Genomic DNA, 57201 nt, shown 5'->3' with positions numbered 1-57201 from the left:
CTACACCACCGGCAACATGGTCTCCACGCTGCGCTTCAGCCTGCCGGTGGTGTCCCGCACGGAGCCGGTCCTCGTCTCCTATGGGGACATCGTCTTCTCTCACGAGGTGTTGGGGCGGATGCTCGCCGCGTCCCGGGATGTCGAAGTCGCCATCGACACGCAGTGGCGCAGGCTCTGGGAGCTGCGGATGGAGGACCCCACGACGGACTGCGAGTCGTTGCGCCTGGAAGGCGAGCGCATCGTGGACATCGGCTCGCGGGTGCGTTCGGTGGAGGAGGTGCAGGGGCAATACATCGGGCTGCTGCGATTCGGACCCGGCGTCCTGCACTCGCTCCTGGAGCGCTTCGACCAGCACGTGGCGATGGACCCGCGTTACTGGAACATCTCCATGACGGCCTTCCTCCAGGACCTCATCTCCGAGGGCGTGGCGGTCCACGCCGTGCCCATCGCGTCCGGCTGGCTGGAGGCGGACAACGCGGAGGACCTGCGCCGCTACACCGAGGCCCACGCCTCCGGAGCGCTGGCGGGCTTCTGGTCGCCCACAGCGGTCAGCTGAGGCGAACCCGAGGCCCCCCGCGTCCTGGAGCAGGTCCACGGCCGGCAAACCCAGCCGGCAACGGCAACTCTTGCCGGCCCGAAGCGCCGGATCGCGGCAAGACTTGCCGTCCTCACAGGTTGCTCCAGGGGAAGCGGCCTTGAACGTGGATTGGCCCTGCCCTTGCTCTGTCGACGTCATGTCCGCCCTTCCGTCCCGGTCCGCCTGGGAACCCCCTTCCAGGGTGAGCCTCGCGAGGCCGGTGAACCTGAAACACAGCTGGGAGCCAGTGCCATGATGATGGGAAGAAACTGCATCCTTGGAGCAGTCCTGCTGACGGCCGCGTGTGGTGTCTCCAACCCTGAACAGGAGGTCGCGGAGGACGATGTCACGGCGAAGACGTGCCTCCCCAACTGCCCACCGCCGACGAAGATCGCCTTCGCGTCAAACCGGGGAAGCGACCCCGCCCACCCCATCAACACCTACGACATCTTCGTGATGGGCACCGATGGCACCGTGTTGAACCGCCTCACGAACGACCTCGTGATGGACCGGCGCCCCAAACTCAACAAGGCGCGCACCCAGGTGGTCTGGCAGCGCGCCTACGGCCAGACGTATCCGTACTTTGGCGACTTCGAGATCGTCACCGCCAACATCGACGGCAGCAACATGCAGCGGCTCACGAACTGGGAAGGTGATGACGAACAGCCCGCCTTCAGCCCCGACGGGACGCGCATCGTCTTCGTCCACTGCACCTCCCGGTGCAGCCTCTACCTGATGGACGCCAACGGCCAGCACCTGGCCCTCCTGGCCACGGACCTGCAAGGCGCCGGCAGCTACATCACGCCGAGCTTCAGCCCCGATGGCCTGCAGGTCGTATTCGGCTACGAGGCGCTGAGCACGTCGGACATCCCCTTCCGGGGCATCTACCGCATCAACGTGGATGGGACGGGCCTGGTGAGGCTGAACGAAGGCCCTTCCAACTGGACCTCGTTCTTCCCGGTCTACAACGCGGCGGGGACGAAGATTGCCTTCACCGCGAGCATCTCGGTGCAGAGCCTGTACGAGCGGGACCTCTACTCCATGAACGCGGACGGGACGGGGCTGGTCGCGCTGCTGAACGGGCCGGAGGACGACCAATGCCCGGCCTACAGTCCTACTGCGGATACCCTGGTGTTCGAACGCTTCACGAACAGCGCGAGCAGTGGCGAAATCTTCATGCGGTCCGTCAACGGCACCCTGACCAACCTGACGAATACCGTGAGCGCGAACGACGTCGAACCGTCCTGGCAGTGATGGAAGCCCGGTGAAACGGCGCGCCCACCCGCCAGGTGGGCGCGCCAGCGTGAAGACGGCCGCATCCATGCCGCGGTCAGATGAGGCGCACCCGAGGGTCCCCGGCATCCTGGAGCAGCGAGAAGCCAGCGCGGTAGCGCTCCTGGATGTCGGGCACGGAGGTCAGCGCGCGGACTGCCGCGTCCCAGTCCGGCCAGGTGAGGTGCTCCGAGCGGACAGCGTCGCTGAAGGGCGTGTCGTCCGTGAGGTGGAAGTGCACCTGCCCCACGTCCTGCCGAGGCCCCGCGTTGACGAGCACCGACGCGGGGGTCCGCTGCCGTGCTCCGGCGATGAGCGCGAAGAGGCCCGTGCGAAGCCCGGCATGGCGCGGATGCGCCAGGGAGAAGACGTCCGGCACTCCCCGCAGGGGGACGGCGATGTGGTGGAAGGTGCCGTAGACGGGACGCGGGTGCCGGTAGATGGCGGCCTGCTCCGAGCGGTCCACGGAGGTGAGGGGCAGGAGCCGGTCCGCGTGCGCGAAGCCGAAGCGCACCAGGGAGCCGGAGGCGGGGGTGCGCGCCATCCGGAACGCCAGCTGTTTCAGGGTTGCCATGAACGTCCTTCGCTCGGTGCCAGTCGAAGGAAGCTTGCCCTCGCGGTCTGACAGCCTGCTCCGGTGGTTCTACCCCAGGCGGGATGCTCAAGGTCCCTGGAGCACCTCGTACAACGGGACGCCGCACGCAGGGCGCTGGACGTGTGGGCCTGCGCGAGGTGTGGCGGCAGGCGCCGGGTGCTGGCGTACGTGAACGAGGCAGGAGGGGTGCGAGCGATTCTAGAGCACCTGGGCCTGCCCACGGCAGGTGCGAGGCTCGCCCCGGCGCGCGGACCCCTCCAAGCCGCAGGGTGTTGAAGCTCAAGCCGCCAGGGCCCAGAGAGCCAGGCCCCTGCCGCGCACCTCATGAGCGGGCGGCCAGGGCCAGCGTGTACCCCAAGGGGCTCAAGCCGCTCCTCCACCCGCATGGCTCACACTGCTTGAGCGACCCCGTCCGCGGCCCTCCGCGGCACCTCCGCTCCTGCCCTCACCCTCCACATGGCCGCTATCCCGCCTATACGCAAAGACAGGCAGCGCGGGATTGGCGAGGTCGTAGACAAGGACGCCCCTGCTGCTGCTGGCCACGCTGCGTGTCCCGGAAGCGGAGCGGCTCGTCGTACAACGTGCTCGTGCCTCCGTCACTCCGGCGCTGGAAGCCGACAGGGCCGGTGCTGATGAGGGTGCCCCCGTCCTCCAGGCGTCGCTCATCCCGGGTGTTGGCCAGACAGATGCCCTCCTTGGGGAAGCATGGCGAGCGCCGCCGGGGCGCAATTCGAGACATCGAAGCGGGACAACTCCTCGCAGCCGCTGCTGGACGCGTCCCGCGAATCGAAGCCGCACGGCGCGAAGGGGCCCCGGTCCACCCAGTCTCCGTGCTCCTCCAGTTCGGTGTACGTGCCGTCCCAGACAAAGGGGCCGGCATCCGGGGTCCCCGCGTCGAAGGAGGGGCGTGGGGGCGTGTCCTCGCAGCCGGGAGGGAGCTGGGGGTCGACATACACTTGCACGTCAAAACGCATCAGGTGTTCGAGCCCTGGAGTCCCGGCGCACCTTCCGTCTGACTTTGTGGATTATTCCAGCCAGACGATTCTTATCGCACTGGAAGGCAACAAGTCTTCGCTTGGGGCCGGCTTTTATTCCGTGTTAGACAATGACCCGCAGTGAAAAATGCTTCGCCGGGGGAATTCATGAAAAACAGTTTGCGTGTCATTGGAGTGACCCAGGTCCTTGGGTTGCTCTCCTCGCTCCTCGTGGCTTGTAATCCCGCGGCCGAGCCCTTCCCGGACATGGAAGTCGTGGCAGTGGACTCACGGCAGGATGAACTCTATGGCAATCCCGCCGGTTACTGGCCCACGAACGCCGCGGGCTTCACCGACGTCCCCGTTTGTTGGACCACGGCAGGCTGGAACTCGGAGAAGACGTGGGTGAGGCAGATCGTCGAGGCGCAGTGGGACACGAACAGCAGTTTGCGTTTCACGGGTTGGGGCGCCTGCGACATCCTTACTCCTGCTCAGGCCATCCGCATCCAGGTGGATGAGAGCGGTCCGCGCTCCATCGTCGGCCGCTCGAACAGCAGCCCCAGCATGTGGCTCAACTTCAACTTCGCCAGTTGGAGCCACGTCTGCAACGACGGTGTTGATGACGCATCGTTGCCGGGAGATGACCGCGAATATTGCATCCGCGGCGTCGCCTTGCACGAGTTCGGCCACGCCCTGGGCTTCTGGCATGAGCAGGACTCTCCGGGCAATCAACCCAACACGCCGGGCTACTGCGACAACACCATCGTTCAGCAGGCCAATGGCGAGGTCATCACCGCGTACGACCCTCTCTCGACCATGAACTACTGCGCCGCGTGGGGCCGGCCGACCTTGAGCGCCCTGGACATTCAGGGCTTGCGCCAGGTTTATGGCGTGTCTCCCCTCGAGTTCCAGTTCCAGCATTACGCGTTCCCCTCCACGTGCACCCTGGTCAACGAGCCGGGCGATTCCCACGGCTGGAATGACAATTACCTCTGCACCGCGGGTCAGGAGGGGGTGAGCTGGTCCTATGCGGGACCCATCGCGGGCCAGCGCTGCACCCTGATCAACGAGCTCCTCGACCCCGATGGCTGGAATGACAACTACCTCTGCGTGCCCACCTACAGCCCCCTGCAGTTCGTCTGGTCCTCGTTGCTCCCGATCCCCTTGATGCGCTGCACGCAGTGGAATGAGCCGGGCGACCCCGACTCCTGGAACAACAACTACCTGTGTTACACGCAGCGGTTCGCGTTCTCCCCCGCGGGGAAGATCGCGGGTACCACCTGCGTCTCGGTCAACGAGCCGGCCGACCCGAATGGCTGGAATGACAACTTCCTGTGCTCCGAGGTGGACGAAGGCGTGCGTTTCAGCAACGCGGGGCCTATCGCTGGCATGCGGTGCACGCTCGTTGACGAGCCCAGCGACCCCAACACCTGGAACAACAATTACGTCTGCGTGCCCAACCTCAGCCTGCTCAACTTCCAGTGGTCCAGCGCAGGCCCCATCTCTGGGAAGACCTGCATCGCGTGGAACGAGCCCGCGGATTCCGCTCACGGCTGGAACAACAACTATCTCTGCTACTGAGCGCCGCTCCGCGTCAGCCACCTGAGCCTCAGGCGCTACGAGTATCAGGTGTATGGCTTTCGCATGGGCGGTGTGAACAACGTGCCCGGTAGTCACCATCCCACATGCCTGGAAGTCGCACTCCACCGCCGGGCCCCGCGTCAGGGGGGCTCCGGCGGTTCCGCATCGGCAGCAAATATAGCCCGATTCCAGCAAATCGACCTATTCATGTAAAAAATGAATAGCCAAAAAAGCCAGTGGATAGCAAGTACGGGGTGATTGGTGCGATGCCAATCCTTTGCGAACAAAGGGAATTCCATGTCCAAGCTTCATCAAACGCTGCTGACCGCTTCCGTCGCGCTCCTGGGGTTGAACGGGTGTGGTGGCACGGAGCTTCCGGAGCCGGAGCTGGCCACCGCCCAGCAGGGCATGCAGGTGGCGGCGGCCATCCCGCTGCCGATCCCCGCTTGCGCGGGCGCGCTGGACACGGATGGCGACGGCGTCTGTGACCTGGTGGAGACGCTGCTGGGCACCAACCCCAACAACCCCGACACGGATGGGGACCGGCTCAACGACTACGCGGAGTCGTTCGGCTTCGGCGGCGGCCTGGACCTGACGGCCCTCGGCGCGAACGCGCGCAAGAAGGACATCTTCATCGAGGTGGACTACTACCCGGGACAGCAGCCGACCCAGGCGATGCTGAACCGTGTCATCACGGCCTTCTCCAAGGCGCCGGTGTCCAACCCGGATGGCTCCACGGGCATCACGTTGCATCTGGTGGTGGACCAGCAGATCACCGCGGCGGACGCGGACCTGGACCTGAGCCCCGTGTGGACGGACTTCGACGTCATCAAGGGCAAGTACTTCGCCGCGAACCGCGCGCCCTACTTCCACTACATGCTGTTCGCGAACCGGTACGGCGGTGGCAACTCCAGCGGCATCTCGCGCGGCATCCCCGCGCATGACTTCGTGGTGACGCTGGGCTTCGCCGCCGGCATCACGGAGCTGCAACTGGCCGGCACCCTGATGCACGAGCTGGGGCACAACATCGGCCTGCGCCACGGCGGCAACGACGATTCGAACTACAAGCCCAACTACCTGAGCATCATGAACTACGAGTACCAGTTCTATGGCTTCGGCATTGGCGGCCTGAACAACGTGCTCGACTACTCGCGCGTGCAGGTGGCCTCGTTCAACGAGCAGAGCGTCAACGAGGTCTCCGGGTTCGCGCCCGTCGCCCCCACCACCGAAGCGGACCTCGCGAAGATCAGCGGGCTTCGCTTCAACGACGCCCAGGTCACGGGCAACGCGAGCACCAACACCGACTTCAACAACAATGGGAGCATCCAGGCCGCGGCCTATGTCCGGGACTTCAACCGCAACGGCTTCGCCGACGTGTTCCCCGCGTCGCAGAACGACTGGACGGCGCTCGCGTATGACGGCGGCGGGCAGATTGGCTTCGCCACGTCGGGCCTCACCCAGGACCTGGGCCGCGAGGAGCTGTTCCTCGTCGCCCCGGAGAAGATGGAGCCCTGCCTCACCGTGGACGCGCGCGACGCCCGGTAGTCCCTGTCGCTCCGGCTGAACCTTCGCATTCCGCCGCCGGGTCCTCCTTCACGGGGGGCCCGGCGGTCGTGTCTCCGGCCCCCTGACGCGGCGCGTTCGTTCGTCCCCCCATGTCCCCTGGGGCCTGAGCTCAAGACCGGCGTCCGCGCTTGCCGGGCCCACGTCGCTTTTGCGTGCGCGGGCCCCGACTCCTCCACCCGCGTGCGCGCCAGCTTGTCCGGCAGGAGCAGTCACACCGCGCCCTGCGGGGCCCCATCCACGTCCGTCTCCACGTTGTACTTCAGCGGCACGTCCTGCTCGCGCACAGCCCTCCGTCCGGCAGCGCCAGGAGCACCACCCGCGTCTGGGGGGGACGCGAACCGGTCCGGTCCAGGTTGAAGAACAGCATGCGCTCGCGGAAGTCCTCCATCGAATCCACGCCATCCAGCTCTTCACCGGGATGTACCTGTTACGGCGCGTGGCATCACTGGTGCCTCCACCGCGGGCGATCCTCACGAGGTTTCATGGCGTCTTCGTGCCAGGCGCGAAACTCCGGCCAGCTCCGCTCCCCCAGGCGGCGAGCATTGCGGATGACGGGGGCCACGAGGGATGTGGGGGGTAGCCCTCGCGGTCTGGCAGCGTGCGCCGCCGGTTCTACTCCAGGCCCCTGGCAGTAGGCCCTTGAACGAAACGAACGGGGTAGTGGGCTATATCAGCTTTTAAAGGTATTGCTCATACTGGACTGCCATTCGTCCCCATTCACAAAGGAGTCTCCATGTTCTCAAGAAGCCTCGTACTCGCGGCAGGGTGCATCGCGCTGGAATTCGGGTGTGGCGAGCCCGCGGATGAGACGCAGGAGATCGTTGGCAACCTGGTCAGCGCCGGCTTTCCGTCCAACGACATCATGGTCGTCGATGGGAAGGTCTATGTCGGGCGGGACGCCGAGGTGTCGCTGGAGGCCTCTCGCGAGATGCTCGAGGCCGGCCCAACCCCTGGGGAGCAGTACCGCACGAACAACGTCGTCAGCCCCTCCCTGACGAAGATCTGCATCAACGGTTCGGCGTTCACCGGCGCGTTCAGCACGGCGCTGGACCTCGCCATCCAGAACTACGCCGAACTGCCGCTCACCTTCACCATGGCGCGCACGCCGAGCACCGGCTGCAGCTTCACCATCAATGCGGTCATCGACCCGAACATGAATGGCGGCGTGGCCGGGTTCCCGGCGAACGGCAACCCGTTCGGGCAGATCACCATCGGCGGCCAGCTCAGCCAGTACGGCGTCGACGTCATCGAGCACGTCATCACGCATGAGATTGGCCACACCGTCGGATTCCGGCACTCGGACTACTACAACCGCGCCATCAGCTGCGGCTCCGGTGGCAACGAGGGTGACGCCGGTGTCGGCGCGATCCACATCCCGGGCACGCCGACCACGGCGACCGTCGGTGCCTCGATCATGAACTCCTGCTTCCGCACGGTCGAGACGGGCGAGTTCACCGCCAGCGACCGCACCGCGCTGGCCGCGATGTACACGGCCGCCTCCGCCCCCGCCCTGGTCAGCGCCCTGGACCCGAATCGCTGCCTGGACGTGACCGGTGGCAGCGCGACTCAGGGAACGGCCACCCAGCTCTGGGAGTGCAACGGTACCGCCGCGCAGCAGTGGACCCTGACCGCTCAAGGGGAGCTGCGAAGCAACCTGGCCCCCAACCTCTGCCTGGACGTCTTCAACGGAGACCCGACGCCGGGCACGCGCGTCCAGATTTATGGATGCAATGGGTCGGCCGCCCAGCGGTGGACGGTGGCAGGCGCCACGCTGCGGAGCGCCCTGGCCCCCAACCTCTGCCTGGATGTCTTCAATGCCAGCACGACCCCTGGCACCAAGATTCAAGTCTGGGAGTGCAACGGCACGAACGCCCAGAACTGGTCCACGCGCTGAGCGTGAGCTTCGACAGGATTTCATTGAACAGACACAAGGGGCCGAACATGAAGAGCCGATGGCTGAGTGCAGCGATTTTCGCGGTGGCGATGGCGGTGGGCGCCTGTGGTGGCCCGGAAGAGACCGACGCCCAGGAGCAGGTGTCGCCCACGGGCATCGAGCAGACCCAGCCCGAGGGCCCCCACCAGCAGGCCATCTCCTGTGACGCGGAGGGCCGCTGTCCCCCCAACTTCTACTGCAGCGCGACGTGGACCTGCCGCTACATCGGCGGGCATCTGTAGCCCGGGCCAAGCTTCGTGAACGTCAGGGTCGCGCATCCACCCTGGCGTTCAGGATTCACTCCAGGACGGACGCCTGGGGGTTCGTGAATCCGAAGAGCATCGCTCGCGCGGAATACGGGCAGGCAGCTTCACGTTGCCCACCCTTTCTCCGAGCATGCCCCCAGTTCCGTCCGAGGTCTCGCTCCCCAGTGCCGTGGCCCGTCCCGTGGATTCCAGCGAGCGACTGGCGGTCCTCGACACACTGCGTGGTTTCGCCCTGTGCGGCGTGTTCATCTCCAACGTGATGGTGTGGTTCAGCGGAAGGGTCTTCCTGCCGCGTGAGCAGGTCCTCACGGCGATGAACAACGCGTCGCTCGCCGACACCGTCGCCTGGCAGGCGTTCTCGTTCCTGGTGGCCGGGAAGTTCATCACCCTCTTCTCGTTCCTCTTCGGACTCGGCTTCGCGGTGCAGATGGGCCGCGCCGAGGCGCGAGGGGCCTCCATCACGCCGCTCTATGTCCGGCGGCTGGGGGTGATGCTGGTGATGGGGCTCTCCCACCTGTTCCTCATCTGGTACGGCGACATCCTCAGCACCTACGCGGTGCTGGGATTCGGCCTGCTCCTGTTCCGAGGGCGCTCGGAGCGAACGCTGCTCATCTGTGCCCTGCTGTTCGCCCTGGGGTGGTCCGTCGTCGGTGTGGTCATCCTCAAGCTCCCGCAACTGATGGCGGACACGCCGGAGGCCGCGGCAGCCATCGCCAAGGCGGCCACCGAGAAGTCCGCGGCCATCAAGGCGCAGACGCTCGCGGCCTACATCAGTGGAAGCTGGCTGGACGTGACGAAGGCGACCTTTCACTTCGTCTTCCGCGACTACTTCCCGCTGCTCCTGGCCATCACGCTCTCGACGTTTGGCCGGTTCCTGCTGGGCCTGCTGGCGGGGAAGCGCCGCATCTTCCACGACGTGCCCCAGCACCTGGGGCTGTTCCGCCGGATCCTCGGGTGGGGTCTCGTCGCGGGGGTGATTGGCAGCGGCAGCGGCCTGGTGCTGCAACAGCTCATGCTGAAGCAGGTCTTCACGCCGGAGACACTGCCGGCGTGGGTGTCTTTCGCCATCGCGCCGCTGCGGAACCTGGGCGAGTTGGGCTTCGCGGCCGTCTACGTGTCCGGCATCACCCTGCTCTTCCAGCGGGCCAACTGGCAGCGAGCGTTGAGCCTGCTCGCGCCAGTGGGCCGCATGGCGCTGACGAACTACCTGTCACAGTCGATCATCAGCGTGCTGTTCTTCTACGGATACGGACTGGGCTTCATCACGAAGCTGGGCCCCGCGGCGTGCGTGGCGTACTGCCTGGCCATCTTCTGCGTCCAGGGGGTGTGGAGCCACCTGTGGCTGGCGAGGTTCCGCTTCGGCCCCGCGGAGTGGGTGTGGCGGTCGCTGACGTATGGAAGGGCCCAGCCGATGCGCCGGGATGACGGCTCGGGCCAACGCACGACGGCGCCGGCATAGCTCAGCCGCCGCCGTTCCCGCCGAACTCCATATATGAGCCATTCCAATACGAGAGGGAGTAATACGCGGGGTTGGTCTGGAAGCTCCAGCCGTCGGTGACGAGGTTGCAGCTGGGGCCCGCGGTGTGGATGCACATCCCCTGCATGTACGCGGTGCCGAAGGTCCCGGAGAACTGTCCCGTGCCCATGTCGGTGAGCGGCGGGACCCGGCTCTGCGCCGAGTAGACCTCGCCGTAGAAGTGCGCCATGTCGCCAGAAGTGAACTGGCCATTCCAGAGCGAGCCGGGGAAGTAGCCGACCCAGGCATCATTGAACCAGATCCACCAGTTGCCGTTGTCATAGCGGATGTACTGCTGGACCGAGTATCCGTAATAGCTGGAGAGCGGCATCCCGGGGCCGTAGACGCCGTGGACCTGGACGAAGCCGGCAGCGTCGTTGAACTGGCCGTAGCTCCACTGGGAGATCATCAGTCGAGGGAAGGCGTCCCAGAACTTCCGCAGGCCCATCTCCACCAGGTGATAGTTGGCGCCACGGACGATGGACATCTGGGACGTCACCATGTCGCTCTGGTCGTACACCGCCGGGTTGGAGAACAGGATCGCCGCTCCAACGCCGCTCTGGCTCAACGCGTCCGTGGGCTTCATCACTCCGGCGTACCAGTACGACCCCGCCAGCGACTGCGTGGCGGCCGAGCCAGCTAACGGCGGACCGGCCTTGTGCGTCCGAAGCTCCGCCTGCGCGTAGACCGGCACCTGGCCCGGCGGACAGACAGCGCGAACACGGGGGGCGAATGCGGCCTTCTCCACGTTGGGAGGAGGCGGAGGCACGGCGGCGCGTGCGGCCTCCGTCATCGCCTCGCAGCGGTACTCCCAGGGCGCGAGCGCGAGCTCCACCTCCGACGTATCGGCGATGGCCTCCGGGCGAACCTCGCTCGCAGGCTCGCCACATCCGATGAGAAACATTGACAGCAACAAGCCAGCTCTCGACATGGACGGTTCCTTTCGCACATCGACACCGGCCATCTTCTCTTCTGACTCTGACATGCGGCCTGCCGTCATCCAGGTGTGGCTCCGGACCGGATGGACCCGGGCCGCGGTTTCTCCTGACCCGGCCTTGACGACGGCGCCGGCCCGACGTGGATGTCTTTCGCTCATGAAGACAGCCAGGGTGAAAACATCCAGGAAGAATCGGGGGGATGGAATGACAAATCTGTCGTACAGGGGTCGATGATGACCGCCGGGCGCGAATTCAAGACATGGCCTGGATGCGACTGCTCCGTTCGGGCAACATGGCCCGCCTTCCCCCGCGGTCGCATCCCTGGTGCCTGATGACACGCCTTGGCCTTCCGCAGCGCCTCCTGGTGTTCGCGACCCTGATGGGTGGCGGCTTCTCGGTCGCGGAGGAGGCCCCGGTGGGCGTCGCGGAGGACCGGCGGGACGAGCCTCCGCGCAACTACGGCAACCTGCGTGCCGGGGCGTCCACCTCCGGCCGGCGTCCCAGCATCTGTCTGGAGTTGTCTCCATTGGCGCGGCTCGGCGTGGAGGCCTGCGGCACGGGCTCGGGGTTCCTCCACCGCGACCCGGAGCCGGAGATCGCCCACTTCCGCGCCAACCTGACGCTCACCTCCTTCAAGACGCGCATCGGCTGGCTCCAGCCCCGGTTGAGCGCCGGCTTCGCCGAGCTGCAGATTGGCGAGGACAGCTCGGGCTTCGACTTCGGGGGCTCCGGCCCCACCGGCGTGGAGACCGCTGGCCCCGAGGTGGGCGCGTCCCTCCGGGCCCTGCTGCCCATCTCCTCCGGCTTTGAGTTCGTGGGAGAGCTGGGGTTCAGCGCCGCGTACTTCAACGCCGCGCCGCAGCTGATCAGACCGCAGGCCCGTTTCCAGCCGAGCGCCTCGTTCACGCTCGGCGTTGGCTTCTGAGCCGCGCCATGACCCTGGCGAGCCCTGGAACGAAGCGCGCGGCGGTGGGCTGGAGCCTCTGCGTCAGCGTGGTGCTGGCGGCCATCCTCGTTCCCTTCCTCCTCTTCGGCGAGCAACTGGAGGCCGCCACCCAATCCTTCCTGGAGGCGCGTCCACCCGACTGGCAGGTGGCGCTCGTGCTGGGAGGGTTGCTGGCGGGGGACATCGTCCTGCCGGTGCCCTCCAGCCTCGTCGGCACGGCGTCCGGGGCGCTGCTGGGCTTCTGGGGCGGAATGACGGCCTGCTGGGTGGGGATGATGGTGGGCTGTGGTTGGGGCTACCTGCTGGGCGCCAGGGGCGGCGAGGCGGCGTTGCGACGCACCCTGGGTCCGGAGGAACTCCAACGCCTGTCACGTCTGGCCGAACGCCGGGGGGCCTGGTTGCTGATTGCATTGCGCGGCGTGCCCATGCTGGCGGAGTCCTCCGTCCTCTTCGCTGGCGCCAGCCGCATGCCTCTGGGGAGTTTCCTCGGAGCCTGCGCGCTCTCCAACCTTGGCGTCTGCGCCACCTACGCGGCGGTGGGTGCGTACTCGGCGCGACTCGGGTCATTCCTGACGTTGTTCTTGGGGATGGTTCTACTGCCTGGACTCGCGCTCTGGTTGGTGCGGCGCTTTCTACCCGGGCGTCCCGCAACCCAGACATCGCCAATGGACTGACAGCGGACTTTGCCGCCCCAGCACGAATTTCAGCTAAGACCGTTTTTAATCTGTTTAGCCCTCGACGGCTTCTCCCCCGCAGCGATTAAACTCTTGCGCCCAAGCCCGGCGTCTCGTCGGGCTCAACCGCATGGGGGAGATTGCCTTTGTCCGACAAACCGCGCGTCCTGCTCGCCGTGGCACTGGGTGCCACCGGCCTCCTGGCCTGCCCAACGACGTCGCTCATGGATTCGGGCCCCCCCGTCCCCAAGGCGACGGCGCTCGAAGCCAATGACTGCCCGGCGGACGTGGCCTGGCTCAACAGCTCCACCCTCCCCAGCGAAGTGCCGGGGAACAAGACCATCTGCAACTTCGAGCAGTTCATGTGGCAGAGCATGCTCGCGCTCGTCCAGCCCGCCAACGGCAAGCCCGACATGGTGCAGTTCGAGACGTGGATGCCGTCCTACGGCATCTTCATCAAGGACGGGGTGCCGACGGCCTGGGGCCAGGAGCCGCCTGTCTCCTGCACCAACGCCGTGAAGCCCACGGCGGGTGGCAAGCCGCCCCGCCTCTACACCGACATCATCAAGCAGGCCGGCGCGGATCAGCCGCTGATCGACCTGAAGGGCGAGTTCGTCTACTACGGCATGTCCGTCAACCAGAGCACCTACACGATGCTGACGTCCTGTCAGCTCTACCAGGCGAACTGCGCGGGTCAGCTCAAGCCCGGGAACAACGGCATCGACATCATCAAGAAGTATCCGAACCTCGCGTACCCGGACACGGCCGTCGAGCTGAAGACGAGCTGGATGGTGCTCGACGAGGCGACGGCCAGCTCGGGCCTCTTCTATGTGGTTCCCGGCCTCATCCAGGTCAAGGACAGCCCCTGTCGGCAGGTGAACCTGGGACTGACCGGCATGCACATCGTGTCCAAGACGCCCAGCTTCCCGGCGATGATCTGGGCCACGTTCGAGCACCGCAACAACGCGCCCGACTGTAGCAACCTCTCCGCGGCGCCTCCGCTCGGAGGCACGTGGAACTTCTACAACCCGGCCTGCACCGACTGCGTGACCAACACGTATCAACCGGGCAAGCCCGCCCAGGTCTGCCGCATGCACCCGCAGGGGGACTCGGCCGTCGGCACCTTCCCCGGCGGCGTCGACTGTAGCGTCAATCCCAATCAGTTCGCCTGTCAGGACAAGACCCGCACGATGCTCGCCCAGAGCACCCAGGCGCTCAACGCCATCAACAGCAGCGTCCAGGCGTTGATCCAGGCCAACCCCAGCCGCATCAACAAGGTCTGGGCCAACTACGAGCTCGTCGGCAACGTGTGGACCGTCAACGGCACGATCCCGCCCTATCTGCAAGCGCAGCAGGGTTCGCTGTCCGCCGCCAATACCTCCATGGAGACCTTCGTCCAGAACGGCGTCGCGGCCGTGAGCAATCCCTACAACTGCTTGAGCTGCCACAACATGGAGGGCCCCACCGGAAGCCAGAACCTGCCGCCCGCGGGCTTGAGCCACCTGTTCGACGAAGTCCAGATGCCCGGCGGATGCACGAACGGCTCGCTTCCCGCCGCATGCGCCCCCTACATCGGCAGCGGCAACTAGAACCCCGAGGAGACCTCCATGAGCTACCTTGATACGCCTCGCATCAACTTCTCCGGTTCGTTCCAGGCTTCGCCGGCCACCATCAACAACACGCCCAACAACTACAACCCGGCGAACTACAACGCGGACTCGCTCAAGCCCAACAACATCGAGCTCTACTGGGAGCCCAAGGGCGACAGCATCTTCGACCTGCTCAACTGCAAGGTGACCACCGTCGAGCTGCCCGGCGGCGGAAGCGACTCCCTGGTGGGCGCCGGGGTGAGCGCCCTGTACACGGGGTCTCCGCCCAAGATGGTGGACCTGGATCCCATGCAGCAGAACGGCAGTGAGATCTGGGGCTTCACCGTCCTCATCGGTGACCTCGGCGGCGCCTACGTCCAGGGCGTGTTCACGCCGGTCGCCTTCAACGGCATCTGGGGGAACTCACAGGGCCCCAACACGCCCCGGAACTCCGCGAGCGGCTCCGCCGCCTACCAGACGACGCTCACGAACCTGAAGTGGAACGTCGGCAACTCGGCGGTCCTCCAGGCGCTGCAGAAGGCGTCGCCGAACCGGCTGTCCATCCACCTGGTGGTCAGCGCCCACAACAACGCCCCGCAGCTCTTCGCCTTCACCCTCGCCACCTTCCAGACGATGCAGGCACAGGGAGTTCCCCCTGCCATCCTGGACAAGCTCGCGCCCCTCCAGACCTACGTGATGAACGTGGACAGCGACGGCAATCCGGTGGCTCCGGGGCGGGGCTACATCCCCACGCAGATGTATGTCAGCTCCCTGCTGGAGCAGTTGCTGGGCCAGAGCGCGGCTGAACAGTACGGTCCCACCATCCTGGCGGCGGCCAAGCAGCCCTACAAGCCGTGGATCAACTACACCACCAAGGAGCCCCTGCCCGAGCAGCCGCTCTATGAGTTCAATTACGGCAAGCTCGTCGGCTCCGTGGGCCCCTGTCTGGATGGCGAGCCCGTCTTCGCCGTGCCGGCACGCAACCTGGCGCAGATCCAGAACCCGAATCCTGCCTTGAGCGCGTGGTGGGCTCCGGCTCAGCTCAACCTGGGCTCCACGCCCTCGTTGACGCTCGACCTGGGCAATTCGTTGCCCGTCCGGTTGCCGGGGCGTCCGCTCTGGTCGGAGCAGTTGGGGACGCTGTCGCTCGCGTACTACACGGGCTCTGGGGCATCGAAGACGTACACCACCATCGTCCCGTCGATTGACTACAGCAACCCCGATTTCATCGACAAGCAGTCCGGGATGCTGGTCGTCACGAACTTCGGCGGCGTCGATCCCAATACTCTCGCGAACCTGCCGCTCGCGCTCCGGAGCACGACCAACAGCGGCACGCAGACCCTGCTGGAGGAGAACTCCGAGGGCTTGAGCCTGCGCGCGGACCAGTTCATCTACCGCATGAACCCGGGCATGCAGACCACGCCTGGCTTCCAGCTCGGTGAGACCAACACCGTCAATCTCTACGTGCGCAAGTTCGGCCGCGTCGAGGGGACGGAGCAAGTGAAGGTGGCCCTGAACACCCTCAGCCCGAGCGCCGCGGCCCAATACACCCTGAGCACCCTGGGCACGTCGGGCACCAATGGCATCAGCGAGGCGAACATCTCGACGCCCACGGGCAAGCTGCAGCTCTCCTCGAACGTCGTGAGCGTCACCGGAGGCAAGGCCACCGTCACCCTGACTGGCACGGATCCAGGCAATCCACGGGGCTACGTGGACGGGCAGGTCTACTTCACCCAGTACACCTTCAGCCCTACGGTCGCGGACTACAACGCGGACCCCAACGACCTGGTCAGCGTCCAGATCTACCAGCAGACTCCGATCACCGGCACGCCAACGTGGGTCAATGGGATTGGAGACATCCTGCGACAGTACGGCATGCTCTATCCCATCATGGGCCGCTTCCAGCTGTGGACCTATGACGGCGTCATCAACAACCGCGAGAAGATCGCGCGGGTGCTCGGCCTGGACATCAGCCAGCCGCTGCACATGCCGGTGAGCCGCGACCTGTCCGCCATCAAGCTCCAGCTCATCCTGAACTGGTTCAATGGGGGCATGCCCTACGGCCCCATGGGCCCCGAGGGCGGGCCGGGAACCGCCTGGGACAACCTGCCGACGGTCAGCGGCTGGGGCCCCATGACGAGCCTCCTGGTGCGCTCGGGTGACATCATCGACGCCATCCAGCCGAGCTACGGCTCCAATGCCGCGCCCTACCAGGGAGGCCCTGGAGGGAACGCACACACGCTCGACCTCACGGACGACGGAATCGTGTCGATGACGGGCTACACGGGCACGTACTTCGGCATGACGCAGATTGCCCAGGTCACGTTCAAGACGGCACGGGGCAAGACCTACGGCCCCTATGGGACGATGGCGAACGTGTCTGGCGCGAAGCCCTACTCGCTCGTCGTGCCCACCGGCAGCGCGATCCGGTCTTTCTTCGGAACGACGGTCGTGCACTCGGGCGGAACGAAGTACATCGCCTCGCTCGGCGGCAACGTGCAGTTGCTCTGAGCAAGAGACTGCTCATGCCGTGACTCGCGGCGGGCCTGATGCGTGGGCCCGCCGCAGGTATTCAACGGCAGCCAACCGCTTTGAAGATCAGCTCGGTGACGGCTTCGGGGTGGCTGATCATCGCAACGTGTGAGCTGCGGATCTCGACGGTACGGGCGCGAGCGCGCCGGGCCATGAAGCGTTCGGCTTCGGGCGGAATGGCGTTGTCGTCGCGGGCGACCATGTACCACGACGGGATGGCCTTCCACGCCGGCGGGCCAGATGGCTCATCGAAGACGGAGGCCGCGGCAGGGCGCTGACTGGCGGCCGCCACCGCCGCGTCCTTGTCGCGGATATCGGCCGCGAAGAGTTCCTGGAAGAAGGCCGGGTCGATGTATGCGTCGGCGTCCGTGGTTCCGCCCCCCGGGAACGGGCGCAAGACGAGGTGCTCGCTGAGCTCGGAATGGCCGCCACCGAGAGTGTTGGCCTCCGAGATGGTCTCCCCCTCGTCGAGTGCATACGCGGCGATGTACACGAGTGCTTTCACGTTCGCGTTCCCGGTGGCTGCGTTCGTGATGATGGCTCCGCCGTAGGAGTGGCCCACCAGGACAATGGGACCGGGGAGGGTCCCCAGGAAGTACCGCAGGTACTCCGCATCACCCGAGATGCTTCGCAAGGGATTCGCGAACGCGTAGGCCGTGTAGCCTTGCTTCTGCAGCTGCTTGATCACGTCGGCCCAGCCAGATGCGTCCGCGAATGCACCGTGGACAAGGACGATGGTGGGCTTGCGTCGACAGCCGGTGCTCCATTCGTCTTCGGCTGCAACGGCCTGGGAGGGAGTGACGCTGACAACCATCAGTGCCCAGAGGGCATAGAGCAGACCCAGCCGGCATGCGTTCTGTTGGGTGAAGCGCTGAGCGTTCATCGGCCTCTCCGAATGGGCCCGCGCGTGGCGCGGGACGGCGCGGAAGGTGGGGGGCCGACACGACCGCGACAACCCAGACCGGAGTCCAGGCCTGATGACTCAGCCTGGGAAGGGATTCGACTGGGGCGCCCGGCCGGCGGCCCCTCGCGCCACGCGCAGCCACACCAGCGAGACCATCAGCCACGCCGCCGTGAGCGCGCTCCATGTCTGGGGCGCGCTGGCCCAGACCAGCCACAGCGTCACCGCCACTCCCATCGCGAGCACCCGGGCGAGTTCCAGTGGCTCGCTCCACGCTCTCGACTCCAGCATCCCGCTCCAGGCGGTCGCCATCGCCCAGAGCAGCAGGCTCAACGCGACCTTCTGCCAGCCAGCGAGCGGCGAGGCATGGTGGCTCACCAGGAGCATGAACGGCATCGACGCGAACAACTGGAAGACGAGGTACCCCCGGACGCCAGGCAGCTCCCGCGAGTGGTACTTCACCTCCGCGCCCTCCTGCTTCCAGTAGCCCAACGTGCGAGGAGGCAGGTCCGCGGGCCGCCAGCCCGTGGGCATCACCCAGAGGCGCAGCCGGTCCCAGTGGCTCTTCGTGGCGACGGCGTCCGCGAAGAGCCGGGCCCACGCCTGGAAGTTGATGACCGTCGGGTCCCAGGTGTTCGCCGGGGTCGTCAGGCCATAGGAGCACGGCTCGGTCTCCTCCTCGTAGGTGCCGAACATCCGGTCCCAGATGATGAGGAAGCCCGCGTAGTTCTTGTCGATGTACGCGTCGTTGCGCGCGTGGTGCACGCGGTGGTGCGACGGCGTGTTCAGCCACGACTCCACCCACCGCGGGAGCTTGGGGATGACCCGCGTGTGGGGGATGAACTGGAGCACCAGGTGGAAGGCCACCATCGCCAGCACTGCCTCCGGCGGAAAGCCCACCAGCACCAGCGGCCAGTAGAAGAGGAACGAGAAGAGGCGCTGCGTCACGCTCGCGCGCAGGGCCACCGCGTAGTTGAGCTCCTCGGTGGAATGGTGCGGCGAATGGGCCGCCCAGCCGATGTTGGTGCGGTGCCCGAAGCGGTGGAACCAGTAGAAGAGGAAGTCGACTCCCAGGAAGAGCGCCACCAGCGACAGCGGCGACGATGCGTCCAGCCGCCACGGCGCGAACTGGCCCAGCTGCGTGAAGAGGGGCAGCACCATCAGCGCCACCGCGACGTTGACGCACTGGTTCATCACCGCCGTGCCCATGCTCGCGATGGAGTCCTGGAAGCTGTAGTAGCCGTTGCGGCGCACCACGCACCAGGCGAACTCGGTCAGGGCCAGGACGATGACGAAGGGCGTCGCCACGGCGTAGACGTTGATGGACATGTCTCCGGTATATGGTCCCCCGAGCGGCCTGCGCCTTAACCCAGGTCAAGCCAGGGTCCTGAGAGACGTGAGATTCCCCAAGCTCTTCGAGCGCCTCGCCACGCTGGCCCCGCTTCCTCCCGAGGAATGGGCGAAGGCCGAGGCCGTGGCGAAGGAACAGTCGCTCGCGAAGCGGGAGTTCTTCATGCGTCCGGGGGATGCGGCGGACCGGTTCGCCGTGGTGCTCCAGGGCGTCTTCCGGGGCGTGCGCGTGTCACCACGAGGGGGCGAGTCCATCAAGGCCTTCCGCGCGGAGGGCGAGCTGATTGGCGCCTACGCGGAGATGTTGCAGCGGAAGCCTTCGATGACCGCGATTGAAGCGCTGGAGCCGAGCCGCGTGCTGGTGTTCCAGACGCGGGACTTCCAGGCGCTGGAGCAGGGCCACGTGTGCTGGGAGCGGCTGGCGCGCCGGGTGGCGGAACAGCACTTCCTCCTCAAGGAGCGGCGGGAGCAGGAGTTCCTGGAGCTGTCCGCGGAGGAGCGGCTCGTGAACTTCTGGGAGGAGCATCCGCACCTGAAGGGACGGATTCCCCAGCGCGACGTGGCGGCCTACCTCGGCATCACCGAGGTGGGGCTGAGCCGCATCGTGTCCCGGCGTCGCAAGCGCGCGGCGGATTGAGCTCCGCGCAAGGGCCAGCGGACTCCGCTTCCGGTGATATCCAGACACACATCACCAACCATGCCACCGCCATGCCCATTCATTGACATGACACGGGTTCGCGGATGGGACAATCCTGACTCTCTTTACTGACGCCCCTCACGCAGTTGATAATTCTCACCATCTCTCATATCGAGAGACATCTCCGGGGGATGCCGATGGCAGACGTCAATCCGAGCGCCAGTCTCAGCCTGACTTCGTCGAATCCTGATGGGGAGAGGGCACCTGCGAACGGCGGATATACGAGCATCTATCTCGCAGCCACGCGCCTGCCGCAGGACAACCTGGACGACCTGAAGTTCTGGTGGAAGTCGCCGATGCCGGAAGAGCGCTACCGGATGTACAAGGTACAGGTCTTGCGGCGCGAGAACGAAGGCACCGAGACCATGAAGCTTGTCTTCAACCTCGTCGGCCCCAACGCGGACGAGGTGGCCAAGGACTTATACGTCTTTCTCTATATCGAGCCATACATGGTCTGGCCGGAGCTGCCCTCCACCGCGCACCTCGCGAAGGACGGACAGTTCGCGTACCTCCTCCTCTCCCCCACCTTCATGAAGGACCGCGCGAAGGCGCCGAAGGCACCTGACTACTACGCGGAACCTGGCGGCAAGTGGCCCATCGGGGCGGGTGCTCTGCATGAAAGCGCAGTGGCTCCAAACGCAAGGATGTTGCAGGCACTCACCGAGTTCATTCAGGCACTTGCGGGCTCAGGGCGTGAGCGCTGAACCAGCCCACCTCGGAACGCAACCATGCACCTGACCCTCATTTCCTACCCTTCGACCTTCGACCCTGAGATCGAGAACGCCGTCCCTCGAATCGACGGTTGGAGCGCCACAAGGGAGCGGAGAGTCGCCCGCTGCCAGACGCCCGAGCACTTCCTCACACAGGTGGCCAGCGTTGGAGTTCCAGTGTGCCGCCTGGATCTCTTCGGGCACGGCGCTCCGGGCTCGCTCATCCTCGGGGACAAGCAGGCGCCCCTGATGACGGCCAACCGGTCGACCTGGGGTCGGCTTCTGATGCTGAAGGACTTCCTCACCCCTGGCGCCGAGGTTCGACTGTTGGGATGTGAGACAGGCATCCACCCGGAGGGATTCGACGTCCTTCAGGGACTCTCCCAGCAGCTCGGATGCACCGTCTGGGGCGCCAAGACCCGCATCGACTGGTCGGACTTCCGCGAGATGGGTTTCGACCCGAAGCTCGTGAAGGACCTCCTCGTTTCGTCAGCAGAGATGGAGTCTCCCATCTCGGCGACATCGCGCCCCGGGGACAGCATGAAGGCGGGTCTGGAGGAGCTCGAGCGCCTCCGCATCGGAGTTCCCTCGGGCTACGAGCCCGAAGGCTACGCTCCGATGCCGGCATCCATTCTTGATGAGGTTTGGGAGAACCAGGAGCAGAAGGTGACGGTGACGGTTCGCGGCCAGCGACGGATCATCGTCATCACGGCATCACCCGGACGGCATTTCCTCCTGCGCTGGCTGGCTCCCCGTACCGCCCCGAGCCTGGATGCGCTCAAGCCGCAGCTGAACATCTACTAGGATCCTCGACATCGCAGGCGAGCACCCGCCCGTCGGTCCGAGCGTGGAGGTGGATTCCTTCCGCGCTCGCACCGACTCGCATGTTCGAGCCGGACGAGGAGGCACCGCTCACGAGCCGGCGGGCGTCCCGAATCGCTCGGAGGAACGGGAGCAGCGGTGTGGCTCAAGGGACCGGCGGCCCGGACCTGGCCTCACGGGCAGACCCCGTCAGGGTCTGGCGAATCCACCCGGCGAACACCGGGACGTTCGTGTAGACGCCATACTTGTTCTGGCGACCACAGCCCTCCCCCCAGCTCACCACGCCAGCGACGTACTTCGTGTTCCCGTCCCGCACCACCAGCGGGCCACCGCTGTCGCCCTGGCAGGAGTCGCTCTCGCCATCGCCCGCGCAGAACATCCGGCTCGTAATCTTGCCGTTGTAGCCCGCAGGTCCATTGCACTGCTGCGCGGCCACGGCCTTGATGCTGATGTACAGCAGCGCATCCGAGCCCTTGCCGCTCCCCTCCCAGGTGTCACCCCAGCCCGACACGGTGACATTCCTTCCGGCGTCCACCAGGAATGCCTTCTCCGCGGGGAGGGGCGCGATGCTGTGGGCTCTATCAAGCGGCCTCGCGAGGCGGAGCAGCGCGATGTCGTTGTCCTTGGTGCGGTGATCGTAGGCTTCGTGCCGGTAGATTCTCTCCACCTGCACGAGCTGGCCGCCCACGGACAGCATGACCGAGCCGGAGAAGACCTCGACGTCCTCGGGCTTCGAGTCCGCACGGAAGCAATGCGCGGCCGTGAGGACCCAGGACGGGTCAATCAACGTCCCCCCGCAGAACTGCCCTAATGCGGGGCTGAACGCCCCCGAGAGCACGAGCGCGACCTGGTACTGGAACTCTCCCTGCGGAGCCGGACGGGTGTTTCCCACCATCCGGGTGGTGTCCAGCCGCGAGACGAGGTCCATCTGCCTGTCAATGCGTTCGATGTTGGCGAGCGCGGCCATCAGTCTCTTGCCGCCGTTCGCCTGGGACTTTGCCTCCGAAGCGACGTCCTTGAACGCCGCCTTCCGGTCCACGAGGTTGAGGATGAGGCGCTGGTTCTCGGTGAGAGTGGAGAGGTTGGGGCGCTGCTGCTCGATGCTCGAAAGCCGCGCGCTCACGGCGCGGGCCTGTTCCTCGCGAATCACATCCTGGGCAAGGCTGGGAGACAGCGGGATGAGGAGTGCGCAGACGACGAACAGGCAGACACCGCGAGAAATGGGCAGCATTGAGCCTCCGGCCTGACGGAACCAAGAGAGTGGGAGCCGCGGCGCGACGCACGCGGGCCCGGCCGCAAGGCCGGACGTGTCTCCTGATAGCAACGTCCATGCCCCGACGGGCTGGCCGGGTGTCACGAGAGGGTTGCGAGTCAGCGAGCAGCGCATCCCGCTGAGTGCGTGTCCTCCCCAATGGACAACTGGAGATGTCCGTGTCCATTCGGATTGACACTCCCCGCAGGGAGGTCACGGTCCGTACGGATGAGCCGGCGGCCTCCTCTCATTTCCGGGCGAGGGTGATGACGCCACCGGTCGACCAGGCCAGCACCGTCCGGCCCTCCGCATTCACCACCAGGACGGCGGACCCGGCAACGGCGCCGCGAACCGGCTGCCCGCGGCGCAGCACGCCCGGGAGTCCCCCAGGCCGCGTCCCCCTCCTCCAGCGACGACGGGCCCCTGAACGCGCGTCGGGCGACTTCGGCGCCTCCAGCTTCAGCGGCCTGCCCGCGCGCACGGAGCGGCAGAGCGCCTCGTGGGGGATGCATGGCGGGAGGCTCTTCGACGCGCATCTCGTCTGGCCGCTGCAGGTCGCCCGGAACGCCACGGCAAGGTTCGTCCGGGAGGCCCCCTCCTCTTCATGTACGACACGGGCGGCCGTCGCCCGGCCGCCGGCGTGCGCATCCGCGAGCCCGAACGCAACGACATACAGTATGGGGCCAGGCCTATTGACAGGACGCTTCGTGGAAAATTGATACAATCAGAGCCAAAGTTTTCACCCATCCGTCCGCGGCGGATGGAGGTTGTCTGGCGAGCATGCCCGCCTCTACGCTGGCCCGATGACCCGACTGCTTGCAGCGTTGATCCTTCTTCCTTCGATGGCCTTCGGGCAGGTGCGCATCGATGTGAAGCTGCCTGACATCGTCTTCACGACCCCGCCGCCACTCGTCGTCGTACAGCCCGGCGTGCAGGTGGTGGAGGACTACGACGAGGACCTCTACGTCGTGGACAATGTGTACTGGGTGCGCCGCGATGGGCGGTGGTTCCGGGCGCGCGACTACCACGGAGGCTGGGAGTACGTGGAGGAGCGGCGAGTCCCCGTCACCGTCGTCAAGGTGCCTCCGGGCCGGTACAAGCGGTGGAAGCACAAGAAGAAGCGGGTTGCCGTGCCCGCGTCGTACCATGAGCGCGACCGCCACCCTGACCGGGACCACCATGATGATCACCACGATGATCATCACGACGACCACCACAAGGGCGGCAAGGGCAAGAAGAAGTAGCCCGCCCTCCAGCGCTAAAGCTTGGGGAATTTGACGACGGCGGTGGTGACCTTGACGAGGTCGTAGGACTCCTGCCGGTTGAGCAGGTTCGTCTGCTGCGCGACCAGTTGCGCGCGGAACTCCACCTGCCGCGCCTCGTGATCGAAGAGCGCGTAGACGACGTAGTACCGCGCCTTGCGGACCATCGTCTCCTCGTCGACCGAGAGCTGGACGTCGTCCGGGTTCAGGCTGCTGTCGACGACGCACTTGAAGCCGGCCAGCTTGTGCAGGTTCTGCGAGGCGCTGTCAGTGCGCGCCTCGTGCCGGATGAGGATGCGGCCATCCTGGAACTTGTACCAGAGGCTGCAACCGCTCAGGTTCGCGGTGAAGAAGTACGCGAGGGTGTCGGTCGTGAGATCGATCTCGCCCTCCGTGACGTCACCGGTCTTCCACGGCAGGTAGAAGGCATCGGGGGATTCGCTCTCCTTGAGCGTGGCCAGCTCGCGGTCTTCCAGTTCATCGAACGCCACCGCGTAGGCCCCCATGCCGGAGCCAGGAGCTGGACCGAGGATGAGCGGCTTCTGCTTCTGTCTGCCGGATGCGTTTCCCATGAGGCTCCTTGAGCGTCACGCATTCATAGCAGCAGACCCGGCACCTGACCTTGTCCACAACACAGGAGGGCTCACATTCCGCCTATGCTCGGGACGGTGAACATCTCAAGACTGAAGCCATGCGCATTCCTGGCTGTCTCCTTCTGGCTGGCCTGTACGGGGCAGCTCGGACAGGACGTCCCCGCGGAAGGCCCTCCGGATTCAGGCGTGCGTCCCCAGGACGACGCCGGGACGAATCCAGATGCAGGGACCGGTGACGCGGGCGTCCCGGATGCCGGCAGTCCCGATGCCGGCGGCTCCGATGCTGGCAGCCCGGACGCAGGTATCTCCCCCATCACGAGCGCCCGGGTCTTCTTCTCCGGACACAGCCTGCTCGACAATCCCATGCCCGACCACTTCGACGACATCGCCACGAGTCGAGGCAAGGACTTCAACTGGAACCAGCAGAACGTGATTGGCTCCCCTCTCCGGGTGCGGACCTGGGGCAATAACGGATGGGAGGGTTATCGCTCGGGCAAGAACCGCTCGGGTGACAGCATGAACGTGGTCCAGGAGTTGCTGTCTCCCCAGACGCTGGGACCGGGAGAGAAGTACGACACCCTCCTCATCACCGAGCGGCATGACCTGCTGGGCACCATCGAGTGGGAGAACACCATCGGCTACCTGCGGCACTTCCATGACCGCTTGATCGCCGGGAACCCACAAGCCGTTACATATTTCTATCACACGTGGCTGGACATCGATAAATCCAACCCGTCTCAGTGGATTACCTATGAGAAGAACGCCCGGGCTGCCTGGGAGTGTGTGTCTTCCAAGGTGAACCTCTCGTTGCAGAACGATGGACGGGCGGACCGCGTGGTGGCGCTCCCTGGAAGCACGGCCCTGGTCCATCTGGTGGAGCGAGTCATCGCGAACGAGGTACCTGGCATCAGCGGTTCGACCTCGCAGAAGCTCAACGTGCTCTTCAGCGACAACGTCCACCTGACGTCCCTGGGCTCGTACTACATGGCCGCGGTCCACCATGCCGCTGTGTTCCGGGAGTCGCCCGAGGGGGCCCGGGTGCCGCCTGGAGAGAACGCGACGACCGTGCATGCCCTCCAGCGCATCGCGTGGGAGTTCGTGAGCGCCTATTACGCACAGCCTGGCGCGGGCGAGCGGACGATGGAGGACTGCCGCACGCGAATCCCCCGGGACGTCTGCCCTGGCTTCTGGGGGATCCTCGGGAGCTCCCAGAACGTCGAGGGCTGCCAGCGCTTCTTCGGCAACGCGGCTCCGGGCCAGGGTGGAAACCCCTTCGTCTGGCCCGATCCGAACTGGCAGCCGTTGCCTGCTCCGTAGTCACGGTGTGGGCTTGGGGCAGTGACCTGGAAACGAAGACGGGTTGGGAGGGGATAGTGGACGGCTCTCATTTCCCCTCCCATGCTCCCCATGTTAGGGAGCCGCCCGGTTCCGGGAGGAATTCATGCGTTCATGTCAGACATTGGGGCCACCCCTCTGCTGGGTCTTACTTGTCATCCTACCGTCAGTCGGGCTGGCGGCTCCAAGCAGCCAGGTGAAGCGCCATCTGGAGGCCATCGCCAGCCTCTACGAGGAACTCGAGTTTGAAAGCGCCCTCGACCAACTCGCCACGGCACGGCGGCAGGCGAGCGGACCGGAAGACGACTTCGAGCTTTCACTCTGGGAAGGCCTGCTCATGGCGGAGTTGAGCCGGACGGAGGAGTCCGCCGCTGCCTTCACGGCCGCCCTGTTCCTGCGACCGGACGCCCAGCTCCCCGTGAAGGTGTCGCCCAAGGTGTCGAACCAGTTCGAATCGCTGCGGAAGGCCGTGAAAAGCACACAACTAACGCGCCGTGGCGCTCCCAATCCCTCGCCCGCGCCGCAGCAGGCGACGGATGCACCGCGTGACGTGCCTCCGCCGTCCGCACAGCCTCGAATCGCGTCCCCGTCCAGCGTCGGGACCGCATCGGCGCCCACCGCGCCCCCTCTCCAGGTGGCCCAGGAGACGCGGACGAGTTCCCTGCGCTCCAAGGCCTATATCCCCGCGATCGCCGGCGGCGCGCTCACTGTCGCGGGTGGGATTTCCTGGGTCCTGTCTCGTGGAGAGCTGTCAAAGTTTCGCAACGCGGACCCGTCCCTGGCGAACGCCTCGGACATTGACCGGGCCGCGTCGCGGGGGCGAACACTGCAAGCGGCGGGCGTGGGCCTGCTGGGAGTCGGTGTACTGGGGCTGGGGTTGGCGACGGGCATGTATCTGATCGGTGCTCCTGAGAAGAACCTCGCCATGCAAATGGGGACGGATGGACGGTCGGCGCTCGTGTACGGGAGGTGGCCATGAGCTTCATTCCACTGCGGGCAGCGATGGCCATGTTCGTGCTCGCGAGCGCGGCCTGTGCCGACTTCGACCTGGAAAAGCAGAAGCTGTGCAAGCAGTACCCCGAACGGTGTGACGAGCTGGACGACACGTCCGGAGCGCTGAACGTCACCCTCGGATACAGCGGTTTCATGCGCGGATGCGTCACGGTGACCGCCACGGACGCGGACAACGCGGGGAACACGAGGAGCCTCGACGTGGCGATCCCTGGCAAGACGCCGGGCACCGTGTCGGTGACGGTGTACCGGAAGAAGAACTGGGGCCGCATGCTGAGCGTGACGGCGCAGCTGCGTGAGTTCGACTGTTCGGGCCCCTTGGTGGGCGACCCGCAGAAGACGAGGGCTCAGGTTCCCGAGGAGGGCACACTGGACGTGCCCTTCACCGTGAGGGCCATCGATGCGGATGGGGACGGCTACTTCAGCAGCGCCGATGCTGAAGGTGTCGTCAGCGGCACTGACTGCATGGACGGGAATATCGCCGTGCACCCCAACGCCGAGGAGGTGTGCAACGGGAAGGATGACAACTGCACCCTCGGGGAGTCGGACGCGATCGACAAGCTGAGCTGGTACACGGACGTGGATGGGGACGGCTACGGAAGCACCGAGGTGAATGCCTGTGTCCTACCTACAGGGGCCGTGACAGCTGGCGGTGACTGCAACGACAGCGATGCGCAGGTCCGGCCCGATCGGGCGGAGTTTCGCTGCGATGGCAAGGATGACAACTGCAATGGCATGAACGACGAGGACTTCGGCGTCGGCAACAATTGCATGGATGAACTCAAGTGCGTAGGCACGGTCGCGTGTGCCCCCACTCCGAGCCAGACAGCTTGTGTGCGACTCCCAGGGGCGAACCCGGTGATCTGGTACGTGGATGGCGACGGCGACGGGTCCAAGGGCCAGGCTGCGGGGATGGGATGTGAGCCCCCCGTGGCTGGCGCCGTTACCCCATCCGACGACTGCGATGAGAGCTCTACCTACGTTCGGAATGGGCTGCCGGAGGTCTGCGACCGGCTGGACAACAACTGCGTCGGCGGCGTGGATGAGGGGTGCGCTCCCCTCACTTGGACGACAGACGCAGGGGCTCTCGGACCCACGGATAGGCTGAATTCCATTGCCCTTTACGACCAGGGGCAGAAGGGATGGATCGCGGGCCCGAACAAGCTCGCTCATCTAGACAGCGCGAGCCCTGGCATCAAGGAGTTCACGAGTGGCTCTTGTAGGAAGTCCTGGAATGCGGCCTGGGCAGCCCAGGATGGTCGGGTCTTCGTCGTCGGAGAGGACGGGTGGCTGTCGACTCGGAAGTTCGTCGAAGCCAATGAAGAGTGCTTCACGCCGCAGGTGCCAACCGACAAGAACAATACGGACTTCAATGGCATCTTTGGGATTGATGACCCCGCTGTCGGTGCCACGATCTTCGCGGTCGCGAGCAACGGAAAGATCTATCGCTGGGCTTCGCCCTACATCAACGCAAGCGACCTGGTTGAGATCGCGCAGGTCCCCGCGAACCTCCGTGCAATTGGGGGCTTGAAGTCAGTGGATTCACTCATAGCGGTAGGCAATGCGAACGCGGACCTCAAGGCACAGGCCTATCGTGTCAACTCGACAGGAACCACATGGGCGGCTGAGCCTCTGGGGGCTTCGGATACAGCCTTCATGAGATCGGTGCATGTCCTGAACAGTCATTACGCATACGCAGCGGGCGACAATGGGCGGGCCTTCGAGTGGACCGACGGAGCAGGCTGGCATCCCCTGCCGCAGCTCCCGATTCCCAACGGTGCGCCGGGTGTCCCGGATATCCTGGACGTGCTCTCCTTCAGCAAGAATGGCATCTATGCGGTGACGACCGCGAACACGATCGCGTTCTTCAATGGCAGCACCTGGAGCACCGTGCACACCGCAGCGCAGACATTGAGGTCGCTGGACGGACCCAGGCCTACCCGGTTTGCCGCAGCGGGCGACGGCAGCACCATTGTGAACTTCACGGCTCTTGCGCCGCTGGCGCCCTGAGCCACCCGAAACCGGCTGGAATCGCGCGTCGAATCCCTCGACGCGCCTCCCCGGCCAGGCTCTCGTGGGCCGCCCAACCGCTGAACCCGCGGCCCAGCAGGAGGGCGCTCATTCCTCTTGTGCTCATCCAGGGATCAGCGGTAGATCGGCGCCGTTACGGGGAGTTAGTTCAGTTGGTTAGAACGCCGGCCTGTCACGCCGGAGGCCACGGGTTCAAGTCCCGTACTCCTCGCTACTGAGAAGGGCCCGGAATCGAAAGGTTCCGGGCCCTTCGCTTTTCAGGGCCTCTGACCACCAGCTCGCCACCGGCCGGGTCGAGCACCAGGGCGCGTCCCGGACCGGCAATCGAACGAAGGGGCAGGCGTACACCTCGCGTCCCACCCCTTCCTTCGGTGAACCCATGCGCCCTTCCCTGTCCCGCCTCGTGCTCGCGGCCATCCTGTTCAGCCCGGGAGGTGCGGCCCTCGCGGCGGAGGGGACGAAGAAGCCCGCCACGCAATGGTTGGCCAGCCCTGCTCAGGCGACCCGCGCGGCACGTGTGGAGGCGGGTCTGGCCCCGGTCGTCATCGAAGGCGAGAAACCCCAGAGCCTGACGCTCCCGCAGTGGATGGCGCTGTACCGGATCCCCGGGCTGAGCATCGCCGTCTTCGACAAGCACTCCATCGTCTGGGCCAGGACCTATGGAGTGAAAGAGGCGGGTGGCTCGGAGCCCGTCACCCTGGAGACGCTGTTCCAGGCGGGCTCCATCAGCAAGCCGGTGACCGCCCTGGCGGCGCTGCACTTCGTCGAGGCCGGCAAATGGTCGCTCGACGAGAACATCAACGACAAGCTGCGCTCGTGGAAGGTCCCCGAGAACGACTTCACGAAGGAGCAGAAGGTCACCCTGCGCCGGCTGCTCAGCCATAGCGCGGGGACGACCGTGCATGGCTTCCCCGGGTACGCCGTCGACGCTCCCATGCCCACGCTGGTGCAGGTGCTGGAGGGCGTGGCGCCCGCGAACACCGGCCCGGTTCGCGTCGACCTCGTCCCAGGGACGAAGACGCGCTACAGCGGCGGGGGTACGTCCATCGTCCAGCTGATGATGGTGGATCAGCTCCAGAAGCCGTTCCCCCAGGTCATGCGGGAGACGGTGCTGAAGCCGCTCGGCATGAGCAGCAGCTCCTACGAGCAGCCCCTGCCTCCGGTCCTCTCCGCCAGGACCGCGACCGGGACGTACTCCAGCGGGAAGAGCGTCGCGGGCCGCTGGCACGTGTACCCGGAGATGGCCGCGGCCGGACTGTGGACCACGCCGTCCGACCTCGCGCGGGTCGCACTGGAAGTGTCCAACGCGAAAGCGGGGAAGTCCAAGCGCGTGCTGTCGCAAGCGATGACGAAGCAGATGCTGACGCTGCAGTCGGAGCGGTTCGGGTTGGGCTTCCAGGTGGAGCCCGGCACCGACCGCTTCTGGCACGGAGGCGCGGACGAAGGCTTCCAGGCCGCGTTCATGTCCTTCGGTGACACGGGCAGCGGCGTGGTCGTCATGGCCAACTCCGACAACGGCTTCCTGCTCTTCGACCGCCTCATTGCCAGCGTCGCGGCCGAGTATGCCTGGACCGCGTTCAAGCCCGAGCCCGTGTCGCCGTCCGCCCAGGTGGATGTGCTCATGCGGTTCAAGGGCATCGACACCGCGCTCGCCTGGTACACCGCGAAACATCGCGAGGGCGTGAAGGGCCTGGAGTCGGGGCAGCTGAACCAGCTCGGCTACCGGTTGCTGGGCGACGGCAAGGGCGCGGAAGCGGTGCGGGTGTTCGAAGCGAACGTGAAGCTCTTCCCCACGGATGCGAATGCCTTCGACAGCCTGGGCGAGGCACAGCTCCAGCTGGGACTGAAGGAAGAGGCCATCGCGAGCTACAGGAAGTCACTCGCACTGGACGCGGGCAATGCCAATGCGGTGAAGGTCCTCGAGAAGCTTGGCGTGCCCACCGGAAAGTGAGCGCAGGGCCAGCACCGGCTGCTTGAGGGCTGAGGCAGCGATTGCAGCATCTGCAGCCCTTTGACATTCCTAGCAACTGCGGCGAACCTGGAAAGATGAGATTTCCACATGCCTTCGCCCTGACTGTGTCCAGTCTCATTCTCGCCAGCCCTGCCCACGCGGCGCCCACCCAGAACAAGTTCGTCACCATCTTGTATGAGACGTGGGCGGACTATTGGCTGTCCATCTTCGGGCCGGCGAATACGTGGTGCCGGCTACCAGCCCCCTACGACGCGAGCTGCCCGGTGGCGGATCAATCGGTGGCGGAGTGCCCGTACACGTCCTTCCACTGGTGGGGTGCGCCCGCGCTGTTCAACGGGGACATCAACCAGTACCGCTTCCGCAAGGCGGACGGCACCGCGAACAACGCGCTCATCGACAATCACGCGAGCCTCCTTGCCGCCGCCGGAATCGACTTCATCACCATCGACTACTCGAACAGCAACCTCGTGGACTCGCGTTTCAACAACGCCACCCTCACACTGCTGACACGCTTTCGAGACCGGATGGCCGCGGGCCAGGCCACACCGAAGGTGGCCTTCTTCAACTCGGGGAGTTCGCACTCGACCCTCTACAACACGTTCTACACGGCGTTCCCCGCCAGTCTCTTCTTCCACGTCGGCGGCAAGCCGCTCCTGATGTCCAATGACTGCACCGGAGCGCCCCAGTTCACGTGCAAGCCCATCGCGGGACTGCAAAACAGCACCGCCACCTGGTCGTTCAAGGAGCGCACGCCGCAGCCGTACTACTCGAGCAACGGGTGGCCCGAGGAGATCTCCGTGGTGCCGGCGACCCAGGCGGACTACATCAACAGCTGCCTCGGCAATGCGCTGGGGCGCCGTGGTGGGGCCACCCTGAACGAGCAGTGGTCGAGCGTGACGGGCAGCAACCCCACCTACGTCTTCGTGACCGGATGGAACGAGTGGGGCTCTCAGAACGTGAACCCCGGCAACCTGTCCAGCCCGTATCCGAGCCTGCGCCCGCTCCTGACCGACGAGTGGAATCCGGAGTTCTCGTCGGACTTCGAGCCGATGTATGGCGGACACGGCACGTTCTATTACGACCAGCTCAAGGCGAAGGTGGCGCAGTACAAGCGCAATGCCCCGAACTTCGTGCTCCGGAGCATCAGCTCGGGCAACTGGTTGTTCAAGTACTACGCGGGCGGCAACGACCTCGGGGGCTCGAACTTCACCACGACGTTCCCGTGGGCGGCCGGAAGCCAGTTTCAACCCATCACCGGCGACTTCGACAACGATGGGTACAGCGACATCGCCGTGCGAGATGTGCTCAACGGCGTGTGGCACTTCGCGCGGCGAATCGCTCCGTATGTGTACTCGCACACGGTGAGCTTCACCTGGGCCGCGGGCGCTCAGTTCCAGCCCCTCGTCGCCGACTTCGATAACGACGGGCGCACCGACATCGGCCTGCGCGACACCACGACCGGCGCCTGGCACTTCGCCCGCCAGGTCGGGCCCTACACGTACGCGCACAACAACAGCTTCACGTGGGCGGCCGGGGGGAACTACCAGCCTTTCATCGGCGACTTCGACCAGAACGGCCGTACCGACATCGGGCTGCGCGATACCGCCAGTGGCGCGTGGTACCTCGCGCACTGGGTCGCCCCCTACGCCTATTCGAACGCACTCGCGTTCTCATGGGCATCGGGTTCGAACTACCAGCCCATCACCGGCGATTGGGACGGAGACAGCAGGCAGGACATCGGCCTGCGTGACTCCACGACGGGGAACATCGTCCTGCTCAACAACAGCGGGACGTTCTCCTTCGGGAATCAGGAAACCTACAGAGGCCCCTCCGGCAGCGACTATCAGCTTCTCATCGCGCCGAATTCGCCGAATGGGCCGTGAGCCCCGGCACTGTCAAAGCGTAGGAGCGAGTTTCAGGGGCCCGGCACTTCTCAAGCGAGGCCGGGCGGCGGAGTCTGCTGGCCTGGGCGGAGCCGTAGCGGCTCGCTCGCTCCGTCGCTCTCTCGGGCGAGCGCTTCGTCCAGGGTGGCGGTGAAGCTTTCCAGCCCCGGGTCCGAGAGGGCATGTCAGACCGGTGAGATGCAATCTCCTCGGAGGGGGCGAGCGGCTCTGGGGAAGGCGGACCCCTCTGAGCCGCAGCGCCACGACATGAAACCTTGGAGGCTTGGGACTTGGAAACCCCTGGACGCAGATTCGGAAGCGCCGTGGTCATCGGCAGCAGCATGGCGGGGCTCTTGAGCGCGCGGGTGCTCGCGGACCACTTCGACAAGGTGACGCTGGTGGAGCGGGATGTCCGGGTGGAGGGGCCCGCCGCGCGCAAGGGTGTTCCGCAAGGGCCGCACATCCACGTGCTGTTGGACACGGGCCGGCGCATCCTCGACAAGTACTTCCCGGACCTATTCGAGCAGCTCCAGGTCCAGGGCGCCGAGTTCATCGACTCGAGTGGAGACCTCGCCTGGCACCACTTCGGGGTGTGGAAGCTGCGCCACACCAGCGGCATCCCCGGGCTGTTGTGCACCCGGCCCCTGCTCGAGTGGAATGTCCTGCGCCGGGTGAAGGCGCGGCCCAACGTAGCGGTGCGCGAGGGCTGCTCCATCGAAGGGCTCATCTCCGACGAGAAGGGCACGGGGCGCATCACGGGCGTCCGGGTCAAGACACCCCAGGGCGAGGAGTCGTGGGAGGCGGACCTCGTCGTTGATGCCAGTGGCCGGGGCTCGCGGATGCCTCAGTGGTTGGAAGCCATCGGCTACGCGCGCCCGGAGGAAGAGCAGGTCATCGTGGACCTTTCCTACACGACGTGCCTGCACGAGCCGCCGCCCCACTTCCAGAAGGAATGGAAGGCGCTCTTCCTCTATCCAAGTCCTCCCAAGGCCTGGCGCGCGGGTTTCATCTCACACGTGGAGGGAGGCCGGTGGCTCGTCACCCTCAATGGCTACTTCGGGGAGCACGCGCCCACCGAGTACGCGGGGTTCCTCGAGTACGCGCGCTCACTGACGCGTCCGGACCTGTACAACTCCCTGAAAGAGGCCACGCCGATAGGGCCCATCTCCCAGCACAAGGTGAAGGACTGCCGGTGGCGGCACTACGAGAAGCTGCCCCGCTTTCCCGAGGGGCTGGTCATCCTGGGAGACGCCGCGTGTGCCTTCAACCCCCTCTACGGGCAAGGCATGTCGGTGGCGGGGCTTGGCGCGGAACTGCTGGACACCTGCCTTCGCGAGCAGTCCGAACGAGGCGAGCTATCGGGCCTGGCGCAGCGCTTCCGCGAGCGGCTGCCTGAAGTCATCCGGCTCCCGTGGCTGTTGGGCACGGGCATGGACCTGCTGTATCCGCAGGCCGTCGGGAAGCGGCCCTTCGGGCTGGGCTTGCTGCACTGGTACATCCTGCGGCTGATGGAGCGCACGTCGACCGACGCACACGTCCATCGCCAGTTCTACCGGATACTGCACCTGCACGCGGGGCTGGAGGCGGTTCTCCAGCCCTCCGTGGCATTGCCCGTGTTGGGCCATGGCGTCATGTCGCTCCTCCGCCCTCTCGAGCGGCTGGCGAATACCGAGACACGGCCTCCCCCTCTCACGCCCCCGCGTCCAAGCCCTGTCCCGGTCCAGAAGTCCACGGAGTAGCCGCCGCGGCCCGGGCCCTCGATGCGTCAGGAGGTCGCGGGGGCCCTGGCGGCGGCGCGGGCGCGCTTGAGCGCTCGGGCCGTGGCATCCAGGAACTCGTTGCTGGCCTCGGCCAGGTCGACCGCGCGGGCGTCCACCCAGCTCTGCAAGGAGTTGTGGGCCATCACCGCGGGGATGGCGACGAGATGAGCAGGGAAACGACCGACATCACGACCATCACGATGACGATGAGCCACGCGAAGAGGCCCATGTATTCCCACAGGCCCAGACGTTGCAGGGCAAACACCGCTCGCAGGAAAAGGGTGAGGACGTCCGAGAGCAGCCCCTTCTCCTTCAGCAGTCCCCATCGCACCCGGTGCGGAAAGGACAACGTCTACTTACGGTAGGGCACGTGCGGCAGCACCCGCTCCACCAGGTGCACCGCCGTCACCTGCGCCCGCTTCGCGTTGCAGGAGGGGCACACCCCTCGCCCCTTGCACGAGAAGGCGATGAGCAGTTCGTCCTTACAGCTCTCGCAGCGCACCCTCGCGAATCCGTGCACCAGCACGCCGCACTCCAGGTACCTGGCGAAGTCCCGCTCCACGTACCGGGGCAGGCCGCGCCCCACGTCGCTCGCCTCCGCCAGCAGCGTGGCAAGGTTCTCCCTCACCGCCTCGTACAGCACCGTCCCCTCCGGCTGCCTCCGCCGGTACGGCCACCCCCGCTCCTCCACCTGCCCCTCCCCAGCTCCACCTCGCCAGGGCACACGCTACTGTCAGCCTCCCACGAGCTTCTCGTGAGCCCTGCGAGACTGAGGAACTCGGGCCGCTCGCGACCGTGAGCGGGTTGCCCCTGGTGGGCCGCATGTGCCCCCAGTGTGCTCCTCCAGCAGTGGTGAGCGCAGGCGCTCTGCCTCCCGTGGAGGCCAGCGCCGTGCGCCTCGACTGGAGGCGCTACAGTCTCGCGCATGATCACGGGTCTCTCCGCCCTTGAAACGACCGACTGGTCCCGCCTGCTTCATGCCTATGGTCGCGCCACGGACGCTCCCGGCCACCTGCGCGCGCTGGTCGAAGGCGATGACGCGTCCCGGGACGCGGCGCTGACCTACCTGGACTCCGCCATCCTCCATCAGGGCACGCCCTGGACCGCGACGGGCCCGGTGACGTGTGTTCTCGCGGGGCTGCTCGCGGAGCCCCGGCTCGACTCCGGTGGGCCCCGGCTCCGGATGCACGTGCTCGCGTTCCTCTCGGGCGTCGCCCAGGCCGTCGGAGACCATTGGGCGTCCCGCCAGGAACAGGAACGCCTGGCCCGCTACGACCTGGCGCCGCTGCTCGACGCTGGCGACGACGAAGCCCTCTACCAGGACGAGGAGGCCGCCAACGCGCTCTACGCCAACGCCTTCCTCGGGTGTGCCGAGGCCGTGCCGCTCCTCGTCGAACCGGTGCTCGCCAGCCTCGACCACCCGGATTCCGGCGTCCGCGCCCAGGCCGCGACGACCGCGGCCCAGCTCGCCCGGGTGCCGGAGGCGTTCGGGGACGCACAGCGGGAGGTGCTCGCGCTGCGACTGACCGCCCTGGCTCAGGCCACCCCGAACACCGACGAGCGCTCCACACTGGTGCTCATGCTGGGCGAGCTGGGAGTGGCCCCCTCGGCGTTCCTGGAGGACGCCTCTCCGGCGGTGCGCGTCTGCGCCGCGATGGCGAAGGGTCTGGAGACGAACGAGGCCGCGACCCGGGAGCTGCTCCACGCGCTGGAGCACCACGCCGCCCAGATGGACGACTGGTTCAAGGAGCGCCCGCCCCCGTTCGAGATGCGCCCCCGCTTCTACGTGCTGGAGTGCCTGCTCGAGCGAGTGAAGGACTTCGACCGGCTCCTCCCCGCGGCCGTCACAGTGGCGCGCGTCACGACGAAGTACTGCGTCGACCGGGAGTGGGGCCCGCTGCTGGCCGCGGCCTTCCCGGCGGGAGATGGACAGGTGCGGACGGACGCGCAGCGGCGCTTCCTCTCCGAGCTGGTCGCGAACGCGGACCTCTGGGATCCGACGTTCGGCAATCCCGGGCAGTGGTTCCGGAAGGCCGGGCTGACGTACCAGCGGAGTGCCTGCGCGGAGCGGCTCTCCGGCCCCTGAGCAGGGCTGCCATACAGCCTATACTATAGCGTGCCGCACCTCGGACCATCCCCTCTCAATAGCAGGTAACAGCCGATGAACATGGACCGTCCTGTCCTATGCCTTGCCTTCCTATCGCTGCTGTGTGGCTGCCACATCGTGCCAGACATCGTGCGATGGGACAGGAACGTGAATCCCGAAAAGACGCGAGGCATTGTCTTGAATTACAAGCAAGTGCCCGCCGAGCTTTATGCGGAACCGTTCAGGATCGAGTTCAGCAAGTATCTCCAGCAGATGTCCAATGGGCAGGTGGAGCTGGACGCGGTCAACACCTATACTGTCGGCGACTACAAGAAGACGAGCCGGTGCCACCCCCAGAGTGAATACTCAAACTTCATCACTCCCAGCTGCCTCTTCGCCAACGCCTGGTTTGGCGTCTATCTGATTTTCGATGATGCACCGGGGCGTGGTCGCGCGTTCATCCTGAAGAGTCCTCAAGGTGCTCCAGACGACCTTGACAATCTCAATCCAGAGGCCATCCGACGGATTCCCGAACTGGATCAAAAGCTGATTGTCTACTCAAGTCACGAAGGCCAGAAGAACTATTCCTGGAGCGACTTCGAGAGGGACTTCTACTTCAGGCCCGTTGAGCAACCAGAGCCGCAGCAAGTGACCGACCCGCACAACCGGACATGGCTGAAGCAGACGGGAGACTACACGACCATCGCCGCGCTGACGGACACCCAGAAGACAAACATGGGGACTTTCTCCTCGATCCGAGCCTACACGGGGCTCCCCACCCAACAAGTCTATGCGACAGTTGCGCCCTGGTATCCCATCACGATCCGAGGCTCGGTTCTCACCCGCTACTTCGAATGCCCCCGGAGCCGTTTTTGGGCGCTGGTGTACTACAACGGAAGCTCCTTTTCCTCGAAGACGGGAGACACCATCAACAACACAGACAATCCTGAACTCTGGCAGGAGTTCCAACAAATGTTCGAGGCATTGGAATTGAGGTGCCAGTAGCGCTCGCAGAACTGCCGGCCTACAGCCCTACCTGGAGCAGGAGGATGAGCCGAGAGAAGGAGTCCGTGCCCTCCCGCAGCGCCGGATAGTGGTCCCAGCTGAGCGCGGCCCCCAGCGGACCGAAGTGCAGGTCCGCGAGGAGCCGCAGGCCCGGCCTGGCTTCGGGGCGCACCTGCACCGGCACACCCAGGCCGAGCCCGAAGCTCGGGATGATGAGGACCTGGGGCGTCGCATACTGCGTGAGCGGCGTGAGGACGAGCTGCTCTCGAAAGTCCGTCTCCACCGAGAGCGAATGCAGAAAGGACTCGGGCGCGGCGAACTGGTAGCCGAGCCGCGCCATGAAGCGGGAACCGTCCCCGAGCCGTGCGCCCAGGCCCAGCTGAACACCGCCCGGAATCCACCACGGCTGGGGCTTCGTCAGCGTGACGTTGAGCCACTCGGGCGCGCTCTCCGCCGTGAGGCTCCGCTCCGCCACCACCTGCTCGCCCTCGTGCCGAAGCCGCCAGCCCGTGGCCACCGGGAGCGTGCGCGCGGATGCGTCCGGGCTGCTGCCCACCTCCCACGCGGAAGGGACATGCACCGTGACGTGGAGCGTGGGGTTGCCCGCCCAGGTCCGGATGGGCCCCAGCAGATAGTCGATGTCCCAGTGCGTGGCCCGCGCCGGACTGGGGGACAGCAGTGCGTGGCGCGACTGGACCGCGGGCCACACGTACCCCGAGGGCAGGAAGCGCCGCTCGAGCTGCATCAGGCCGCGCACCACCAGCTCCCCTTCCCGCCCGGGCGGAAGCGTGAGGGTGAAGCCGAAGCGCTCCACCGGGGAATGCGCGGGCCGTCCGAACGCATCCTCCGGCGTGGGGCCCATCGAGGCCGCCTGCCCCTCTGTCACCGGGAGAGGCTCCTCGTCGAATCGCACGCGGACCTCGCGCGTACGGAGCCCCAGGAAGGCGGCATCGATGACCTCCGCCTCGGGGGTCCCGTTGCGCAGCTGGTAGCGAGCCTCGAAGCGACAGACCGCCTCCTGCTCCGCCTCCACGCAATCGAAGTCCAGCTTCTCGCTGAGCACCTCCGTGCGCGTGCTCGCGGCCCCCGGTGACAGGGTGAAGGTCGCTGGCGTACGCGTGGAGGCGGCCACGTTGGCGGCAGCGGGCAATGCAGCGAGGAGACACACGAGGGATGCAAGGCGGACCGCCATGTCCGCCAGTGTCGCTCAAATCCGTGGGAGCACCGAGGCGGTCCTGCTGGAACGGAGCCGCTCGCGCAGAGCTCCACGTCGTAGGCGGCGGCCATCCGGTTGGCGAAATTCAGGATGTCGGGCGGCGTGTCCGCGTCCAGCGTCACGCGGATGCGCCGCCCCGCGACGGCGTAGGTGACCGACCGGGTCTGCGCGTCATGCATGAAGGGCCGAGGAAACGACGGACCGCTCTCCACCGGGAGCCGGCTGGCCGAGATGAGCAGCGTCGTGAGCCGATGGACGTCCGAGCCTCGCGAGTCGTGCTCGCGGGGACGACGCACCTCGAACCGGCCATCCGCGTAGACCTCCAGATTGAAGTGCCGCGTGTTGGGCATCCCCGGGGACTTCGACAGCTCGAGCACGACGTCGTCCGCCGGATGGGCGTCCGCGGACAACGACCGTCCCGCTTCCACCTGTGACTGGATCAACGGAGAGAAGCGGATGAAGTCCGCGAGCGAGCCTTCAACCACTTCGGTCCATTCGCCGCGCGACCAGCCGTCCACGCCTTCGAGACGGTAGAAGAGCGCATCGACGTACCAATGCCGCTCATCCTTCCAGGCGACGACGACGTGCGAGCGCGGAGGCGAGGCTTCGAGAAGCGTGGTGAACGAGCGCCGCTCGGACTCGTCATGACTGTTGTAGCCGTCGAGGCTCCTCGGGAAGAACGCGTTCCTCAGGAAGTCGAAGCCATTGGACTGCGCATCGAAGTACGAGCCCAGCGTCGTCGTGGGCTTCTCTTCGTGAAAGTACGGAAGAAAAGACAGCTTCACGAAAAGGGGATCCACTCCCTCTGGAGGCACGAGTTCGCACCGTTCGACGACGGGCCGACCTCTTCCTGGCGCACCAGAGTCACGAACGGCCTCACGATAGAGCTCGAAACGAGGGCTCGAAGTCTGCTTCACGGGCGCACCTGTCCTTGGGTTCGTGGCCTCCGGGCACATTGCCATGCACCTGAGCCCGGCGGCCAGGTGAGCGCTCAGTGGATGAAGCACAGCGGCCCGCCCTGTACGCTCGGGGCGGGCCACCTTGGCAGAACGAGCGGTGTCAGCAGATGCCGTCGCGGGATGCGCAATAGCTGACGCAAATGGCAGGCGAAGTGGGGCTGCGGCATTCGCTGCCGTCGCAACAATACACGATGATCCAGGAAGCATTCTTCGTGTCCGCGCTGGACGAGGCGCACTGCTCCTCGCACGTGGCAGCGGAGCCGGTGCACGTGGTGCCGTTGGCGCACGACATGTAGACCTCTCCGTCGGACGTGCCCCCACAGCCCGCCAGCATCCCTGCTGCCATCAGTCCCGCGATGATTGCCTTGCGCATGGTTCGATGTCTCCTGAATGGGGTACTGCGAGGAACATGGTAGGCGGGGGTTCCCGCTCTGGAAAGAGGTTACTCCGGACGCATCATCAAAGCGCCCCGGTCAGCCCGGTGCTTGTCGTCCCCATCTGGAGTCTGTTGTTACAGCTCCGGGCAAGAAAACCACCCAGGAGAAACGGACGCTCAAGACAGTCTTCAGGACCGCGCTCAAGTGGGGCGCCTCTGTTAGGTTGGTCGCGTGGTCCTCCTGCCCCCAGAACCCTGCACATGACCGACCCTGCGTCTTCGCATCCTCCGCTTCAGTCCGCACCCGCTGGGGCGCGGGCCGTGCTCCGTTGCACTGCCTGCCGGCTTCCGATTGTCCGAGCCTACTTCCAGGTGAACCACCACCTGATGTGCCCGAAGTGCCGGAAGGAGGTGGAGGCGGCGAGCACCGGTGGCTCCACGACACTGCGTCTCCTAAAGGCGGGAGTGTTTGGCTTGGGCGGAGGCATCGCCGGGGCAGCGGTGTATTGGTGGGTGGGCCTGACGGGCTACACCCCGGGCCTCCTCCTCATCCTGGTGGGATGGCTGGTGGGCACCGCCGTGTTCAAGGGCTCGGAAGAACGCGGAGGGCTCGTCTACCAGCTGCTCGCGGTGCTGCTGACGTATCTGGCGGTGGGGGCTGCGCGCGTGCCGGAGGTGAACGCGCGCAGCAAGGCGGAGTCCGAGAAGATGCCTCGCCGCGTGAGCTCGCGCGTGTTCGACAGGCACCATGACAGCTTCATCCATCGGACCTTTTCGCCAGACATGGGGGACGCGATGTCCCGCGAGGAGGTCGTGGTCACCGCGATCCTCCACACATCGATCACCGTCGTGAGAGGTCCTGTCTACGAGGCCAGGCAAAGTCCCGTGTCGGCGCTCATCTACGGTTGCGCGCTGTACGTGGCTTGGCGCCGCAACAAGCGCGCCGTGTTGAGCGTGGTCGGTCCGTTCCAGTGGGCCAGCGTGTCCCCTGCGCCCGCGAGCGAGGCAGCGCCAGGAAGCTGAGGCCTCCCTGTCAGTAACCCTCCACTGCCATCCCCTCGGGAAGCCATCCCGGGCCCAGAAGGTATACAGTGTATACCCGCTGGGCCTGACAGGAGGAACACCGCATGGGCGACCGATGGCTGCTACGTGGGGCGGAAGTCATCACCTGCGACCCCGAACACGCGGACCTGCCGCGAGGTGACGTCCTGGTTGAGGACGGGCGCATCGTCGCGATGGGTCCCCAGTTGCACGCCGGGGACTGTCGCGTCGTCGACCTGCGCGGGAAGCTGCTCCTGCCCGGCCTCATCGATGCGCACCGGCACACGTGGCAGACGCCGCTGCGCGCCCTGGGGGCGGACTGGACGGTGATGGACTACCTGGCGGCGGTGCGCGTGAAGCTGTCGCCCGCGTTCCAGCCGGAAGACCTGCATGCCGCCAACCTGGCCGGGGCGCTGGAGGCCCTGGACGCGGGCATCACCACGCTCGTGGACTACTCGCACTGCGTGGAGTCCCCCGCGCACGCGGACGCCGCGCTCACGGCGCTGGAGGACTCCGGCATCCGGGCCCTCTTCGCCTACGGCTACGCGGCGGGTCCCCAGGAGAGCACCTCGCTGCCGACCCCCGCGAGCCGGAGACAGGACGCCCGACGCCTGCGCTCCACCCGGCTGGCCTCCGACAGCGGGCTGGTCCGCATGGGCGTCGCGCTGACGGAGATGCAGGTGCCCTGGGAGCAGAGCCGGGCGGAGCTCCTCTCCGCTCGCGAGCTGGGCGTCCCCATCACCGCCCACTGCTCCGCGTGGCCCGTGTCGGGCCCGAGCGAAGTGCGGCGGATGGAGGACGAAGGCCTGCTCGGTCCGGACGTGCTCTTCGTCCACTGCACGTGGAGCTCCGACGAGGACCTGCGGCGCATCGCCGACAGCGGCGGCGGCGTCGCGGTGACGCCGGAGACGGAGCTTCAGATGGGCATGGGCTTCCCCGTCACCGGACGCGCGCTCCGCGCGGGGGTCCGGACGACGCTCGGCTGCGACGTCGTCTCCAGCAACGGCGGGGACCTGTTCACCGCGATGCGGCTGGCCCTCCAGGTGGAGCGGGCCCGGGCCGATGAGAAGGACGGGCTGTCCCGGGTCCTCGCGCTCAAGGCCGCTCGCATGCTGCCGATGGTGACGCTCGACGCCGCGGAGGCCCTGGGGCTGGGACGCGTGACGGGCTCACTGCGGCCGGGCAAGGACGCGGACCTCATCGTCCTCGCCGCCGATGCGCTGAACCTGACGCCGCTCAACCGTCCCCGCGACGCGGTGGTGCTCCAGGCGCATGCGGGCAACGTCGAATCGGTGATGGTGCGCGGACGGTGGGCGAAGTTCCAGGGCGCCCTGGTGGACGTGGACCTGGCCACGGTCCGGCGCCGGGTCATCGAGGCCCGCGACGCGGTGCTCGCCCGGGTGGGAGGACCGGACACACTCCTGGGCGGACGGGAGGACCTCTCCGCGCACTGGGACATGGGGGGCGCTGGCGGCACGAAGGACGCGTGACGCGACGCCCACTCAGCGCTGGCGGGGGCGCTTCCGCGCGGGGACCCGCCGCGCGTCGATGCGCCGCTGGATGCCCTCCAGCATGAAGCCGAGGCTCTGCTCGAACTCCCGCTCCACGTCGGTGGCCCGCATGTGCGGCACGCTGTGGGCAAGCCCCGGGTAGTCCCTGGCGGGAAGCGCCTGGGCCGCCGCGAAGAACCGCTCGAACGGCGGCGGCGTCCCCGGTGGCCCCACGTCCCACGGCTCCTGCCGGCGGATGGCTCCGGCCAGCCAGGAGAAGAACGTGTTGTGCAGCGCCCCCGCCTCCTTCCACGGGATGCCGGCGGCGTGAAGTCCGCTCACCGTCCGGTCGAGGATGACGAGCGCCGTGTGGACGACAGGGCCCTGCTCCAGCAGGAACTCCATCAACCCCGGGTGCGCCAGCCCCACGACACGCAGACGGTTCGCGAGCAGCCGGAGCCACGCCACCGGATCCTGTGGCTCCGCGGGCAACACCAGACGTTGCTCCAGGGGCAACACCAGACGTCGCTCCACAGGCAACACCACCGTCTGGAGGATGGTCTCGGCGCACAGGAGTACAAGTGCATCCCGATTCGCGACGTGCTTGTATATCGCCATGGGCGTGACCCGGAGCCGTTCGGCCAGCGTCCGCATGGAGAGCTGTCGCAACCCCTGTTCCTGGACGAGCGCGACGGCGGTCCGCACCACGGTGTCTCGCGACAGCCGCGGCCGACGCACACGTTCTCCTCGAGGACTGCCCGCGCGGAAGGTCATGCGACGGAGCATATCCCGTCCGCCAGAAGCGACCGTGACTCACAAATGAAACGCCCTCCTCAAACCCTGCATCCAGATAATTTCCCGTAGACACTGAATTGACATCACTTCACTTCAAGTGCGTCAGTCTTCATGCCAGGATGTGTCTTGTCGCGCCCGGGGATGCGTGGGCCATACAGGCCCCGTCCGAGGAGTGGGCGGACGCAAGAGGGGAAAACATGTTCACTGAAAACACGCATCGCCCAGGGGGGGGCGCTGCTCTTGGCGCTCGGGCTTGGCGCATGGGCTGGCTGTGGAAGCGCGCCGGAGGCGTCCATGCCTTCCGAGCAGACACCGCCGGGAGAGCTGCGGCACAGCGAGGCCGAGCTCTACGTGGCGTCCTCCACCCTCTGGTGGCCGCTGACCATCCCCGTGTGTTGGGAGAACCCGGCCGCGGGCAACGCCACCCAGCGGCAATGGGTGCGCGACGCGGTGACGCGCACGTGGGAGGCGAACTCGAGCGTGCGCTTCTACGGCTGGGGGACATGTCCGTCCTCGTCCAGCGGCGTCCGCATCAACATCAGCGACGAGGGCCCGCACGTGAAGGCGCTGGGCAACGGCCTCAACGGCAGGGCCCAGGGCATGGTGCTGAACTTCACGTTCGCCAACTGGAGCCCGTCGTGCGCCAGCAGCCTCAAGTACTGCATCGACGCCATCGCGGTGCATGAGTTCGGCCACGCGCTGGGCTACGCCCATGAGCAGAACCGTCCGGACCGGCCCTCCACCTGCACCGAGCCCGCGCAGGGCTCCTCGGGTGACTGGCTCATCGGGCCGTGGGACCTAGCCTCCGTGATGAACTACTGCAACCCGGCCTGGAACGGGAATGGCAACCTGAGCGCCACGGACGTCCAGGGCGCGAAGATCACCTACGGCATCCCCTGGGAGTCGCTGGGCGGCGGCTTGTCCTCCGGCCCGGCGGCTTCGTCCTGGGGCGCGAACCGGCTGGACGTGTTCGTCCGGGGCCTGGACAACCAGATGCACCACCAGTACTGGGCGGGCGCGGGCTGGAGCGGCTGGGGCCTCCACCCGGGTGTCATCACCTCCGACCCGGCGGCGGTGAGCTGGGGCTCCAACCGCATCGACGTGTTCGCGCGCGGCGCGGACAACTCCATGCTCCACAAGGCGTGGGATGGCTCCTCCTGGAGCCCCTGGTATTCGCAGGGCGGCGGCTTCAACTCCGGCCCGGCCGTGGCGTCCTGGGGCGCGAACCGGCTGGACGTGTTCGGCCAGGGCCTGGACAACCAGCTCTACCACCAGGCCTGGACGGGCTCGGGCTGGACGTCGTGGACGGTGATTCCGGGCGTCGTGACGTCGGATCCGGCCGCGGTGAGCTGGGGACCCAACCGCATCGACCTGTTCGCCAAGGGCTCCGACAACACCTTCCTCCACAAGTACTGGAATGGCACGGCCTGGAGCGGATGGGGCTCGCTGGGCGGCACCTTCACCTCCGCTCCAGCGGCGGTCTCTCGCGGCGTGAACCAGCTGGAGGTGTTCGGCCGGGGCCTGGACAACAGCCTCTGGGTCAACACGTGGACGGGCTCCAGTTGGACCGGCTGGAACTGGCTCGGCGGTGAGATGACCTCCACGCCCGATGTCGCGAGCTGGGGCCCCGGCCGGATGGATGTCTTCTATCGCGGCACGGACAACACCCTGCGGCACTCCTGGTACGTCAACGGCTGGTAGCTCCCCGTCGTCGCCTGAGCCCATGGACCCTCATGGGCTCCGGCACGGGGGCCACTTCAGCCGACGGGGTGTTGAGCCACAGGCAGTCGCGCTGCGCCAGAAGCCCATGATCCTGCTGTCCTGGGTCTGGGCCGGACACGGACGCGGGGCTCCTGTAACCGGCCTCCGCCCCGCTGCGTATCCCTCCTCGCGACACCTGGAAGGGGCCGGAGGGACTCTCAACGACCGAGAGTCGCCCGCTCCACTCAACATTCCACCCATGAGGTTTGTCCGTTCAGGACGAGGCCCGGGGGAAGCCATGTGTCCCACGATTCCCCTCTGATTTTTGACGCGACGCCCTATTGCCAGGGCACCGGCCATTAAACATTTCAGTCGAAATCTTGGAGTCCATCCCACCCCACTGGAATCCGGCCGGGGATTTCTTACAAAGTGATGGGGGTGCGGAAACTTCCGGACGGGGTTGGGGAGAATGGGAAAAAACGGTCGCCATTCCGGGCACCGTTCCCATCGAACTCCGGAGTCCGCCCATGACCGCGCCCATCGGCTACCGCCCGCTTCCGCCGCCCCCGCCGCCTCCGAAGCCCGTCGCGCCGCCTCCCGCGAAGCCGACGACGCAGCAGCAGCCCGGGACGCAGCCGAACGTCTCCACCCAGGCGCAGGGCAACGTGCAGACGCCGTCGCGCAACGTGCTGAGCGGCCAGTCCAGCTTCGAGGCGGGCGGCTCGCGCGCCGAGGTCAACGGCACCGGCCCCGGCGGCATCAACACCAACGCCTACGTCCAGGGCCCGACATTCAGCGCGGACGCGTCCGTGGACGCGGACATCGGCCTGTCCGGCATCGACGTGAACGTGCAGGTGGACGTGTCCGCCAACCTGGTGGAAGCGGGCGCCAGCGCCACCAAGACGGTGGAGTTCGAGATCGCCGGCGAGCAGTACTCCGTCGAGTTGGACCTGGAGGCTCTGGGCAAGATTGGCGCCGAGGGCTCCATCGACCTGGACCTGCACGTCGGCACCGACGGCAACGTGTCCCTCAACGCCGCCGCCTCCGGCTTCGCGGGCGCGCAGGCCAGCCTCACGGGCGGCATCGAGCTGAAGCACGAGGGTGACACCCTGGCCTCCGCCAGCATCACCGCCAGCGCCAGCGCCGGCGTGAGCGGCGACGCCCACGCGGACATCGGCCTGGACGGCGGCAACCTGGAGTTCGACGTCGGCGTGGAGGCCACGGCCGGCCTGGGCCTGGGCGTCGAGGTGGAGGGCTCCGTCAACCCCGGCAACATCCTCAAGGCGGTGGGCGAGACGGCCGCCGCGGCCGGTGGTGAGATTTTGGAGAACGTGGCCGAGGGCGCCATCAACGCGGGCGGCGCGGTACTGGACGCGGCCGGCGATGTGTTCTCCGGCGCGGTGGATGCCGCGGGCGACCTCATCGAGGGCGCCGGCGATGTGGTCGGCGGCGTCAAGGACACTGTCGGGGGCTGGTTGGGCATCGGGTAGTCACCCGCGAGACCGCCCGGCCCCATCAGGGCTGGGCTATCCTCCCGACCCATGGCCGTCTCCAAACAAGCATCCGCCGCGGCGCGTTTGATGAAGCAGGGCCTCCTCAAGGACGCCGCCATCGAATTCGAGCGCGCCCTCAAGCAGGATCCGAAGGACGCGGCCGCCCTGCTCGGGCTCGCGCGTCTGCGCCTCGCGCAGCATGACGAGCCCGCCGCGCGCGAGGTGCTCCAGCGGCTCGTGGCCCAGCACCCCACCCACCCCGAGGCGCTGAGCCACCTGGCCCGGCTCGACGCGGAAGGAGGCGACGCGAGGCAGCTCGCGGTGCTGGAGGCGCTCGCGGCCCAGCCCAAGGCGGGCTTCTTCGAGGTCGTCAACCACGGGCGCGCGCTGCTGGCGCACCACCAGTACCCCGCCGCCATCGCCGCGCTGGAGAAGGCGCTCGCCCTGCAGCCGGGCAACGCCCAGACGCTGACGTACCTGGGCATGGCGCTCCAGGGCGACAAGCAGCTCGACCGCGCCTTGAAGCGCTACCTGGAAGCGTCGGAGGCCAGCCGCACCGAACACCTGCCACTGCTCTTGGCCGCGCGGGTGCAGGTGCTCAAGGACCAGGTGGGCGCAGCGCTCCAGACGCTCCAGAAGGCCATCCTGCGCAGCCCTCGCGAAACGGCCCTCATCCGGGAGTTCGCCACGCTGTGCTTCGTGGCGGGCGCGCCCGAGCCGGCCATCAAGGCCGCCATCGACATCCGCCTCCAGCAGCCGGACAACGCGGACGCCATCTATCTGCACGGGCTGGCGTCCTTCGTGGCCGGAAAGGACGCGGACGCGGACCGCATCCTGCGCGAGGCCCTGGCCAAGGTGCCGGACAACACCATGGTGCGCATCGCCCTGGCCAAGGTGCGCCGGCGGATGGGCGACGACGCGGAGGCCCAGAAGCTGCTGGAGGCCGCCCACGCCAGCGATCCGTCCGACGTGGGCGCGGCCAACGACCTGGCCGTGCTGCTGATGTCGAAGCCCGAGGGCGCGGCCAACGCCCGCGCGGTGCTGGCTCCGGCGCTCAAAGCGCACCCGGACGACGCGGGCCTGCACCTCAATCAGGCCCTGGCGCTGGCGGACACCGACAAGGCCCAGGCCCGCACGCACGCGCAGAAGGCCCAGGCCAGCACCGACAAGCACATCCGCGAGCAGGCGGACCGGCTCGTGGCTGCGTTGGCCGGCAAGTAGCCACCCACGCTCGGGGCTGCTGTTCTCTTCGGCGGCCGCGCAATGGCGGCTGCCGTGACGGGTTGATCCCAAGCACCCCATCCGTGCAACAACCCGCGGGACATGAGCCCCGGGGACTGCGGCCTCGACAACCCCTCCACCAAGGCGTGTGGAGGCCTCGGGGTCCCCCCAAAATGAAACCGGGCTGGGAACGCTCGCTCAGAGGTGGCCACGGGCACATGATGTTCCCCGGAGGTCACACGTGAGGCGCAGGTGGCGACAAAGGGCGTTCGCGCAGGTGGTGATGGCGGTGCTGGCGGCAGGTTGCGGCACGTCGGATGGTTCAAAGCCCCCGGATGAGCTTCCCCGCGACTGCGTCCCCTCCGGCGGTGCCACGGGCGCCCCCGGAACCATCGAGGAGGCGGTGGCGCTCATCAACTCCCTGCCCCGCCCCACTTCCGTGGCCTGCCTCGTGGAGAGTCTGGACCGGCCCCTGCGGCTGAGTGCCACGGAGAGCGACTTCAGCGCGCAACCCGCGCATGGCCGGCGCAGCCCCCGCATCTTCCTGTTCTCGGGCTCCCTCATCCTCTCGGTCGTCCCCGACGGCCCGGGAGCGGAGGTCGTCGAGTTCAGCCAGCTCGACGCCTCCGGCCGCTCCATCAAGGGAGAACTGGCCTTCCCCATCGAAGCCGAGGTGCTCCCCGAGGCTCCGTACACGAAGGTCATGTTCCAGCCCGACCTCACGGTCTGCGCGTTCTGTCACGCGGACGAGAAGCCCGCGCATCGCGTGGGTAACGCGTGGGCCTACTCCTCCCAGGCGCTGCGCCCGGTGGACTCCTCGCTCGTCCCGATCGAAGAGCTCCGGCGGGAAGCCTCCACCTGCGACACCTCCGTCGAACCCGAGCGTTGCCGACTCCTTCAGGAACTCTTCGAGCACGGCTTGCCACGCGCTCACGCCTTTCCCTCGTCACTCCCGACCTTCCCCTGATTCATGCGTCGGTGGATTGGGCCGGACTCCAGAGTGCGCTGGCGCTGGGAAGGGCGCGATTTCACGGTGCAGAGCCGCTGAGGCGGGAGTGTTAGCGTTCCGCGCGATGAGCGGGCAAAAAGGGACGATTGTCGAGCTCAACCCCATCGACGCCCTCGGGTGGATCGAGCTCGACGAAGGCGGTCGGGTGCGCTTCGGCGGCACCGCGCTCAAGGGCTTCGCCGTGATCCCCTCGGTCGGCGCCCGGGTCGAGGTGCACGGCACCGTGCCGGGCTACAAGGGCGTGCCCAAGGCGGTGATGGTGACGCCGCTCGTCGTCGCGCCCGCGGCCACCGAGGAGCCCTGGGACGAGCCGGGCCGCGCGCAGAAGAAGACCCCATGGCCGACCTTCGTGCGCGAGCACCCGCGCTGGAGCGACGCCGCCGAGACCTGCGTGCCCTGCGCGCGCAAGGCGCCTCGCCCCGAGCTCCCCGAGCACCCGCTGTTCGCGCCCTGGCTCCGCGAGCTCCGCGAGACCGCGCCAACCTGCGTCGATCTGAAGGTGCCGCATTACCTGAAGCCCGAGCGCTTCGATCCCGGTCCCGGCGATTGCTTCGCGCACGGCTCCGTCGCCTGGCTCGACGAGCCGAGCTGGCCGAGCTGCGGCGTCTGCGCTCGCCCGCTGGAGATGTGCGTCCAGCTCACGCCGGCCGTGCTCGCGGACTTCCTCCCCGGCGGCCGCGGCCTCGCCGCGCTCTTCTGCTTTCACTGCGGCGTCGCGAAGAACAGCGATCCGCTCGTCGCGTACGTGCGCCTGGTGGAGCCGAGGCACCGCGTGACCGGCCCCGAGGCGTGGCAATCGGCGTCGAGTGGCTGGCGGCGCGAGAGTCTGCGGGTGACGCCGGCCTCCCCGGCAACCGATCTACCGCCGGCGATCTGGTACCGCTATCGCTCGGAGATCACGCCGGAGACCGCGTCGAGCGCGCTCTTCGGCTTCGATGCGCTCGATCTCGACGGGCCGTTCCCCGGGGGCTTCGATCCGGATCAGCTCGAGGAGGTCGGCGAGGAGTACGACGACTGGCTCGCGCAGCAGCGTGGCGGCGCGAGCTGGGGCGGAGCTCGCATCGGGGGCGTGGCGCGCTGGGATCAGGCCGACGCGACGCCGAGCTGCGCGCACGGCGAGATGCCGCACCTGCTCGACTACGGAGGCGGGCAGTTCCTCGATGGGGCGCTGCACGTGTTCTCATGTCGCGAGCGGGTCTGCGAGCTGGCGTTCGTCGCGGAGTTCTGAGGCGCCTGCGCTCGAATGTCACTTGCTCCCTCAAGCAGGGGCGGAGCCGGGGCTGGAGGAGGAGAGCCCGGCACAGGCTGCGACGGTGGAGCGCACGCCGCGATTGGATTGGGCGGGACTGGTGCGCCGGACGTTCGCGCTGGATGTCCTCGCCTGCCTCATCGTGCGTCGCGCCGCGGTTCCTCCTGGGCTCCTGAGGGATCCTCGCGGTGCTTCCATGGTGTGATGGCTCCCGGAAGGGAGCACCGGGACATGGTGGAGAAGCAGGACTGGGGGAGGGATGCCTCCGCGCAAGAAGTGTGGGCCCACGTGGAAGCGGCGGGGACGCCCGGATGGCGGCACGAGCTGGCCTCCTGGTGGCGGGGAGTCTCCGAGAAGGGCGTCCTCTTCCACGAGGGAGACCTGGAGGCCGACTCGCTTGTCATCGGCCCCCGGCCGCTCGTTGTCTCTGGCAGCGTCCGGCTGAAGGGCCTGCTCGAGGACGGCCACGCGGCGGACCACACCCTCCTGGTGGTGCTGGGAGATTTGGAAGTGGAGAACGTGGCGACGTTCTCCGCCATGTTCATCGCGGGCAACGTCCGGATCCGGGGGCTGCTCTTCGGCGACTCGTATGGGGATGACGTCTTCTGTGTCGGCGGAGGGCTGAAGGCGCGCGCCCTCGTTGAGCAGCACCACCACCTCTGGGTGTTTGGCCCGCTGGACGTGGACGCGCTCGTGGGCGACAAACTCACCGCGACGGAGAAGCCCCGCAGGAAGCTGGAGCCGCACGAGGCGCTCCTGCCGGGGGCCTTCACCGTGGAGGACGAGGACGAGGGCGACGTCACCGACTCGACGGTGGACCGGAAGGGGCTCCTCACGAAGCTGCGAGCGGGGAAGCCCCTGCTGGCGGACACCCGGCTTGGCCCCGTGGAGAAGGCCATCGCCGCCGTGAAGGAGCAGGCGGCGCGGGGCAAGAAGGCGACGCGACTGGGGCTCGCGCAGAAGAAGCTGAAGGCCATCCCCGAGGAGGTTTTCTCCCTCACCGGGCTGGAGAGCCTCAATCTGGACACCAACGACATCGCGGAGATTTCCCCGCGCATCGGCGAGTTGCAGGCACTGAAGAACCTCAGCCTGGAGAGCCTGCCGCTGACGACGCTTCCGGTGGAGCTCTGCCGCCTCCCCGCGCTGAAGAAGTTGAGCCTCCGCTACTGCAACAACCTCACCCGGCTCCCAGACGCGTTCGGCGAGCTGGAGGCACTGGAGGAGCTGTACCTGGACGCGATGGCGCTGGAGGGCTTCCCCGAGGTGCTGACGCGGCTGCCTCGGCTGAAGAAGCTCTGGTTCTGGCGCTTCTTCAAGATGACACCGGGCCGGGTCCAGGTCCTGGTGGATGGGATTGGGCGGCTGTCGACGCTGACGCACGCCGGCTTCTTCCAGGGGGAGCTGTCCGCGTTGCCGGGGGGACTCGCGCCACTCGCCCGGCTCAAGCAGTTCAAGCTGGGGCTGGACCGCGTCCCGGAGCCGGAGGTGAAGCGGCTGGAGGCGGCGCTACCTCCCGGACGGCTGCACGTGGGGTACTGAGCCGTTAAGGAGAAGTCCCCTCCAGTCTTGGAGACATTCTGGAGACAGATCCGCCATGCATCGATTGCAGGTTCGGGGACTCCTTGAGAAGCCCTCTTCCGGGCGCCGGGAGTCCTCATGCGCAACCCGTTGAAATCCATTGCAGCCGTGTCTGTCCTTCTCGTGGGCCTGCTCATGGGGGGTTCCGCCGCCGCGCATGATTCGCTGCGCGAGCGGATTGAAGCCTTCGTGCGCGCGGAGCAGCGACGACAGAGCGTGCCCGGTCTCGCCGTGGGCGTCGTGAGTCACGGGCGGGTCGTGCTGTCGAAAGGGTATGGCTTCGCGAACCTGGAGCACCATGAAGGACGTGCTGGCCTGGGACGCCGCCGTGGACCAGCGCGCCATCCTGGGCCGGGGAAGCTGGCAGCAGATCCTGACGCCCGTGAAGCTCAACAGCGGGGCCTCCTATCCGTATGGCTTTGGCTGGGTGATCAAGGAACGCGCGGGCAAGCCTCTGCATCAGCACGCCGGTAGCTGGCAGGGCTTCGTCAGCGCCTACTCCCGCTTCCTTGGGGACGAGCTGTCCATCGTGGTGTTGATCAATTCCAACACCGCGAACCCCACGACGTTCGTGGACGGCATCGCGGCCATCGTGAACCCCGCGCTCGCGGTGCCCCCGATGGGGAGCCGGCGATGACGGCGCGGTTCAAGGGGATGCTCGAACAGCTCCGGAACGGGACGCTGGATCCGGCGGGTTTCGCGTACGTCCCGAGCTGGTTCTTCCCGGAGGCCGTGCCGTACTACCAGGACCTGTTGCAGGACCTGGGACCGGCGGGGCCGCTCGTCCTGGCGAAGCGCGAAGTGCTGGGCGATGACCGCGTCTACACGTACCTGGTGAAGTTCGGGGCCGCGACCTGGCGCTACACGGTGAGCATCATCCCGGATGGCCGCGTGACCAGCCTCAGCCTGGCGAAGAACTGAGTCCGTCTGGCATCCCCGGCGGGGCATTCCAAACGCAGCCAGCGGCACCTGGTCAGGAGCCTGTCCGCAGTCCAGGAGGGTGACTTGAATCGGGATGAGGGGGCATGCGGCGGTGGCTGGAGGAGCGAGCCGTCACTCACCTCCCGAGCTCGGTCGCGAGCAGGTCGAACACCAGTCGGATTCGCTTGCTGGTGTTCAGCTCGCGGTGGGTCGTCAGCCAGATGGGAAGGACCCAGGGGGCGAGGCTGGGGAGGGCCCGCCGGACCAGCGGCTCGGCGTCTCCCACGCGCTCGGGAGCGACGCCCACGCCGATGCCCTGCTTGACCATCTCCCAGTGCACGAGGTGGTTCCCCGCCAGCACCGGGAAGTTCCGTCGCGTCAGGCTCAAGCCCAGCCCGTTCAGCCCGTCGAGCATGGCGTCGGTCCCACCAAATCCGATGAAGTCGGCGCGGCTCAGTGCCTTTGGCGTACGCGGGTTGCCGATGCGCGCAAGATAGCGGGTCGCCGCATACAGCCGCATCGGGTCGTCCCTGAGCCTGGTGGCGATGAGGTCGGGCTGGGTGGGGCGGAAGTTCCGGATCGCGATATCCGCCTCCCGTCGGCGCAGATCGACCGCGGTGTTGGTTGCGATGAGTTCGATGTCAATGCCTCGCGCCTCGCGCCGAAGCTTCTCCACGAGGGGCGGCAGCAGGAAGGCCGAGTAGATCTCGTTGGCCGTGATGCGGACCAGCCCGGTGACACTCTGCGATTGTCCGCCGGCCGCAAGCGAGACTCGCCCCGCGGCGTCGCCCATGGCTCGAACGTGGTCGAGTAGCTCTCGCCCGCTCGGCGTCAGCGCGAGGCTCCTTCCCACGCGCTCGAACAGCACCACGCCCAGCTCATCCTCAAGCGCGCTCACCTGACGCCCGAGTGTCGGCTGCGCCATGCCGAGCGCACGCGCCGCCGCCGTGAGCGAGCCCTCTTCGGCGGTGACCAGAAAGGCCCGCGCCCGATTCCAATCGAAATTGACCGTCCGCCAGTCCATGCATTTTCGCATATCAAGTGAACGGAATCAGTCAATTCCGTCGGTAGTCGCGGAGGGCTATTTGTTCGCACGGGATGAGGCGTCGCCGTCGTCATGCGCGTTGCCCATCGTTCCAACACCGACAGGAGAAGAACCTCCATGACATCCGCCACCAAGGCCGAGCGGCTCGTGCCCGTTGCGCTGGTCGCGCTCTCGCTCGTGCCCATCCTGGCCGGCGCCGCCCGTCTGGCCGAACTGGCGGGCGGCGCCGAGCTCACGCCGCACAACGCGCGGTTCTTCGCATCGCCCCTACCGGTGGTGCTGCACGTCCTCAGCGCCAGTGTGTATTGCGTCCTGGGTGCCTTCCAATTCACCCCGGACTTTCGCCGTCGGCGGCCCGGCTGGCACCGCGTCGCCGGGCGGCTCCTGGTCGCGTGCGGCCTTGTGGCTGGGCTCTCGGGCTTGTGGATGACGCTGCGCTATCCCCGCGCCGAAGGCGACGGTGAGCTCCTCGACGGCCTGCGGATCCTGTTCGGCTCGGCGATGGTCCTGTCCCTCGCCTTGGGGCTGTCCGCGATCCTGCGGCGGGACGTGGGCGGCCACCGGGCCTGGTCGATTCGAGGCTACGCCATCGGTCTGGGCGCGGGCACACAGGTGCTGGTCTCCGTGCCCTGGTTCCTCATCGTCGGCACGCCGGACGAGTTCGCCAGAGCGCTGCTGTTGGGCGCCGGCTGGGTCATCAACCTCGCCGTGGCCGAGCGGCTCATTCGTCGACAAACCGCCCCTTCTGTGCGCGCTGCCGAGATGCGCGAGGTACGCGCCAGCGTCGGAAACGCCTCACGCCCGACACAGGGATAGGCGTGAAGTTGCCCCGGTTCCGCAGAGCGTTCCGCGCTTTCGCCCTCAAGCGGCAGCGCGGTGCTTCTTCTCGTAACCAGCGGGTGACTCGTAGTCGAGCGCGGAGTGGCGTCGGAGCGGGTTATCCCAGCCCTCGATGAAGCGGAAGGCGGCCATCCGCGCCTCGTCGTGAGACGTGGTGAAACGGCGGCGTGCGAGCAGTTCGCACTCGAGCGCGGCGAAAAAGCTCTCAACAATCGGCCTCGCAGAAATCCTGGATGGACGACGCCTTCCGAGGCGCCGACCACTCATCTACGCTCACTTCAACCAGGATGCGTTGCGATGACCGCTTGAAACCGCCGCGGGCCCGCTACAGCAGCCCGTCCAGCCAGGTGAGCTGCGCGTCAATCGTCTCTGAAATAGCGAGCGGCTGCTCCGACGTGCTCGGGTCGGTGTACGGATTGCCAATCTCCTTGTGCTGCCACTTCACCCAGGTCTGCTTGTACCAGCCCCAGTCCAGGTCGGTGCCCGTCGAGGGAGGCGTGGCGCCCGCGTACCCGGAGAAGGCGCGGATGCCGGTGGCCGGCGCGACCTCCTGGCCCCCCACCACCTGATACAGGTGCAGCCGCTCGCGGCGGGGGAACTGGGAGGACAGGTTGGTGGCCCACGCGCCGTAGAACGTGCCCCAGGGGCGCACGGGGTTGTTCACCTTGGTGTCGAACGTGCCCAGCTCGCCCTGGCTGTTCCTGCACACGCCATCCAGCGACGACACGTAGACGGTGATGCCATCCAGCGCCGTGTTGGCGCGGAGCGCCTGGGCAATTCGCATCACCAGACACCCGCCGCGGGAGCTCCCCGCCAGGTAGATGGACCGCGTCTCGGGTCGGACCTGGGCCTGGAGCCAGTGGACGAACCCGTTGACGATGCGCTGCTTCGTGTCGCTGTCGAACAGGTGGTCGAAGTTGTTGTCGTTGACCACGGACAGGTGCGTCCTCCCCGCCGGAAACCAGCCCAGGGCATTGAGCTTCATTGCCAGGGAGCGGCCATCCAGGACCACGTTGGCGCAGGAGACGCCGTCGCAGGACGCGTCCCAGTTGGAGGACTGGCCTGTCACGCCGCTGGAGTGCCCGCTGCTTGAGATCTTCTGCCCGGCGGTCATGAAGACGATGGCCTCGCGCACGCTCGGGGCCTCCACCTGGGCGATGCGGATGGCGTGCAGCGTGCTGTCGGAGGCACCGGCCGCGCGGAACTGCTCGAAGCCCGGCGCCGCCTGGTAGCCACCGGAGGCGTCCTTGTAGACGACGCGCCGTGACACCACCGTCCGGCTGCTCCCGTTGGGATAGGCCAGCGCCTGGGATTGTGAGTCCAGGGTCACCTGGGGCTCTCCGGGCAAGTCCTCCGGCCCAGGCGGAGCACAGCCCGTGAGAGTGCCAACCAGCGCCAGGGCAACGCCTGCCCAGAGGGAGATGCGACGAGGGATACCCGAGGTGTGGACCATGGACTGCTCCTGGATTCTGGAGGGAGCCGCGCGGAGCGCAGCGGGGGGCATGTCAGACCAGAACCCGACCGTCAGCGAGTTGTTCGCCGACGAAAGGTGGTCCTGTGCGACGTATGCATCCCTCCATGCGAACGCAGGTGTGCGGTCGCTGCGTAACCGTCCGGCCAACGACGTGTGCCGGATCGCTTGAAGGCGGACGGGTGTCGTGCTCGGGGCGAGCGGCGACGGATTGAGGCCCGAGGAGGAGAAGATGCGCAGCGTCAGGAGGCGCTGGTGGCGCGCAGACGCTTCCATTCGTGCGGCAGCAGTTCTCCGATGCGCGCATTCGGGTGCGTCTGGACGCGCAGCAACACGTCGGCGAGGTAGTCCTCGGGATTGACGCCGTGGGCCTCGCAGGTAGCGACGAGGGCGTAGAGGCCGGCGAGGTTCTCCCCCGCGGCTTCATGGCCGACGAAGAGGAAGTTCTTCCTGCCCAGGGCCGCTTTTCTCAACGCGCTCTCGCTGCGGTTGTTGTCCAAGGGCAGGCGCGCGTCGCGGACGAATCGAGTGAGGGCGTCCCACTGTTTTCGGGCGTAGGAGAGGGCTTGGCCCAGCGGCCCCTTCGGAGGATGGAGCGGCGTCTGCTCCTCCAGCCAGGCGCGCAGCCCAGCGAGGACGGGAGCACTCTTCTGCTGACGCAGCTCGCGGTGGGCGTCGGTGCGCACGAGGCCGGCGTCGCGGGCCTGGGCCTCTACGCGGTAGAGGGCGAGGATGAAGTCCAGGGCCTCGCGGGCTTCCGGCGCGGTGGGCAGCGCGTCGAAGAAGCGGCGGCGCACGTGCGCCCAGCAGCCGACGCGCACGCGCCCCTCGGGCAGCGTCACCGCGTTGTAGCCCGTGTAGGCATCCACCACGAGGGCGCCCCGGGTGCCGCCCAGCACGTCTTTCGGCGTCGTGCTGGCCCGGCCCAGACTGAAGCGGTAGCCGATGAGCCACTCGCCCTTGGGTGTCTGGGTGAGGAAGGTCCAGAGGTAGCCTTGCTTCGTCTTCTTCACGTCCAGCACGCGCATGGGCGTCTCGTCGGTGTTGCCGCGCACCTTTGTTGATGGTCGGGTGAGCCGGCTGGTTGATGGCCATCGCTGGAGGCGCGCGTCAGCGCGCCGCGCAGCTTGATGGACATCAGGGGCGAGCGCGCGCAGCGCGCAAGCC

At 66.9% G+C, this 57201-nt stretch carries 51 protein-coding genes, 1 tRNA gene and 2 pseudogenes (1 of these 54 only partly in view); 37 read left to right on the top strand and 17 right to left on the bottom strand.

From position 1 onward, the window contains the following. Both D7X99_RS08690 and D7X99_RS08685 read left to right on the top strand, forming a co-directional pair. Positions 1-556 carry the 3' portion of an NTP transferase domain-containing protein gene (locus tag D7X99_RS08690; protein WP_158626962.1) on the top strand. 215 nt of this gene lie to the left of the window's left edge, so only the last 556 of its 771 coding nucleotides appear in the window; its start codon lies off the left edge, out of view; its stop codon occupies positions 554-556. Between the two features lie 273 nt (positions 557-829). After that, the gene (locus D7X99_RS08685; RefSeq protein ID WP_121777360.1) at positions 830-1831 is read left to right on the top strand and encodes a PD40 domain-containing protein; all 1002 of its coding nucleotides are present in this window, start codon (positions 830-832) and stop codon (positions 1829-1831) included. 76 nt (positions 1832-1907) lie between these two features. Here the strand turns inward: D7X99_RS08685 and D7X99_RS08680 are convergent, their stop codons facing one another. Further along, complete coding sequence (locus D7X99_RS08680; RefSeq protein WP_147476088.1) at positions 1908-2423, bottom strand: homoserine O-succinyltransferase; 516 nt, start codon at positions 2421-2423, stop codon at positions 1908-1910. A 683-nt stretch (positions 2424-3106) separates the two neighbouring features. Further along, positions 3107-3406 carry a hypothetical protein gene (locus D7X99_RS08670; RefSeq protein ID WP_147476087.1) on the bottom strand — a complete coding sequence of 100 codons (300 nt, stop codon included), beginning with the start codon at positions 3404-3406 and terminating at the stop codon, positions 3107-3109. A 180-nt stretch (positions 3407-3586) separates the two neighbouring features. Between D7X99_RS08670 and D7X99_RS08665 the strand changes: the two genes are divergently transcribed. Then, positions 3587-4999, top strand: coding sequence for a hypothetical protein (locus D7X99_RS08665; protein ID WP_126933156.1), 1413 nt, complete (start codon positions 3587-3589; stop codon positions 4997-4999). A 297-nt stretch (positions 5000-5296) separates the two neighbouring features. Further along, entirely contained in the window at positions 5297-6544 is a 1248-nt protein-coding gene (locus D7X99_RS08660; protein WP_120575012.1) for a hypothetical protein, read from the top strand. 280 nt (positions 6545-6824) lie between these two features. On the opposite strand, the gene D7X99_RS42725 is transcribed toward D7X99_RS08660, so the two are convergent. After that, the gene (locus tag D7X99_RS42725; RefSeq protein ID WP_158620550.1) at positions 6825-6962 is read right to left on the bottom strand and encodes a hypothetical protein; all 138 of its coding nucleotides are present in this window, start codon (positions 6960-6962) and stop codon (positions 6825-6827) included. A gap of 336 nt (positions 6963-7298) precedes the next feature. On the opposite strand from D7X99_RS42725, the gene D7X99_RS08655 reads away from it, so the two are divergent. From D7X99_RS08655 to D7X99_RS08645, 3 genes are all read left to right on the top strand, one after another. Further along, positions 7299-8459, top strand: coding sequence for a M57 family metalloprotease (locus D7X99_RS08655; protein WP_121777356.1), 1161 nt, complete (start codon positions 7299-7301; stop codon positions 8457-8459). Positions 8460-8506: 47 nt separating this feature from the next. After that, the gene (locus tag D7X99_RS08650) at positions 8507-8740 is read left to right on the top strand and encodes a hypothetical protein (RefSeq protein ID WP_147476086.1); all 234 of its coding nucleotides are present in this window, start codon (positions 8507-8509) and stop codon (positions 8738-8740) included. A gap of 154 nt (positions 8741-8894) precedes the next feature. Beyond that, positions 8895-10223: a DUF418 domain-containing protein gene (locus tag D7X99_RS08645; RefSeq protein ID WP_121777354.1), complete on the top strand. Its 1329-nt coding sequence runs from the start codon at positions 8895-8897 to the stop codon at positions 10221-10223. Between the two features lies 1 nt (position 10224). Here the strand turns inward: D7X99_RS08645 and D7X99_RS08640 are convergent, their stop codons facing one another. Next, the gene (locus D7X99_RS08640; RefSeq protein ID WP_158626961.1) at positions 10225-11184 is read right to left on the bottom strand and encodes a neprosin family prolyl endopeptidase; all 960 of its coding nucleotides are present in this window, start codon (positions 11182-11184) and stop codon (positions 10225-10227) included. Between the two features lie 365 nt (positions 11185-11549). On the opposite strand from D7X99_RS08640, the gene D7X99_RS08635 reads away from it, so the two are divergent. The 4 genes from D7X99_RS08635 (at position 11550) to D7X99_RS08620 (ending at position 16938) form a co-directional block, all read left to right on the top strand. Next, a complete protein-coding gene (locus D7X99_RS08635; RefSeq protein ID WP_233601675.1) occupies positions 11550-12143 on the top strand; it encodes a hypothetical protein in 594 nt (197 codons plus the stop codon). Positions 12144-12151: 8 nt separating this feature from the next. After that, a complete protein-coding gene (locus D7X99_RS08630) occupies positions 12152-12838 on the top strand; it encodes a TVP38/TMEM64 family protein (protein WP_121777352.1) in 687 nt (228 codons plus the stop codon). Positions 12839-13062: 224 nt separating this feature from the next. Beyond that, a complete protein-coding gene (locus D7X99_RS08625; RefSeq protein ID WP_147476085.1) occupies positions 13063-14427 on the top strand; it encodes a hypothetical protein in 1365 nt (454 codons plus the stop codon). Between the two features lie 18 nt (positions 14428-14445). Continuing rightward, positions 14446-16938: a hypothetical protein gene (locus D7X99_RS08620; protein ID WP_121777350.1), complete on the top strand. Its 2493-nt coding sequence runs from the start codon at positions 14446-14448 to the stop codon at positions 16936-16938. 61 nt (positions 16939-16999) lie between these two features. Here the strand turns inward: D7X99_RS08620 and D7X99_RS08615 are convergent, their stop codons facing one another. Further along, positions 17000-17842: an alpha/beta fold hydrolase gene (locus tag D7X99_RS08615; protein ID WP_121777349.1), complete on the bottom strand. Its 843-nt coding sequence runs from the start codon at positions 17840-17842 to the stop codon at positions 17000-17002. Between the two features lie 99 nt (positions 17843-17941). Further along, the gene (locus D7X99_RS08610) at positions 17942-19189 is read right to left on the bottom strand and encodes a sterol desaturase family protein (protein WP_121777348.1); all 1248 of its coding nucleotides are present in this window, start codon (positions 19187-19189) and stop codon (positions 17942-17944) included. Positions 19190-19256: 67 nt separating this feature from the next. Here D7X99_RS08610 and D7X99_RS08605 point away from each other — a divergent pair, with 67 nt between their 5' ends. From D7X99_RS08605 to D7X99_RS08595, 3 genes are all read left to right on the top strand, one after another. Beyond that, entirely contained in the window at positions 19257-19847 is a 591-nt protein-coding gene (locus tag D7X99_RS08605; RefSeq protein WP_121777347.1) for a Crp/Fnr family transcriptional regulator, read from the top strand. Positions 19848-20044: 197 nt separating this feature from the next. Further along, complete coding sequence (locus tag D7X99_RS08600; RefSeq protein ID WP_147476084.1) at positions 20045-20611, top strand: hypothetical protein; 567 nt, start codon at positions 20045-20047, stop codon at positions 20609-20611. 24 nt (positions 20612-20635) lie between these two features. Continuing rightward, on the top strand, positions 20636-21421 hold the full coding sequence (locus D7X99_RS08595) for a DUF4347 domain-containing protein (RefSeq protein ID WP_121777345.1): 786 nt from the start codon (positions 20636-20638) through the stop codon (positions 21419-21421). Positions 21422-21584: 163 nt separating this feature from the next. Here the strand turns inward: D7X99_RS08595 and D7X99_RS08590 are convergent, their stop codons facing one another. Then, a complete protein-coding gene (locus tag D7X99_RS08590; protein WP_158626960.1) occupies positions 21585-22670 on the bottom strand; it encodes a serine protease in 1086 nt (361 codons plus the stop codon). Positions 22671-23533: 863 nt separating this feature from the next. Here D7X99_RS08590 and D7X99_RS08585 point away from each other — a divergent pair. Beyond that, entirely contained in the window at positions 23534-23935 is a 402-nt protein-coding gene (locus D7X99_RS08585) for a hypothetical protein (RefSeq protein WP_233613211.1), read from the top strand. Positions 23936-23949: 14 nt separating this feature from the next. On the opposite strand, the gene D7X99_RS08580 is transcribed toward D7X99_RS08585, so the two are convergent. After that, a complete protein-coding gene (locus D7X99_RS08580) occupies positions 23950-24525 on the bottom strand; it encodes a hypothetical protein (protein WP_121777342.1) in 576 nt (191 codons plus the stop codon). A gap of 207 nt (positions 24526-24732) precedes the next feature. Between D7X99_RS08580 and D7X99_RS08575 the strand changes: the two genes are divergently transcribed. The 7 genes from D7X99_RS08575 (at position 24733) to D7X99_RS08545 (ending at position 34517) form a co-directional block, all read left to right on the top strand. Further along, positions 24733-25863 carry a hypothetical protein gene (locus D7X99_RS08575; protein WP_253905932.1) on the top strand — a complete coding sequence of 377 codons (1131 nt, stop codon included), beginning with the start codon at positions 24733-24735 and terminating at the stop codon, positions 25861-25863. Positions 25864-26077: 214 nt separating this feature from the next. Further along, positions 26078-26860, top strand: coding sequence for a hypothetical protein (locus D7X99_RS08570; RefSeq protein ID WP_121777341.1), 783 nt, complete (start codon positions 26078-26080; stop codon positions 26858-26860). After that, positions 26857-28902 carry a putative metal-binding motif-containing protein gene (locus D7X99_RS08565; RefSeq protein ID WP_121777340.1) on the top strand — a complete coding sequence of 682 codons (2046 nt, stop codon included), beginning with the start codon at positions 26857-26859 and terminating at the stop codon, positions 28900-28902. The genes D7X99_RS08570 and D7X99_RS08565 overlap by 4 nt, the downstream gene beginning before the upstream one ends. 158 nt (positions 28903-29060) lie before the next feature. Further along, positions 29061-29134, top strand: a tRNA-Asp gene (locus tag D7X99_RS08560). A gap of 168 nt (positions 29135-29302) precedes the next feature. Beyond that, entirely contained in the window at positions 29303-30874 is a 1572-nt protein-coding gene (locus D7X99_RS08555) for a serine hydrolase (RefSeq protein ID WP_121777339.1), read from the top strand. Between the two features lie 95 nt (positions 30875-30969). Continuing rightward, positions 30970-32778: a VCBS repeat-containing protein gene (locus D7X99_RS08550; RefSeq protein WP_147476083.1), complete on the top strand. Its 1809-nt coding sequence runs from the start codon at positions 30970-30972 to the stop codon at positions 32776-32778. Between the two features lie 290 nt (positions 32779-33068). After that, complete coding sequence (locus tag D7X99_RS08545) at positions 33069-34517, top strand: NAD(P)/FAD-dependent oxidoreductase (protein WP_121777337.1); 1449 nt, start codon at positions 33069-33071, stop codon at positions 34515-34517. A 26-nt stretch (positions 34518-34543) separates the two neighbouring features. Here D7X99_RS08545 and D7X99_RS08540 read toward each other — a convergent pair. From D7X99_RS08540 to D7X99_RS08535, 3 genes and pseudogenes are all read right to left on the bottom strand, one after another. Beyond that, positions 34544-34702: pseudogene (locus D7X99_RS08540) on the bottom strand (MotA/TolQ/ExbB proton channel family protein); the annotation flags it as partial. Then, on the bottom strand, positions 34681-34887 hold the full coding sequence (locus tag D7X99_RS43100; protein WP_171805178.1) for a hypothetical protein: 207 nt from the start codon (positions 34885-34887) through the stop codon (positions 34681-34683). The gene D7X99_RS43100 and the pseudogene D7X99_RS08540, both read right to left, overlap by 22 nt. A 3-nt stretch (positions 34888-34890) precedes the next feature. After that, the gene (locus D7X99_RS08535) at positions 34891-35229 is read right to left on the bottom strand and encodes a transposase zinc-binding domain-containing protein (protein ID WP_158626959.1); all 339 of its coding nucleotides are present in this window, start codon (positions 35227-35229) and stop codon (positions 34891-34893) included. A gap of 234 nt (positions 35230-35463) precedes the next feature. Between D7X99_RS08535 and D7X99_RS08530 the strand changes: the two genes are divergently transcribed. Both D7X99_RS08530 and D7X99_RS08525 read left to right on the top strand, forming a co-directional pair. Next, a complete protein-coding gene (locus D7X99_RS08530; protein WP_121777335.1) occupies positions 35464-36624 on the top strand; it encodes a hypothetical protein in 1161 nt (386 codons plus the stop codon). A gap of 138 nt (positions 36625-36762) precedes the next feature. Further along, positions 36763-37629, top strand: coding sequence for a hypothetical protein (locus D7X99_RS08525; protein ID WP_158626958.1), 867 nt, complete (start codon positions 36763-36765; stop codon positions 37627-37629). 19 nt (positions 37630-37648) lie between these two features. Here the strand turns inward: D7X99_RS08525 and D7X99_RS08520 are convergent, their stop codons facing one another. Then, a complete protein-coding gene (locus tag D7X99_RS08520) occupies positions 37649-38821 on the bottom strand; it encodes a hypothetical protein (protein ID WP_233613210.1) in 1173 nt (390 codons plus the stop codon). A 1123-nt stretch (positions 38822-39944) separates the two neighbouring features. On the opposite strand from D7X99_RS08520, the gene D7X99_RS42720 reads away from it, so the two are divergent. The 3 genes from D7X99_RS42720 to D7X99_RS08510 all read left to right on the top strand — a co-directional run bounded on the left by D7X99_RS42720 (position 39945) and on the right by D7X99_RS08510 (position 42711). Next, positions 39945-40100 (top strand): hypothetical protein, encoded by a 156-nt coding sequence (locus D7X99_RS42720; protein WP_158620743.1) that lies wholly within the window; start codon positions 39945-39947, stop codon positions 40098-40100. 554 nt (positions 40101-40654) lie between these two features. Next, entirely contained in the window at positions 40655-41203 is a 549-nt protein-coding gene (locus D7X99_RS08515) for a hypothetical protein (RefSeq protein WP_121777332.1), read from the top strand. A gap of 104 nt (positions 41204-41307) precedes the next feature. Next, positions 41308-42711, top strand: a complete 1404-nt coding sequence (locus D7X99_RS08510) for an amidohydrolase family protein (protein ID WP_121777331.1) — start codon at positions 41308-41310, stop codon at positions 42709-42711. 12 nt (positions 42712-42723) lie between these two features. Here the strand turns inward: D7X99_RS08510 and D7X99_RS08505 are convergent, their stop codons facing one another. Continuing rightward, positions 42724-43449 (bottom strand): TetR/AcrR family transcriptional regulator, encoded by a 726-nt coding sequence (locus D7X99_RS08505; protein WP_158620744.1) that lies wholly within the window; start codon positions 43447-43449, stop codon positions 42724-42726. 351 nt (positions 43450-43800) lie between these two features. Between D7X99_RS08505 and D7X99_RS08500 the strand changes: the two genes are divergently transcribed. From D7X99_RS08500 to D7X99_RS43520, 9 genes are all read left to right on the top strand, one after another. Next, positions 43801-45207, top strand: a complete 1407-nt coding sequence (locus D7X99_RS08500; RefSeq protein WP_121777330.1) for a M12 family metallopeptidase — start codon at positions 43801-43803, stop codon at positions 45205-45207. Between the two features lie 527 nt (positions 45208-45734). Continuing rightward, positions 45735-46697 carry a Circumsporozoite protein gene (locus tag D7X99_RS08495; protein WP_121777329.1) on the top strand — a complete coding sequence of 321 codons (963 nt, stop codon included), beginning with the start codon at positions 45735-45737 and terminating at the stop codon, positions 46695-46697. Positions 46698-46787: 90 nt separating this feature from the next. Further along, complete coding sequence (locus D7X99_RS08490; RefSeq protein WP_233613208.1) at positions 46788-47921, top strand: tetratricopeptide repeat protein; 1134 nt, start codon at positions 46788-46790, stop codon at positions 47919-47921. Positions 47922-48162: 241 nt separating this feature from the next. Continuing rightward, positions 48163-48888 carry a hypothetical protein gene (locus D7X99_RS08485; protein ID WP_147476081.1) on the top strand — a complete coding sequence of 242 codons (726 nt, stop codon included), beginning with the start codon at positions 48163-48165 and terminating at the stop codon, positions 48886-48888. A gap of 88 nt (positions 48889-48976) precedes the next feature. Beyond that, entirely contained in the window at positions 48977-50158 is a 1182-nt protein-coding gene (locus D7X99_RS08480; protein ID WP_147476080.1) for a hypothetical protein, read from the top strand. A 22-nt stretch (positions 50159-50180) separates the two neighbouring features. Continuing rightward, a complete protein-coding gene (locus D7X99_RS08475; protein WP_121777326.1) occupies positions 50181-50384 on the top strand; it encodes a hypothetical protein in 204 nt (67 codons plus the stop codon). A 26-nt stretch (positions 50385-50410) separates the two neighbouring features. After that, positions 50411-51718, top strand: a complete 1308-nt coding sequence (locus D7X99_RS08470; protein ID WP_121777325.1) for a leucine-rich repeat domain-containing protein — start codon at positions 50411-50413, stop codon at positions 51716-51718. 313 nt (positions 51719-52031) lie between these two features. Continuing rightward, entirely contained in the window at positions 52032-52394 is a 363-nt protein-coding gene (locus D7X99_RS43525; RefSeq protein WP_233613206.1) for a hypothetical protein, read from the top strand. After that, on the top strand, positions 52391-52678 hold the full coding sequence (locus D7X99_RS43520) for a hypothetical protein (protein ID WP_233613204.1): 288 nt from the start codon (positions 52391-52393) through the stop codon (positions 52676-52678). The genes D7X99_RS43525 and D7X99_RS43520 overlap by 4 nt, the downstream gene beginning before the upstream one ends. A 136-nt stretch (positions 52679-52814) precedes the next feature. Here D7X99_RS43520 and D7X99_RS08460 read toward each other — a convergent pair whose 3' ends face one another. Continuing rightward, the gene (locus D7X99_RS08460; RefSeq protein WP_121777324.1) at positions 52815-53702 is read right to left on the bottom strand and encodes a LysR family transcriptional regulator; all 888 of its coding nucleotides are present in this window, start codon (positions 53700-53702) and stop codon (positions 52815-52817) included. A 138-nt stretch (positions 53703-53840) separates the two neighbouring features. Here D7X99_RS08460 and D7X99_RS08455 point away from each other — a divergent pair, with 138 nt between their 5' ends. Continuing rightward, complete coding sequence (locus tag D7X99_RS08455) at positions 53841-54539, top strand: DUF2306 domain-containing protein (RefSeq protein WP_121777323.1); 699 nt, start codon at positions 53841-53843, stop codon at positions 54537-54539. Positions 54540-54584: 45 nt separating this feature from the next. On the opposite strand, the pseudogene D7X99_RS08450 reads toward D7X99_RS08455, so the two are convergent. The 3 genes and pseudogenes from D7X99_RS08450 to D7X99_RS08440 form a co-directional block, all read right to left on the bottom strand. Further along, positions 54585-54770 (bottom strand): annotated as a pseudogene (locus D7X99_RS08450) (IS3 family transposase); the annotation flags it as partial. A 118-nt stretch (positions 54771-54888) separates the two neighbouring features. Further along, positions 54889-56016: a hypothetical protein gene (locus D7X99_RS08445; RefSeq protein ID WP_171805339.1), complete on the bottom strand. Its 1128-nt coding sequence runs from the start codon at positions 56014-56016 to the stop codon at positions 54889-54891. Between the two features lie 260 nt (positions 56017-56276). Further along, on the bottom strand, positions 56277-57089 hold the full coding sequence (locus tag D7X99_RS08440) for an IS66 family transposase (RefSeq protein WP_171805338.1): 813 nt from the start codon (positions 57087-57089) through the stop codon (positions 56277-56279). Between the last annotated feature and the right edge of the window lie 112 nt (positions 57090-57201).

It is taken from the genome of Corallococcus sp. AB032C, from assembly GCF_003668935.1.
Taxonomy (GTDB): domain Bacteria; phylum Myxococcota; class Myxococcia; order Myxococcales; family Myxococcaceae; genus Corallococcus; species Corallococcus exiguus.
Note: the sequence above shows the minus strand (reverse complement) of the source record. Positions and strands in the feature narration are given on the sequence as shown.

Excerpts from the sequence above, each read along its gene's own strand:
- D7X99_RS08645 (WP_121777354.1), top strand. The coding sequence starts at position 8,895 with ATGCCCCCAGTTCCGTCCGAGGTCTCGCTCCCCAGTGCCGTGGCCCGT.
- D7X99_RS08615 (WP_121777349.1), bottom strand. The coding sequence starts at position 17,842 with ATGAACGCTCAGCGCTTCACCCAACAGAACGCATGCCGGCTGGGTCTG.
- D7X99_RS08685 (WP_121777360.1), top strand. The coding sequence starts at position 830 with ATGATGATGGGAAGAAACTGCATCCTTGGAGCAGTCCTGCTGACGGCC.
- D7X99_RS08640 (WP_158626961.1), bottom strand. The coding sequence starts at position 11,184 with ATGTTTCTCATCGGATGTGGCGAGCCTGCGAGCGAGGTTCGCCCGGAG.
- D7X99_RS08665 (WP_126933156.1), top strand. The coding sequence starts at position 3,587 with ATGAAAAACAGTTTGCGTGTCATTGGAGTGACCCAGGTCCTTGGGTTG.
- D7X99_RS08500 (WP_121777330.1), top strand. The coding sequence starts at position 43,801 with ATGCCTTCCGAGCAGACACCGCCGGGAGAGCTGCGGCACAGCGAGGCC.
- D7X99_RS08610 (WP_121777348.1), bottom strand. The coding sequence starts at position 19,189 with ATGTCCATCAACGTCTACGCCGTGGCGACGCCCTTCGTCATCGTCCTG.
- D7X99_RS08630 (WP_121777352.1), top strand. The coding sequence starts at position 12,152 with ATGACCCTGGCGAGCCCTGGAACGAAGCGCGCGGCGGTGGGCTGGAGC.
- D7X99_RS08625 (WP_147476085.1), top strand. The coding sequence starts at position 13,063 with ATGGATTCGGGCCCCCCCGTCCCCAAGGCGACGGCGCTCGAAGCCAAT.
- D7X99_RS08520 (WP_233613210.1), bottom strand. The coding sequence starts at position 38,821 with ATGGCGGTCCGCCTTGCATCCCTCGTGTGTCTCCTCGCTGCATTGCCC.
- D7X99_RS08660 (WP_120575012.1), top strand. The coding sequence starts at position 5,297 with ATGTCCAAGCTTCATCAAACGCTGCTGACCGCTTCCGTCGCGCTCCTG.
- D7X99_RS08595 (WP_121777345.1), top strand. The coding sequence starts at position 20,636 with ATGCACCTGACCCTCATTTCCTACCCTTCGACCTTCGACCCTGAGATC.
- D7X99_RS08635 (WP_233601675.1), top strand. The coding sequence starts at position 11,550 with ATGACACGCCTTGGCCTTCCGCAGCGCCTCCTGGTGTTCGCGACCCTG.
- D7X99_RS08580 (WP_121777342.1), bottom strand. The coding sequence starts at position 24,525 with ATGGGAAACGCATCCGGCAGACAGAAGCAGAAGCCGCTCATCCTCGGT.
- D7X99_RS08555 (WP_121777339.1), top strand. The coding sequence starts at position 29,303 with ATGCGCCCTTCCCTGTCCCGCCTCGTGCTCGCGGCCATCCTGTTCAGC.
- D7X99_RS08455 (WP_121777323.1), top strand. The coding sequence starts at position 53,841 with ATGACATCCGCCACCAAGGCCGAGCGGCTCGTGCCCGTTGCGCTGGTC.
- D7X99_RS42720 (WP_158620743.1), top strand. The coding sequence starts at position 39,945 with ATGGCAGGCGAAGTGGGGCTGCGGCATTCGCTGCCGTCGCAACAATAC.
- D7X99_RS08585 (WP_233613211.1), top strand. The coding sequence starts at position 23,534 with ATGGCCTTCGGGCAGGTGCGCATCGATGTGAAGCTGCCTGACATCGTC.
- D7X99_RS08650 (WP_147476086.1), top strand. The coding sequence starts at position 8,507 with ATGAAGAGCCGATGGCTGAGTGCAGCGATTTTCGCGGTGGCGATGGCG.
- D7X99_RS08600 (WP_147476084.1), top strand. The coding sequence starts at position 20,045 with ATGGCAGACGTCAATCCGAGCGCCAGTCTCAGCCTGACTTCGTCGAAT.
- D7X99_RS08490 (WP_233613208.1), top strand. The coding sequence starts at position 46,788 with ATGAAGCAGGGCCTCCTCAAGGACGCCGCCATCGAATTCGAGCGCGCC.
- D7X99_RS08445 (WP_171805339.1), bottom strand. The coding sequence starts at position 56,016 with ATGGTCCACACCTCGGGTATCCCTCGTCGCATCTCCCTCTGGGCAGGC.
- D7X99_RS08510 (WP_121777331.1), top strand. The coding sequence starts at position 41,308 with ATGGGCGACCGATGGCTGCTACGTGGGGCGGAAGTCATCACCTGCGAC.
- D7X99_RS08655 (WP_121777356.1), top strand. The coding sequence starts at position 7,299 with ATGTTCTCAAGAAGCCTCGTACTCGCGGCAGGGTGCATCGCGCTGGAA.
- D7X99_RS08460 (WP_121777324.1), bottom strand. The coding sequence starts at position 53,702 with ATGGACTGGCGGACGGTCAATTTCGATTGGAATCGGGCGCGGGCCTTT.
- D7X99_RS08565 (WP_121777340.1), top strand. The coding sequence starts at position 26,857 with ATGAGCTTCATTCCACTGCGGGCAGCGATGGCCATGTTCGTGCTCGCG.
- D7X99_RS08590 (WP_158626960.1), bottom strand. The coding sequence starts at position 22,670 with ATGCTGCCCATTTCTCGCGGTGTCTGCCTGTTCGTCGTCTGCGCACTC.
- D7X99_RS08550 (WP_147476083.1), top strand. The coding sequence starts at position 30,970 with ATGAGATTTCCACATGCCTTCGCCCTGACTGTGTCCAGTCTCATTCTC.
- D7X99_RS43520 (WP_233613204.1), top strand. The coding sequence starts at position 52,391 with ATGACGGCGCGGTTCAAGGGGATGCTCGAACAGCTCCGGAACGGGACG.
- D7X99_RS43525 (WP_233613206.1), top strand. The coding sequence starts at position 52,032 with ATGGCTTCGCGAACCTGGAGCACCATGAAGGACGTGCTGGCCTGGGAC.
- D7X99_RS08620 (WP_121777350.1), top strand. The coding sequence starts at position 14,446 with ATGAGCTACCTTGATACGCCTCGCATCAACTTCTCCGGTTCGTTCCAG.
- D7X99_RS08680 (WP_147476088.1), bottom strand. The coding sequence starts at position 2,423 with ATGGCAACCCTGAAACAGCTGGCGTTCCGGATGGCGCGCACCCCCGCC.
- D7X99_RS08530 (WP_121777335.1), top strand. The coding sequence starts at position 35,464 with ATGATCACGGGTCTCTCCGCCCTTGAAACGACCGACTGGTCCCGCCTG.
- D7X99_RS08495 (WP_121777329.1), top strand. The coding sequence starts at position 45,735 with ATGACCGCGCCCATCGGCTACCGCCCGCTTCCGCCGCCCCCGCCGCCT.
- D7X99_RS08470 (WP_121777325.1), top strand. The coding sequence starts at position 50,411 with ATGGTGGAGAAGCAGGACTGGGGGAGGGATGCCTCCGCGCAAGAAGTG.